Raw genomic sequence first — 57,671 nt, 5'->3', positions numbered from 1 at the left:
TGGCCGAACGGTCCGAGCGGAAATTGCTGGTTCTCGCGCATACCGATCCACTCACAGGGGTGAAGAACCGGCGCTTCTTTTTCCAGACCATGCCGGCGGTTCCCGATCCCGCCGATGCGGCCATGCTGCTCGATATCGATCACTTCAAGTCGATCAACGACCGCTTCGGACATGCCGTCGGCGACAGCGTTCTTCAGGAAGTGGCGAAGCGCATCGGCGGCAGCATCCGTGGCGGCGATGTCCTGGCGCGATATGGCGGCGAGGAATTCATCATCTTCCTGCCGGGCGCCGGCGTCCACAAGGCCTGCACGATCGGCGAACGCATTCGCGATGCGGTTTCCGTGACGGAGGTCGATTGCGGCGGTTTGCGTGTCGGCGTGACAATCAGTATCGGCGTTGCGACCACCGGCGAAATGGGCTGCGATCTCCAGACTTTGGCGGAAATGGCGGACCGCGCGCTCTATCGGGCCAAGACAGAAGGACGCAATTGCGTTCGCGAGGCGCTGGCCGCGTGAGGCCTGCCAGTCTTCTATGATCAAAGCAAAACGCCGCGGGCATGGTGACCCGCGACGTTTTGTTATGTCCGCACCGGAAAACCCTTCGGGGCTTCCGCGCCTGTCCTTACTGGAAATAGTTCTGTAGCGGCTTCACTTCCAGATTGCCGGCCTTCAGCGCCTGGATGGCGAGGGCTGCGGCTTCCGCACCGGCCATCGTTGTGTAGTAGGGCACCTTCTGCATCAGCGTTGCGCGACGCAGCGACTTGCTGTCCGAAATCGCCTTGTTGCTGTCTGTGGTGTTGATGACGAGCTGGACCTGACGGTTGCGGATGGCGTCCTCAATATGCGGGCGGCCTTCCTGCACCTTGTTGATCTTTTCGGCATTCACGCCCTGCTCGGCAAGGAAACGCTGGGTGCCGCCGGTTGCCAGCACCTTGAAACCGCTCTCCACCAGAATGCGGATGGCCGGCAGAACGCCTTCCTTGTCGTCGTCACGTACCGAGACGAAGACCGTGCCGGAGCGCGGCAGGTCGACGCCCGCGCCGAGCTGGCTCTTGGCGAAGGCCAGCGCGAAATCCGTGTCGAGGCCGATGACTTCACCGGTCGAGCGCATTTCCGGTCCGAGCAGAATGTCGACGCCGGGGAAGCGGGCGAAGGGGAAGACCGCTTCCTTGACGGCAATGTGCTTAAGGTTGCGCGGATCTGGCTTCTGGCCATAGGCAGCAATCGCCGGCTCAAGCTTCTCGCCGGCCATGACGCGCGCGGCGATCTTGGCAATCGGTGCGCCGATGGTTTTCGCAACGAAAGGCACGGTGCGCGAGGCGCGCGGGTTGACTTCGAGAACGTAGATCGTGCCATCTTTGATGGCATATTGAACGTTCATCAGGCCGCCGACATTAAGCGCCTTTGCAAGCGCCGTCGTCTGGCGTTCCAGTTCGTCGAGGGTTTCCTTGCTGAGCGACCGCGATGGCAGCGAGCAGGCCGAGTCGCCCGAATGGATGCCGGCTTCCTCGATATGTTCCATGATGCCGGAGACGAAGACGTTTTCGCCATCGCACAGCGCATCGACGTCGACTTCGACGGCGTTGGTCAGGTAGCTGTCGAACAGCAGCGGGTTCTTGCCGAGCAGGGTGTTGATCTGGCCGGTCTTGTCGTTCGGGTAACGCTGCTTGATGTCCTCGGGCACCAGGCCCGGAACCGTGTCGAGCAGATAAGTCTGGAGCTGGCCTTCCGAATGGATGATCTGCATGGCGCGGCCACCCAGAACGTAGGAGGGGCGAACGACCAGCGGGAAGCCGATTTCGGAGGCGACGAGGCGGGCCTGCTCGACCGAATAGGCAATGCCGTTGTTCGGCTGGGCGAGGTCCAGCTTCATCAGCAGCTTCTGGAAGCGGTCGCGGTCTTCGGCAAGGTCGATCATGTCAGGCGCAGTGCCGAGGATCGGGATACCGTTCTTTTCCAGTGCTTCGGCAAGCTTCAGCGGGGTCTGGCCGCCAAACTGCACGATGACGCCAACAAGCTCGCCCTTTTCCTGCTCGGCGCGCATGATCTCGATTACGTCTTCGGCGGTGAGCGGCTCGAAGTAGAGGCGGTCGGAGGTGTCGTAGTCGGTGGAGACGGTTTCCGGGTTGCAGTTGATCATAATCGCTTCGAAGCCGGCATCCTTCAGCGCGAAGGCGGCGTGGCAGCAGCAATAATCGAACTCGATGCCCTGGCCGATACGGTTCGGGCCACCGCCGAGGATGACGACCTTCTTGCGATCCGAAACCTGTGCTTCCGAGCGGGCAGCGCCGACGAAGGGGATTTCGTAGGTCGAATACATGTAAGCGGTCGGCGAAGCGAATTCGGCCGCGCAGGTGTCGATGCGCTTGAAGACCGGGCGAACGTTCAGGCTGTTGCGCAGTTCGGCCACTTCCTTCGGACGCTTGGACGTCAGGCTTGCGAGGCGGGCGTCGGAGAAGCCCATGGCTTTCAGCATGCGCAGGTTTTCGGCATCCTGCGGCAGGCCGTGCTCGCGGATGCGGGCTTCCGTATCAACGATGGCCTTGAACTGGGCGATGAACCAGGGATCGATCTTCGAGTTCTCGTGAACTTCTTCTTCGGTCATGCCCATGCGCAGCGCCTGGGCGACCATACGCAGGCGATCTGGCGTCGGCGTGCCGATTGCGGCGCGGATGGCGTTCTTGGAGCCTTCGCCTTCTTCAAAGCCGGGGATTTCGATTTCATCGAGACCCGTGAGGCCGGTTTCCATGCCGCGCAGCGCCTTCTGCAGCGATTCGGCGAAGGTGCGGCCGATGGCCATGACTTCACCGACCGACTTCATGGCGGTGGTGAGGATCGGCGAAGCGCCCGGGAACTTCTCAAAGGCAAAACGCGGGATCTTGGTGACGACGTAGTCGATCGAAGGCTCGAACGAAGCAGGTGTCGCACCGCCGGTGATATCGTTTTCCAGCTCATCCAGCGTATAGCCGATGGCGAGCTTGGCGGCGATCTTGGCGATCGGGAAGCCGGTCGCCTTGGAAGCGAGAGCAGACGAGCGCGAGACGCGCGGGTTCATTTCGATGACGACGAGGCGGCCGTCCTTCGGGTTGACGGCGAACTGAACGTTCGAGCCGCCGGTCTCAACGCCGATCTCGCGCAGCACCGCGATGGAGGCGTTGCGCATGATCTGGTATTCCTTGTCGGTCAAGGTCAGCGCCGGTGCAACCGTGATCGAGTCGCCCGTGTGGACACCCATCGGGTCGATGTTTTCGATGGAGCAGATGATGATGCAATTGTCCGCCTTGTCGCGGACGACTTCCATCTCATATTCCTTCCAGCCGAGAACCGATTCTTCGACCAGCACTTCCGTGGTCGGCGAGGCGTCGAGGCCGCCCGACACGATGTCGAAGAATTCAGAGCGGTTATAGGCAATGCCGCCGCCGGTGCCGCCAAGCGTAAACGACGGGCGGATGATCGCCGGCAGCCCCACGTGATCGATGGCCTGGGCGGCGATTGCCATGGCATGGGCCATATAACGCTGCTTGCGGTCGGTTTCGCCGAGGTTCCACTGGTTTTCGAGATCGTCCAGCGCCTTGTCGAGATCGGGGCCGGAAAGCTTGCCCTTCAGCTCGGTGCGGGCGGCTTCGTGTTTCTTGCGGTCAGCGTCCTTGATCTCGGTGGCGTTGGCCAGCATGGATTTCGGCGTTTCGAGGCCGATGCGCGCCATGGCTTCGCGGAAGAGGGCGCGGTCTTCGGCCATGTCGATGGCTTCCGGCTTTGCGCCGATCATTTCGACGTTGTAGCGGTCGAGAACGCCCATGCGCTTGAGAGACAGCGCGGTGTTGAGCGCGGTCTGGCCGCCCATGGTCGGCAGCAGTGCGTCCGGACGTTCCTTGGCGATGATCTTGGCGACGACTTCAGGCGTGATCGGCTCGACATAGGTTGCGTCGGCAAGGCCCGGATCGGTCATGATGGTCGCCGGGTTGGAGTTGACCAGGATGACCCGGTACCCTTCTTCCTTCAGCGCCTTGCAGGCCTGTGTGCCGGAATAGTCGAATTCACATGCCTGACCGATGACGATCGGTCCCGCGCCGATGATGAGGATGGACTTGATATCTTGGCGCTTCGGCATGGCTCTCTCGTTCCGCTTTTTGGTTGCGCAAAACACCGGCCAGGGTGGAAGATCACCGGCCGGGGAGCGCAATTCAAATGTTTTCAGGCTAGAAGCGGCTTATAGGCAAATGTTTTTGAGAACGGAACCCCATAAATTCCGGAATCGACAGAAACTCTTAACGGGCAGGGACAAGGGCGGCAAAACGGGCCTGTACCGCTGCACTGTAAGAGCGGCTGACGGGAATTTCCGTACCGTCATGCATCACCACATAAAGACGTCCCGTCTTTCTCAGCAGCGAGACCACACCCGCATCCGCCACCCAATGGGAACGGTGCACCTGCAAGCCCTGCGTATCGCCGATTTCCCGCAGTGCATCGGCAAAGCGTAACAGAACGAGCTGGCGTCCGCGCGTGGTGACGATTTCGGTATAATGATCCTGCACGGAAAGGCGTAACAATTCACCACCCTTTTGCGGCGACAGCCGCTCCAGCAGCGGTGCGGTGTTTTTTATGCCGCGGTCTTCATCCTCCTCCATGTCCTTTGCCGCTTCGACAGCCTGACGCGCAGTGAGGTAGCTCAGCAGGCAAAAGATCGCGCAGAGCGGCAAGGCGGTGAGGCTGCCTCTCATTATGGGGAGGAAGCCGATGTTCCTGTCGTAAAAGGCATGGTTCGTAAGGGCGAGCAACAATCCGATCGGCAGGGATGAGAGCAGCGAGCCGATCATCATTCGCGTCAGCATACTCTCGATACTCGCCGCGAGGACGGCATTGGCGATGATCGAAAAGGCTATGGCGATTGCCCAGGCGCCGGTTTGAACGATCGTCCAGTAAAGCAGCCGGTCGGCGAAGCTCATGGTTTCGCTGGTCCCGAAAGGTCCGGTCAGAATGAAGATCGCCAATATGGCAAGAAATGTCAGCCACAGCCTGCGGGATTGCAGGACGGCGTGCATTTCACGAAGCGTGGATTGCAGATACGGGTGATCCACGAAGTTTTCCTGCGATTGACGCCAATCGATTTTTCTTTCGCGCATGTTTTGCCGAAATTGCCGGTGATTTCAACCAGGCCAGAACAGTAAACCCATGTCACTCCAGCCTTTGTTAGATGCACCGCTTGCCGTGCAATTCCATGTCCTGACCGTTGTGCCCGCAGCGTTTCTCGGGGCCTTTGTTTTTCTTCGCCCCAAGGGCACCGCCGTTCACCGGCTGCTGGGCAAGGTCTGGGTGGCGCTGATGATCGTAACGTCCGTTTCGACCTTCTTCATTCATGAATTGCGGATTTTTTACGGTTTTAGCCCGATCCACCTGCTTTCCATTTTCACCATATATGGCTGCCTGCAATCGGTCTATTTCGCGCGCCGTGGCGATATCGCACGCCATATGCGCATCATGCAGAGCGTTTATCTCGGTGGTATCGTGATTGCCGGCGGCTTCACCTTCGTTCCCGGACGCATCATGCATGAGGTTGCGTTCGGCGACGGGAAAGCCGGTCTTGCAACTCTTTCCGCCGTCGCACTCGTCTTCGCCTTCCTGTTTCTGACTGTGTTGAGGCAAAGACGCAGAACCGTATGAAAGACTCCATTTGCCGCCTCTGCTTTCTTCCGGAACAAGATGTATTATAGTGCCGTTATAAGGCAGCTTGTTGAGGCGATATCGCCGGGAGAAGAGCATGGAGTGGAGAGGGCGTCGCCAGTCGGACAATATCGAGGACCGGCGCGGCATGTCAGCGGGATCGGGGCCTTCGGGTAACGATCCTTTTTCCCGTGGTGGAATGCGCGTGCCGATCGGGCGTCGCGGTGGCGGTATTGGCATCGGCGGTATTCTGGTCATTCTCCTGATCAGCTGGGTGCTCGGCATCAACCCGCTGACGCTGCTTTCCGGCGGCGATATTTCATTGGATGGCGGCACCTCGCAGCAATCTGGCACCCAGCAGTCCGGCACCCGTCCGCAGGGTCAGTCGTCCGATGAAACGACGGCTTTCGTGCGCACTGTTCTGGCCGAGACCGAAGATACCTGGAGCGGCATTTTCCAGTCCGCTGGCGAAACCTATCAGAAACCGACGCTGGTGCTGTTTTCGGGCCAGGTATCGTCGGCCTGCGGTTATGCTTCGGCCGCCAGCGGCCCGTTCTATTGCCCGGGTGACCGCAAGGTCTATCTCGACACCAGCTTCTTCAAGGAATTGGACCAGCGTTTTGGCGCAGCCGGCGATTTCGCGCAGGCCTATGTGATTGCGCATGAGGTTGGCCACCACATCCAGAACCTGACTGGCGTCCTGCCGGAGTTCAACCGCCGCCGCCAGTCGATGAGCCAGGTGGATGCCAACAAGATGTCGGTGCGTGTGGAGCTTCAGGCGGATTGTTATGCCGGCATCTGGGGCAAGTTCACCGAACAGAAGGGCATTCTCGAAACCGGCGACCTCGAGGAAGCGCTCAATGCCGCCCACCAGATCGGCGACGACACCCTGCAAAAGCAGACTCAAGGCTATGTGGTGCCGGATAGTTTCAACCACGGCACGTCGGCGCAGCGCATGGAATGGTTCAAGCGCGGTTTCCAGAGTGGCCGTGTCGAAGATTGCGACACCTTCTCGGCGAATATCTGAGCAGACGGAAAAGGGGGCTTTTCAGCCCCCTTTTTTATTCAGCGCAGCAAAAGCGCCACGGCATACATGCCGAGCGCAAAGACCGTGTGGGCAACGAGGTTGAGGACACGAACCTTGGTGGGATTGGGCGTCTTCGATGCTGCCCAGCCAATGCCAAGGCCCGGCTGCAGCAGGAACCAGCCTGCGCCGACCGTGACGATGCCGACGATCCATGGCTGGACGAAGGACGGCTCGGAAAACCACGAGGCCGGCACGATCAGGGCGAGAACCACGCCGTAGAGAATGCCGACGGCATAATGTGAAATCCAGCCAAGTGCCAGTTCGTGTTCGTAGGATGCGGCCGTGGCGATGCTGTCGTGAAATATCGTGCCCTTCGGCACATGCCAGAACCAGCGGCCGACCGGCGCCCAGTTCGGGGCGGACTGACCGAAAAACCGGTGCAGCACGATCGCCCATATATCCATAAACACGGTGCCGCCAATGCCCATGGCAATGCCGCGCCAAATCAGTTCCAGCATGGATCCCTCCGCAAATCATGATCGATCAAGCTCTATCGGATCGTGCGGGTGGCGGGAACAGGCTATTGGCGGGATGGGCAAGAAAAATGGCCGGATCGCTCCGGCCATCATATTGCGGAAAAGTGCGGAAACCTCTCTTTCGTCATGCCGGACTTGATCCGGCATCCAGCCACGGCGCGTCTGCGCAGTGAGGAGAGTCTTTTGCGATCAAGGACTTGATCGTGGACCCCGGATCAAGTCCGGGGTGACGGAGTCTGTAGGTCTCGCCTGTGAGCTATTCTCACCTCACGCAGCGCGCCCATATTCAGCCTGCCGCCGCGTTGCCGTGGCGAGCTGGAATTGGGCGAGCAGATCGTTCAGCGCCGCCGCTTCCGAGGCGAGGCCATGGCTTGCCGCCGTCTGTTCCTCGACCATGGCGGCATTCTGCTGCGTGCCCTGATCGATGGTGTTGATGGCGGTGTTGATTTCCTGAAGGCCGGTGGACTGTTCGCGCGATGAGGTCACGATGGCGTCGATGTGGCGGTTGATCTCCTGCACTTCGCGGACGATGGTTTCCAGCGCCTTGCCGGCATTGCCGACGAGATCGACACCGGACTGCACCTGCGACGTCGAGGCGTTGATCAGCGTCTTGATCTCCTTGGCCGCATTGGCGGAGCGCTGGGCAAGCTCGCGCACTTCCTGGGCGACGACGGCAAAACCCTTACCGGCCTCGCCGGCGCGTGCCGCTTCCACACCGGCATTCAGCGCCAGAAGGTTGGTCTGGAAGGCGATCTCGTCGATCACGCCGATGATGTTGCTGATCTCGGAGGATGATTTTTCGATGCCTTCCATGGCGCGAACGGCGTCTTCGACGATGATGCCGGATTGTTCGGCATTGTTGCGCGCACGATCAACCAGACGACCGACTTCTTCGGCACGGCGGGCGGAATCCTTGACCGTTGTGGTGATTTCCTCAAGGGCCGCTGCCGTCTCCTCCACGGAGGCTGCCTGCTGTTCGGTGCGCCGCGCCAGATCGTCGGCGGACTGGCGGATTTCTCCTGCACCGGCATCGATTGCCCGCGCATTCTGGCCAACGGTGCTCAAGGCAACATTGAGCTTGGCGACGGAATTGTTGAAATCATCGCGCAGCCGGTCGATGCGGGTCACGAAAGGCGTGTCGATGCGGTAGTTGAGATCGCCGTTCGAAAGATGCGCCAGCCCCTTGGCGAGCGAATCGACCGCGAACTGGATGTCTGCCGCGTCTTTCGCCGCCAGCCTTTCGCGGTCGTTGCGTTCCTGTTCGGAAAGCGTGCGGTTCTGTTCGGCGTCACCTTCGAGGCGCAGACGCTCCGTGGCGTTCGATCTGAATACGGCGACTGCCGCGGCCATTGAGCCGATCTGGTCGGTGCGTTCCTGGCCCGGAATGGTGACGTTGAGATTGCCGGCCGCAAGGCCTTCCATTGCGGCGGTCATCTGCGTGACCGGGCGAACGATGAAACGGCTGAGCACGGTGGCTAGCAGGCCGATCATGATGGCGGCAGCGAGAATGGTGGCTATGGTTGCCGCCAGACGGAACTGGCCGATTGCGCTGTAGGCGACATCGGAATCGACCACGAAACCGAGATACCAGTCCACCGAAGGCAGGCCGGCGACCGGGATGAAGCTGGTGATCTTGCCCTTGCCGTCGATCTCCGTCTGCGAAATCGCCGAGGAAATCGCCGGTGTGTCGACCTTGAAGAGATCGGTAATCGGCTTGTCGACAAATTTCGGATCGGGATGAATAAGGATTTTGCCGTCCTTACTGACGAGGAATGCATATCCATCCGTGCCGGCATCGACCGATTTGATCATGTTGACCAGCGATTCCAGCGAGAAGTCGCTGCCGGTAACGCCGGCCAGCTTGCCGTCGATGGAAACGGGAATGGCGGCGGTGATGATGAGGCCGCCGGTCGAGGCATCGCTATAGGGTTCGGTCAGCACAGGCTTGCCGGCCTTGACGGCATCGAGATACCAGGGGCGCTTGCGCGGGTCGTAACCTTCCGGCAGCGGCAGTTTCGGGAAGGTCGTGAAGCTGCCGGTTTCGGCATTGCCGAAATAGGTGGACATGAATTGTGCCGTCAGAACATCGTTCTGCAGGAACTGCACCTTGGCGTCGTCATCGGAAAGCTTGGCAAGCGTTTTCGCCACCGTGTCGGTCAGCATGATGCGGCCGTTCAGCCAGTTGGCGATGCTCTGGGCGGCCTGTTTGCCGGAAGAATCAATGTTTTCCGCCACGGCTTCCGTCGTCACCCGATGCTGGAGGCTATCGATGTAGAAAGAAAAGCCTGCAAAGGCGGCGACGACAAGCGACGACGCCGCAAACAGAATGCGCGTCATGAGATTGGTTTTTTTTGGCAAGCTACACGTCCTTGGAACCAGATGCCCGTTCGGTTCATCTTGGAAAATGATGGGAAAGACATGCCTCAATGGCGGGAATATTCTGCATCATGCAGCTTATGATTTTAAAGAACTTCGCGATGTTCTAATGGGTAAAGTGAAATGGTAAAATTCGGCTAAATTTGTTTTATGTCATGCTGTTTCGGTCGATCTTGAACGGATGTCGCACCCAGGACGGTCATTTGCGTAAATTTTGATCATTGATCCGCAAAGGTTGCGTGCAGGAGGGGAATATTTTATTCATCGACCTGCTGCCGTTGCGCAATTCGCGGGCAACGGCCAAAATTCAGGTGAATTACAATGTCTTCGTCGGTTGTTGCAGAAACCGTTCCCACCGGATCGGGGTCGTGGCTTTCGCATTTCAGGGCTACGCTTGCGCTGGGAATTCCGCTTATCGGTGCGCAGCTCGCGCAGCTTGGCATCCATACCACTGACATGGTCATCGTCGGCCAGCTGGGTGCCGAAAAGCTCGCGGCCATGGTGCTGGCCGGGCAGTTCTTCTTCGTCGTTTTCATTTTCGGCTCGGGATTTTCCGTGGCCGTGGTGCCGATGGTGGCGCAGGCCTACGGGCAGGGGGACGCGACGGCGGCCCGCCGCTCATTGCGCATGGGCATGTGGGTGGCGATCGCCTATTGGGTGCTCGCTTTGCCGATATTCTTCAATGCCGAGCGCATCCTGATCTATCTCGGGCAGAACCCTGATGTCGCGGCGCTGACCGGCCACTATCTCGCCATCGCCAAATTCGGCCTTCTGCCGGCGCTGCTTTTCTATGTGCTGCGCGGACTTGTCAGTGCCATCGGCCGTGCGGGCATCATTCTTTATGTCACCATCATCATGCTGTTGATGAATGGCGTGCTCGCCTACGCGCTGGTATTCGGCCATTTCGGATTGCCGGCGATGGGCATGAATGGTGCTGCCGTCGTTGCCGTCATCGTCAATGCCTTCAGCTTCATCTTCATTGTCGCTTACGTGCAGACGCGTGAGGAAACGAAGAAGTACGAGCTGTTCGTGCGCTTCTGGCGGCCGGACTGGCATGCGCTGTTCGAAGTGCTGCGCCTCGGGCTGCCGATCGGCATCACCATCCTTGCCGAAGTGACGCTGTTTGCCGCCGCTTCCATTTTGATGGGACAGATCGGCACCGTGCAGCTGGCGGCGCACGGCATTGCCCTGCAGCTTGCGTCCATCGCCTTCATGATCCCGCTTGGTCTGGCGCAGGCCGCAACCGTTCGGGTGGGGATAGCGCGCGGTCAGGGCGATTTCAAAAACCTCGTCCGTGCTTCCATCATGGTCTATGCGATTGCGTGCGGCATTGCGGTTTGCGGCGGCATCCTGTTTGCGGCGGTTCCGGAATTCCTGGCGAAATGGTTCCTTGATGCGAAACTGCCGGAAGCGGCGGAAGTGCTTGCTTATGCCAGCAGCCTGGTGGTGATTGCCGGCATCTTCCAGCTGGTCGATGGCATTCAGGCCGTCACCGCAGGCTTGCTGCGCGGATTAAAGGATGCGCGCATTCCGGCGATGCTGGCGCTGATTTCCTATTGGCCGATCGGGCTGGCGCTTGCCTGGACCATGGCCTTTCCGCTCGGCTTTGGCGGGCGCGGCGTCTGGTTCGGTTTCGTGATCGGCCTTTCGACGGCGGCCGTTCTCCTGACCGTGCGCTTCGTCATTCTGGTGAAGCGTGAAATGCGAACGGCCCGCTGATAGCGGGCCGTGATGGTTCTTACATGTAATTCTGGTCATCCCGGTCTCGATGAATCCTCGGGTCAAGCCCGAGGATGACGTGGAGTATGGGAACGGCCTATCAGCGCTCGGCGAGCGCTGCCTCGCCTTGTCTCTCGCGCAGCAGGTTGACGAAGCGGCGGAAGAGGTAGTGGCTGTCCTGCGGGCCGGGCGATGCTTCCGGGTGGTGCTGGACGGAGAAGACCGGCTTGCCGACGATGCGCAGGCCGCAATTGGTGCCATCGAACAGCGAGATATGGGTCTCTTCGACGCCTTCGGGCAGCGACTTGGTATCAACAGCGAAACCGTGGTTCATCGAGACGATTTCCACCTTGCCGGTGGTGAAGTCCTTGACCGGATGGTTGGCGCCGTGATGGCCCTGATGCATCTTTTCGGTCTTTGCGCCGACGGCGAGGCCGAGCATCTGGTGACCAAGGCAGATGCCGAAGATTGGCAGTTCGCTCTTGATGAGGTTCTGGATGACCGGCACGGCATATTCGCCTGTCGCGGCCGGGTCTCCCGGACCGTTGGAGAGGAACACGCCATCCGGCTTCAGCGCCAGAATGTCTTCGGCCGAAGTCTGGGCCGGAACGACCGTGACCTTGCAATCGAGACCGGCGAAGAGGCGCAGGATGTTGCGCTTGACGCCGAAATCGACGCAGACGACGTGATACTTCGCATCGGCTTCGCCGAGCGTGCCGTAGCCCTTGTTCCAGACCCACGGCGTTTCCGTCCAGGTGGAGGACTGACCGGAGGTGGCTTCGATGGCGAGGTCGAGGCCGACAAGGCCGCTCCATGCCTTTGCTTCCACCTTCAGCGCCTCGATGTCGAAGACGCCGTTCGGGTCATGGGCGATCACCGCGTTCGGCGCGCCGTTTTCGCGGATCCATGCCGTCAGCGCGCGCGTGTCGATGCCGCAGAGGCCGATGACGCCGCGGGCCTTCAGCCAGGCGTCCAGATGCTTGACGGCGCGGAAGTTCGACGGGTCGGTGATGTCTGCCTTGAAGATGACGCCGACGGCGCCGCGGCGGGCGGCGGGGGTCAGGTCTTCAATGTCTTCCTCGTTTGTGCCGACATTGCCGATATGCGGGAAGGTGAAGGTGACGATCTGGCCGAGATAGGAGGGATCGGTGAGGATTTCCTCGTAACCCGTCAGCGCGGTGTTGAAACAGACTTCGGCCTGTACCTTGCCGGTTGCGCCAATGCCTGTGCCCTCGATCACTGTGCCATCGGCAAGAACAAGCATTGCGGTCGGTTTGCGGGTAGTCCAGGGCGCTGTCTCGGTCATCTCGTTCCGTTTCTGCCGCTTCGCAGCCCGCCTCTTGAAAGGCAGGGGGTAAGGGGCCATTTTTGTCGCAGGCTTCGTGACATAAAGGGGCGCGCGATAAACTCGCGTTCCGACCCTTCGTTAAAATCTCGTGCAGGTGCCGGAAAATAACGAAAGCTGCCCAAGCGGTCAACCGCAGGCTCAAGATTTACGCGGAATTAAACCTTCGTACATTCAAGGGCTTATGCATTTGATTTGCTTGAGCGGGTTTGCTCGTTTATGTCGTTGCGAAAAATAAGGTGGAAAGTTTCCGTATGAAGAAGCTGCGGAATGCGCTTTCCCAAGGAGAAAAAGAAATGCTGCGCGATGTATTCGCAAATACTTTGAAAGAGGCGCTGAAGGCTCGTGACGCCCGGCGTACATCGACCGTGCGCCTCATCCAGACGGCCATCAAGGATCGTGATATCGCCAATCGCGGCGTGGGCAAGGACCCTGTCAGCGATGAAGATATCATGCAGATTCTGACGAAGATGGTAAAGCAGCGGGAAGAATCCGCCGCCATCTATGACGGTGCCAGCCGCCCTGAGCTTGCCGCGCAGGAGCGTGAGGAAATCGTCATCATCAAGGAATTCATGCCGGAGGAAATCCCGGCCGAGAAGGTGCGCGAATTGTGCCAGGCCGTCATCGCCGAGACCGGCGCCTCCGGCCTGCGCGATATGGGCAAGTGCATGAATGCGCTGAAGGAGCGCTATCCCGGCCAGATCGACTTTGCGAAGGCTTCAGGCGTCGTCAAGGATTTGCTGAAGTAGGTTTCTTCCGGGTTGGAAAAAGTAAAGGCAGGGTAGCCATGGCTACCCTGCCTTTTTTCTGCCGACGAATGCGCATTCCGGCGGATCAAAATGCGGTCCTTCACAGGCTTTTTTCGGGGGACGTGCCTGTGGGCGTCGGCAGATTTATGCGGAGATCAAGTGCTGCCTTCAGGTATGTTTTTACATTGCCGCAGCGGGCGGCTCAAATTACAAAAACATAATTTTTGGTGATGGTGCACTGCCACAAATTTGCCGGAAGCAGGCGCAATGGCGATTTGCTGCCTTCAGCCCTGCCGCTTTTTCTGTTCATGCACATAATGGCGCAGGACCGCATTCATGCGTGTCTGATAGCCTTTGCCGGTGGACTTGAAGAAGTCCACCACATCCTGATCAACGCGGATGGAAATGGATTGTTTGGCTGTGGGAAAAACGACTTCAGCCTTCGACCAGTCGATATCGTCGAAGCCTGCCCAGTCCGGATCGTCGCGTGTGGCGCGTTCGATATCCTCGTCGGTCATGGCATCGACACGCGCCCAGTCGGTTCGATCTTCGCCCTTGGCGATCTTTTCCCGGATCTCATCCAGAGAATATCTGACGATACGTTCTTCGCTCATTTTTCCTCGTCGCCCGCGCTGATATGATCCGGCAGATATCTCCCCGCATCGTATAGATGATTGCGATCAGATCGTCTGTTTCCGGGCATATCGCCAGAATGCGACTCTCTCCGTTTTGATCGGAGCGACTTTCCAGATGCGGTTGCGAAAGCGCTCTTGCCGCCCTCGGAAAGTCGATACCGTGCTTCTGAATGTTACTCAGCCGCTTGTTTTCATCCCATTCAAAGGAAATGAAATCTCTCGTCACAATGTCCATGAGCCGCCTGAAACCGATTCCAGTTCAAAGGCACTCATGTACGGCTCGCGTATATTCGTCTGTATATACATTAATGTCAACGCCGCCTGTGAATAGTGGGTATTCTTTACCTATCCATTTTGTATTGCGGCCGTTCTGCGCTTATATGAAAGACTGGCCTCAAACGGGTAACCCATGCGCTTTTCCAATTCTTTTCTCGATGAGATACGCGACCGCGTGCACATCTCCGATGTGATTGGCCGACGTGTGTCCTGGGACAAGAAGAAGACGAATACGTCACGCGGTGATTATTGGGCCTGCTGCCCGTTCCACGGCGAGAAAAGTCCCAGTTTCCATTGTGAGGACCGCAAGGGGCGCTATCATTGCTTTGGCTGCGGTGTTTCCGGCGATCATTTCCGGTTTCTGACCGAACTCGAAGGACTGAGTTTTCCAGAGGCTGTGCAGCAGGTCGCCGACATGGCCGGCATCGCGATGCCGCAGCCCGATCCGCAGGCGGAAAAGCGTGAGCGTGAGCGCACCTCGCTTCAGGACGTCATGGAAATGGCGACGCTGTTCTTTCAGGACCAGCTGCAGACGGCGCTTGGCGCGCGGGCGCGGGCCTATCTGCGTGATCGTGGGTTGACCGGGCGCACCATCGAGACCTTCCGGCTCGGTTTTGCGCCTGATAGCCGCAATGCGCTCAAGGAGCACCTGGCAGGCAAGGGCGTGTCGCGGGAACAGATGGAAGCCTGCGGGCTGGTGGTGCATGAAAATGTGCCCGTCTCCTACGACCGCTTTCGCGACCGCATCATGTTCCCGATCCTGTCGTCACGCGAAAAGGTGATCGCCTTTGGCGGCCGCGCCATGGCGGCGGATGCGGTGGCGAAATATCTGAATTCCAACGAGACCGAGCTTTTTCACAAGGGCAATGTTCTCTACAATTTCGCCCGTGCCCGGCGTGCCTCGCAGGCGGCCGGCGGCGCTGTCATTGCCGTTGAAGGCTATATGGATGTCATCGCGCTCTATCAGGCGGGCGTTGAAAATGCCGTTGCGCCGCTCGGCACGGCGCTGACGGAAAGCCAGCTCGACCTCCTCTGGAAGATGTCGCCACAGCCGATCCTCTGCTTTGATGGCGATGGCGCCGGCATTCGCGCCGCCAACCGCGCGGCGGATCTGGCTCTGCCGCATATCAAGCCGGACCGTTCGGTGAGCTTCGCGCTTCTGCCTGACGGCAAGGACCCGGACGATCTCGTGCGGCTGGAGGGGCGCGCGCCGTTTGACCGGGTGCTTTCGGAAGCAAAGCCGCTCGCCGCGATGATCTGGAGCCGGGAGACCGCCGGCGTCACCTTTGATACGCCGGAAAAGCGCGCCCAGCTTGAAAGCCGCCTGCGACAGATCGTTGCCGTCATCGGTGACGAGGCGGTGCGGCGTTTTTACCAGCAGGATATGCGCGACAGGTTGAACGGCTTCTTCCAGCCGCGTTTTCAGCAGGGCGGTAACTTCCGTCGCGATGGCGGACAGGGAGCCGGGCGGGGCTTCCAGCGCAATGCGTCGGAGCGGGGTGGGGCGATGTCGGCGCCTCCAGGCAACAATTATGAGCGACTGGCGCGTTCCGGTCTTGTTAAAGGCTATTTGACCACCCCTTCGCTCAGGGAGAGTGTGCTTGCTATTACCATCGTCAATCATCCCGAATTGTTGCTCGAAGAATATGATGAGATCGCTGCCATTGACTACCAAAACCGCGATTTACAGCGGCTTTGGTCCTCAGTGCTGACTTATGCTGCAGAATGTGCGGCAGATATATCGCGGAAAGGCCTTTTAGAGCGTCTGTCTCAGCACGGTTTCGAGGCTCTCTTGAAGGCAATGGATCAGCAGGTGCGCAATGCTCGGCTCTGGACTGCCACGGAGCAGGCTGCCATGGAGGACGCTCGCGAAGGATATGTACAGGCCCTTTCGCTTCATAAAAGAACAAAATCATTGCTCCAGCAGAAGCGTGAACTCGAGCGTGAACTTGAAAGAGAGATTATAGAAGGAAAAGGGGACGGCACACTTCTGGTGCGGGCGCTGGCCGAAGTTCAGCTTGAAATCGGCCGCATGGAAAATCAGGAGGCGATTATCGACGGTTTCGGGGTCATGTCCGGGCGGGTGAAGGGGCCTGCCTTCGGCCATGGGTAGGGGCGGCCGGGAATAATTGAAAGGCGTGTGGGGTTGCCTTTTGCGGCAGGCGTCCTAAATAGGGGGTAGTCTGGTGATAACCCGCAAAATGCGGCCTTTTTTACGAATTTCCGTGGCTGTCTCGCCCCTAAAGGCTTGACGCGACGGGAAATAGCGGGAATCACCATTTCAGGAAAAGTAAGGTGGAATGAGCCTTGGCGGATAGAAATTGCATGAGCAAGCATTTCCGGGTGCACTGTCTTTGCATTCTGCCTGAGGCTGCCGTGGTTAATCGGCAATTAAAGATCACTCCGTTAGGTGTCTGACAGTGATTCGCGGCAATGCGCCGGATGCTCAAGGAGCGGACGGCGATGCGGCGGAACAGGTGTTAGCGTCAGGGAAAGCGACGAGATAGATGGCAACCAAAGTCAAAGAAAACGAAGAAGCAGAAAACGAACGCGACGGTGCGACGGACGGTCCGCTTCTCGATCTTTCGGATGACGCGGTCAAGAAAATGATCAAGGCCGCCAAGAAGCGCGGCTATGTGACGATGGACGAGCTGAATTCCGTCCTGCCGTCCGAAGAGGTGACTTCCGAGCAGATCGAAGACACGATGGCGATGCTGTCCGATATGGGCATCAACGTGATCGAGGACGAGGATGCCGAAGAGGCGACCGCGAGCGACGACGACAGCGATTCCGACAGCGACGATTCCGAAGGCGGTGAACTGGCCCCTTCCGGCGGCACCGCGCTTGCGACCGCAAAGAAGAAAGAACCGACCGACCGTACCGACGACCCGGTGCGCATGTATCTGCGCGAAATGGGTTCCGTCGAGCTTCTGTCGCGCGAGGGCGAAATCGCCATCGCCAAGCGCATCGAGGCCGGCCGCGAAACGATGATTTCGGGCCTGTGCGAAAGCCCGCTGACATTCCAGGCGCTGATCATCTGGCGCGACGAACTCAACGAAGGCACGACGCTGCTGCGCGAGATTATCGATCTCGAAACCACCTATTCCGGCCCGGAAGCCAAGGCGGCGCCGCAGTTCCAGAGCCCGGAAAAGATCGAGGCGGACCGCAAGGCCGCCGAAGAGAAGGAAAAGACCCGCAAGCTGCGTGCACCGACCGGCGACGAGGATGTGACGGATGTGGGCGGCGATGGCCTGCCGCCGGAAGAGGAAGAAGAGGACGACGACGAGTCCAATCTTTCGCTTGCCGCGATGGAAGCCGAATTGCGCCCGCAGGTCATGGAAACGCTCGACACCATCGCTGACACCTACAAGAAGCTTCGCAAGCTTCAGGACCAGCAGGTTGAGGCGCGCCTTGCCTGCACCGGTACCCTGTCTTCCGGTCAGGAGCGTCGTTACAAGGAACTGAAGGATCAGCTGATCACGGCCGTAAAGTCGCTGTCGCTGAACCAGAACCGTATCGACAGCCTTGTCGAGCAGCTCTACGACATTTCCAAGCGTCTGATGCAGAACGAAGGCCGTTTGCTGCGCCTTGCCGAATCCTATGGCGTCAAGCGCGACAGCTTCCTCGAGCAGTATCACGGTGCGGAACTCGATCCGAACTGGATGAAGTCGATTGCCAATCTGGCCGCGCGCGGCTGGAAGGAATTCGCCCGTGAGGAAAGCAACACGATCCGCGAAATCCGTCAGGAAATCCAGAACCTCTCGACAGAAACCGGCATTTCCATCGCCGAATTCCGCCGCATCGTTTCGATGGTGCAGAAGGGTGAGCGTGAAGCGCGTATCGCCAAGAAGGAGATGGTTGAGGCCAACCTGCGTCTCGTGATCTCGATTGCGAAGAAATACACCAACCGTGGTCTGCAGTTCCTCGATCTCATTCAGGAAGGCAATATCGGCCTGATGAAGGCGGTCGACAAGTTCGAGTACCGTCGCGGTTACAAGTTCTCGACCTATGCGACCTGGTGGATCAGGCAGGCGATCACCCGCTCGATCGCCGATCAGGCCCGCACGATCCGTATTCCGGTGCATATGATCGAAACGATCAACAAGATCGTTCGCACCTCGCGCCAGATGCTGCACGAGATCGGCCGTGAGCCGACCCCGGAAGAGCTGGCCGAAAAGCTGGCCATGCCGCTGGAAAAGGTGCGCAAGGTTCTGAAGATCGCCAAGGAGCCGATCTCGCTCGAAACCCCCGTGGGTGACGAAGAGGATTCGCATCTCGGTGACTTTATCGAAGACAAGAACGCGCTGCTGCCGATCGACGCCGCCATTCAGGCGAACCTGCGTGAGACGACCACCCGCGTTCTGGCGTCGCTGACGCCGCGTGAAGAGCGTGTTCTGCGCATGCGCTTCGGCATTGGCATGAATACCGACCATACGCTGGAAGAGGTCGGCCAGCAGTTCTCGGTCACGCGCGAACGTATCCGTCAGATCGAAGCGAAGGCGCTGCGCAAGCTGAAGCATCCGAGCCGCTCCAGAAAGCTCCGCAGCTTCCTCGACAGCTAAGCTGTTTGTTTCCTTTAAAATTGAACCCGGTCAGTTTGCGCTGGCCGGGTTTTTTGTTTCCCGCACTGGCGAACTCTGCGACAAGCCTTATGTGTGAAAACAGGTATTCCGCTTTTATTGGAAATCCTCCGGTTCGATTTGGTTCGATGAGATGCAACAGGTTTCGGCAGGCAGATGGCGTGGGAAAGGATGGGCTGTGCCCGTCTCCGTGCTGCTGCATCTTGCCGTTGTCGCGATCTTCCTTTTCGAACTACCCGAACGGATAGCCGAACCGCAGGAGCCGGAAAGCATCAGCGTCGATCTGGTGCCGCCGCCCGAGGAGAAGAAGACGGAGGAGGGCAAGCCCCCTGCAGCGGAAGAGGCGAAAGAGGAAAAGCCGCAACCTCCACCGCCGCCGCCCGCGCCTCCGGCAGAGGAAACAAAGCCTTCACCACCTTTGCAGGCGACGCTACCCGCTATCGCCATGCGACCTGAGGAGACACAGGCGGACCCTGAAGACAAGCCGGGCAAGGTGGAGGAGGCGGAGAAAACAGAGCCTTCTGAGCAACCCGAAAGCCAACCTGAAAAGACCGAGGAAGACAAACCCGCGCCTTCTGCCGCAAATAGCGACCTTCAGGCTTCCGCTGAGCAGGGGGAGATTGCGGTCTCGCCCGTCAAGGAAGAGAAAGAGCCGGATCAGGCGCCTGTGCCGCAGGTGAAGCCAGCTGAAGACAAACCTGCCGAAGTGGTGGACGAGAAACCCGCGAAGCTTCCAGCCGCTAAAAACCTGTTGTCTTCAACGGTTCTTTCGCCTGCCCAGCGACGCCAGATGTTTGGTGATCTGCCACCGCGTCGTCGCATTGTTCAGCTTTGCAGTACTGAAGCTCTGGCCCAAATTCAGGGGGCGGGTTTTGCCGCCAGAGGCATGATTCCCTATTCGGATACGGGAGGCAGGATTTCGGGAAATTCGATCGATGCTTCCGGCGGCGCGTTCAACACGGGCAATGGCTGGCATGATGTCTCGTTCCAGTGTGAGGTCGATCTGGAAAACTATGCGGTGACGGCGTTCCGGTTTAAAATCGGCAACGCGATATCGCCCGAAGACGCGAGAAAGCGGGGTTTCACGAGATTTCAGTGAGGGATTAAGTGCTGCGTCCGCATGGCTTCCAATCTCTCCGACGTCATCCTCGGGCTTGGCCCGAGGATCCATAGTCTTGCTGGGTTGTGGATCCTCGGGTCAAGCCCGAGGATGACGTCCAGTATGGAGAGGCGTTTAGCGAACGTTTTGTCACCGACGCCCGCGCGTTTAAGCCCGCTCGGTATCGCCCACCAGCAACCCAATCCCCGCCATCAGTGCATCCTCATCATAGGGCTTCCTGATCACAGGCACGTTGCCGAATTCATCCGGCACCATGCTGCCATCGGCATAACCGGTGGCGAAGAGGAAGGGGACGCCGCGACGGTGAAGCTCCCGGGCGACGGGGATGGAGGTGTCGGAACCGAGATTGATGTCGAGGATGGCCACATCCGGCAGGTAGCTTTTCAGCTTTTCAATGGCCATGGCCGATGAGGTTGCCGTTTCGATCATTTTGATGCCGTTGTCCTCCAGCATGTTCTCGACATCCATGGCGATCAGCATCTGGTCTTCGACAAGCAATATTTTCAAGGGTTCCTCCCGGTCGTAACGTCTGGTCTGCGGCGCGGTTTCGTCTTCGGTTTTTGCGTCGGAGGCCGTCATCATTGCTGAAACGTGGCGCGCGGGCAGGAGAATTTCCGTCTCCAGCCCGTCCGGCAGGTATCGCATCGTGCTGCGTCCACCCAAATCATAAGGGATGCTGCGGCTGATGAGCGCGGTGCCGAACCCCGCGCGCGACGGTGTCAGGAGTTTGGCGGGGAGAATTTCGCGCCACTGCATTTCGCAGTCGCCGTTCTCGTTGATTTCCCAGCGGACATGCAATTCCCCTCCGGTCTGCGCCAGCGCCCCGTATTTGGCCGCATTCGTCGCCAGCTCATGCAGGACCAGAGCCATGACGGAGAATGCGCGCGAATCGAGTGTTACCTGCGGTCCGGCGAGCTTCACCACGGTTTCGGGCGAGCGATGCGGTGAGAGTTCGGCATCCAGAAGATCGCGCAGCGCGCCGCCGCCTTCGCCACGAATGATCTGGTCATGGGCAAAGGACAATGCCTGAATGCGGCCCTTCAGCGCGGTCACATATTCCTGCAGGGTCTTGCCCTCCTGCGATGGATTGCCGACCAGCGACTTGATGATGGCCAGAACATTCTTGACGCGGTGGTTGAGCTCCTCGTTCAGCATGCGCTGGCGCACTTCCGCGCGCTCCCTTTCGCCGGCCATCAGCTCGCTGTGGTGGAACGCGACTTCGACGAGCGCGATTCGCGCGGCTTCGGCTATTTCCCGGTCGGCCTCCGACCATGGCTGCGCCTGCAGGCGAACGGTTTCTTTCCAGATCGCAAAACTTTTTCGCGGGGTGAGACGATCGCCCATAGGGCCGGTCTCATAGGATTTTTCCGGATTGCCGGCCCAGTTCAGGCTTTGCACGATCTCCTTGCGGAAAAACAGGAGATAATCGTTCGTGACCTGCGAAAGCGGAATGGCGAGCATGCCGGCTGCCGTGTCGGCATAGATTTCCGCTTCCGGTATGGCTTGCGACAGGGCATGGGTCGCCCAGACCTTGCCTTCGGACGCCGTGGCGACAAAGCGCGCCAGTCGGGGAATGGCGTCGTGCGGCGGGGTCGCGCCGTGGCCATGCCAATTATTGCCAACCCAAAGCCCGACGCCATCACAGGGCATGAGATCGGAAAAATCCTGGAAACTGTCTATCAGCAGTTCTTCTATGTTGGCGTGATGGGCGGCAAGTCGGAGGAAACGGTCGAGGGCGGCATGGGCCTGGTTGACCGTATCGAGCCGGCGTTTCTGTTTCAGCACCTGCAGATGCATGGAGAAAAACTCTCCGAACATTTCGGCGGCGATCCTGACCGGCATCGTCAGAACGCGCGGCGAATAGTGGTGGCAGGCGATGAGGCCCCAGAGCGCGCCATCGACAATCACCGAAATCGACATGGAGGCGCCAACGCCCATATTGCGCAGATATTCGCAATGGATGGGCGAGACGCTGCGCAGATGCGCGAAGGACAAATCGAGCGGTTCACCGGAAGCATCGAGTGCAGGCAGCACCGGCACCCGTGCCCCGCTGGCGTCCGAGATGATGCGCAGCGTATTCTTGAGGTAGAGTGCGCGGGCCTGCTGCGGAATGTCGCTGGCGGGAAAATATTGTCCGAGAAAGCTTTCCAGTTCCGGCTGTTTTGCCTCTGAGACGACCTTGCCGGAACCGTCCTCCTCGAAGCGGTAAATCATCACCCGGTCGTAACCCAAAGTCGCCTTTATCAGCCGGGTCGTTCGTGAAATCAGGCTCTCGACACTGTCCGCCTCGCGAATGCGGTCCACCATCTTGCGTGCCGTGCCGAGCGGCTGCGTTTCGCTGCGGGATGGTTCGAATTCGATGATCGTGGTGGATTTGTAGCGGTGGAGAGAAATATCGAAGCTGCGGCCGTCACGCATTTCCATGTTGGGCAACATGGCGGGACGCGTGGTTCTGCCGGTTACGGTGAGCGCGTTGCGAAGATCGTGAACGAGGTCCTTGCCGAGAACCTCTTCGGCGGTCCTGCCGTTTATATTGCCTTCGAAGCCCAAAAGATCGAGACAGTTTTCCGAATGCCGCACGATCATGCGCAAGGCGTTATCACAAGCGATCAGACAGCCATGCGGCTGGATATAGCCTGGAATATGGATGGGTTCGCGGTCGCAATTCGTCAGGTCGACATGATAGTCACTGGGCGCCATGAAACAGTCTTTCGCACCCTGTGCCTGTCTTGCGATGCAAGTCTTTTCTCTGTGGGGGGATGGGCGAGCCTGAATAGTTCATTATGATAGTGTCAACCCTTCCCCGTTTCTTGCAACCGTGACGCCGGTATTCCGTTCTGCTCTATAGGTCGCAATCATCTGTTTGTCGTATTCCTAATCGTCATCGCACGCAATTTGACATGTTGTAACGGTCGCAGGGACGATTTTGTTCCAGCTTATCTGAAGGAAAAAATGTGCCGCAGAAGAAAATGACCATCGCCACGCAAGGGCAGGGCCTCTACGAATTCACAGCCGAAGCCAGTCGTTTCGTGAGAGACGCCGGTGTGGATGAAGGCCTGCTTACCGTCTTCGTGCGCCACACGTCGTGCTCCCTGCTTATTCAGGAAAATGCCGATCCGGATGTGAGGCGCGATCTCACGATGTTCTTTTCCCGCCTCGTGCCGCCATCGGACGATCCCTCCATGCGCTGGGTGATCCATACGCTCGAAGGTCCCGACGATATGCCCGCCCATATTAAATCGGCGCTGACGACGGTTTCCATCGGTGTGCCGATCAGCGAGGGCAGGCTCACACTCGGCACCTGGCAGGGTCTTTATCTTTTCGAACACCGTGACCAGCCGCATCGTCGTGAAATCGTGCTGCATATCTCCGCCTGATTTCCCGTTAACATCCATGAACCTATGCTGAATATGCGGTTCGGTCCGCGTTCAGGCGGGCGGGTCTAGGGTCTCGTCAATCGCCGGGGGACGTTCCCTGCCGGCGCAGAAACAAACGGAGTGAGTTCATGTTCAGCACCTTTGCAAAAGCCGGCCTGGCTGCCCTCATCGCGCTTGGTGGCGTTTCCGTCACGGCTCCTGCCGCTTCCGCCGGCTCGGATGTTCAGTTCAGAGTGCAGGTTCAGGATGGATATGGCCATGACAGAGGTCGCGGTCCCGGCTGGGGTCGCCCGGATCGCCCGCGTTTCGGTTGCTCGCCGCGGTTTGCGGAAGAAAAAGCCAGCCGCATGGGCCTGCGCCGCGCGCGTGTCGTCGATGTATCGCCGCGCCGTGTCGTGGTTGCAGGTTTCGACCGTCACGGTCGCGACCGAATCGTTTTCGCCAATGAGCGCGGCTGCCCGGTAATCCGTCGCTAAAAACGGCCGATATTGATCCGCCGAAATCCCCCGCCCTTCTGGCGGATCAAAAAAATGCCCCTCGCTCGTCCGGAAAGACAGGCGAGGGGCGTTTCTTTTTGTGCATTGCCCCGGCAGATTTACACCACCTTGGCGGCAGATGGAGGGCGACGGGCAATGCCGCCGCCCGCTTCGATTTATTCGCCGAGCGCGAAGGTGACGTTGACGACCACGCTGTAGCTGTTTTCGCCCGAGGCGATCGGCACGCTGTCGGCTTCCTTCGCCATTGCGGCGCGCATCATGCCCTGCGGCACGGGCATCGGGCGCTGCATGTTCTCGCTGATCTGGATGACGCGACCAAGCTTCACGCCTGCTGCTTCCGTCAGCGTTTTCGCCTTGGCCAGCGCGTCGGCCACGGCCTGCTTGCGGGCCTCGGTGACGGTTGCTTCCGGCTTGTCATTGGTGAAGCTGATATCGCCGCCCTGGTTGATGCCGAGCTTGACGGATGTATCGAGGATCGCGCCGAGCTTCTTCAGGTCGCGCACGCGCACGGTCAGGCCGTTGGAAACCTGGTAGCCGGTGATCTCGGGCGCGACATAGACGCCGTCCTTGGGCTCATAATGCTTGTAAAGCGGCTGCACGGAGAAATTGCTGGTCTGCAGGTCCCGGTCTTCTATGGCCGCTTCTTTCAGCGCCTTCAGAACATCGGCAAGTGCCTTGGAATTTTCAGTCAGAGCCGCAGCCGCCGTTTCCGCCTGCTTGACGACGCTGAAGGACAGGATCGCCATATCCGGAGCGATGGCCGCCTGGCCTTCACCGGTAACGCTGATGGTGGCTTCGCGCGGGGTGGCGTCCTGCGCAAGCACCTGACCGGAGAGCGGTATCATTGCCGCTGCGGCCAAAGCTGTGAGTGCGAAAAGGCGGGCCTGTTTTGTCTTCATGGTGTTTCCTCGTTGATTGTGTCCCTTTAGAGGGTATTGCCTTAGATTGTGTAGCTAATACGGCAGCACCCACCCGCGATAGCATCAATGGCTTGTCGGGCTCAAAAAATTACGTTAGAGCGTGACCCACCGGATTCGAACCATTGCGAAGCCGGTGTTTCGGACCACCTTGTTCCGATAAGGGCCTGTAGCTCAATGGTTAGAGCCGGCGGCTCATAACCGCTTGGTTGGGAGTTCGAGTCTCTCCGGGCCCACCATTTCCTTCATGTTTCGAGTGAATTAAGGCGATTCGGCACGGCAAGCCGGCGTTCCGATCATTGCCGTCTTCGGGATTTCTCTTTCGCGCATCCCATAAAAAATCCGACCAGCCTTCGACTGATCGGATCATCCATTTCGAATTTTCAGCGATGCGGTCAGTTGCAGACCCGCATGCTCTCTGTATGCCAGCCGCCATCATAGGAATTGGGAACGCGGCGGTCTTCGAACCAGCAGCGCGGGCGGGGCGGCGGTGGTGGTTCGTAGTAGCGGGGGCCGTTATTGCTGTTGGCGATGGCGCCGCCGATCAGGCCGCCGATGACGCCTGCGGCGAGGCCGCCGGCAATCGCTGCGCCATCATTGTGACGGCGGTGTTCGCGGTAAGGCGGCGGGGGCGGGCCGCCACGGTCGTAACCACGGTCATAGCGCGGACGATAGGGATAGTCCTGCGCGGCGGCGGTGCCGTAGGAAGCGAAGACGCTGCCGGTGGCGACCAGCGCGGCAATGGTGGAAAGAATTATCTTTTTCATCGAGGGCTACTCCATAAGCCTGCCTTGGGAATAGAGGCTCATTATGCCCGCATGATGGCATGGGCCTGCTGAACGGTCCGTGAATGTTTCATTTCTGCGGGGTTCATATTTTTCGTCGCGCTAAAATCAATTTGTCTGAAACGGTACGAGCTTCCAGGCGTGAAAAAGCCCGGCGAATGGCCGGGCTTTTGGGGATTATATAGCTTGGTCGGGATCAGAATTTCACGCCGAGACCCACCTTGACGGTGTGTTGGTCGAAATCGGTGTTGACGCCGAAGATGTCCTTGTCGCCATAGTCATTGTAGCGATATTCCAGCCTGCCGAACACATTGTCGGTGAAAGCATAGTCCAGACCCGCGCCAACCGTATAGCCGTTGAACGTGGTGCTGTCCTTGCCGGCGCCGGGCGTTTCGATGAAACCGCGCGTGGCTGTCCAGCCGGCGGTACCATAGAGCAGCGCACGGTCGAAGGCGTAACCGACGCGGCCGCGGACGGAGCCCTGCCAGTCGGTGCCGATCTGCACGCCGGCATAGTCATTGTCGTTCCAGTTATAATCGACGTCGCCCTCGATACCGAGGACCAGATTATTGTCGAACTGGTAATTGTAACCGGCAAAGGCGCCCAGAACGCCGCCGTCGAAACTATCCGACGCGACGGGGCCGCCAGCCGAAAAATCGCCATTCGCCCAGCCTGCGCCGCCCTGGATACCAAGATAGGGACCAGACCAGGTGAAGACCGGCAGGGTTTCCTGCGCAACCGGAGGCGCCGGCGTTTCGTAGACGGCATCCGCAGCCATTGCGGTGCTGGCCGAAAGGGCCAAGAGTGACGTTACGATCAGCGTTTTCATTGTGTTTCTCCCTGAGCTGATTGACCTTCATAGCATATATTAGGTGCATTTAATATGGGTTGGGGTTCAGCGGTTCCAAGAGGTGTCCTGTCCTCGTTGAATGCCGGCCAATCCCGCCTTGATCGCGGCGTTTTTTATCGCCCCGTCATGGTGTTCTGATGCGGCGAACGTGTTGGGCGGTGTTTGGTTCCCTTTGCGGTTTCGCCGAATATCCGTCGGCGTGGTTAGTTGGTGTCACGCTTGGTTGTCTTGACAGAGGGGGGCACGACCATAGAGTTGTGCATGTCTGCCGCGATGCGGTTGCTTCGGCGCGGCAATTGCGCCGCGCCCGAAACGGTATTTTGCCGGGCAGACGCGCAAGGGAGGACAGGATCGCATGAGGGTTAGTTTTTACCGGGGAGGGACGACGTGATCGTCGGAGCCGTTCTCAGTGCCATTCTTCTTCTTACTCTCATCGCATTTCCGCGGCATCTCAAACCCGTCGTCATCTGCCTGCTGCTGATCTGGGCGACCACCGCCGCCCTTGTCATCTATGACTGGTGGCGCGGCAGCCAGAGGCTCGACCATATTGTTGCGACAGCGAGCTTCGACGCGACCTGCCCGGATACGGCGTTGCCCATTCGCGTCAGCTTCCGTAATGACAATAATGTCGCCGTGCAGCGCCTGACCTATACGCTTGAGGGCTTCGAGCCTGCCTTCCGCGCCTCCGTCGCTTTCGATCCCTATCAGGTGAGCGAAAGGCGGATCGAGGCTGGCGAAACATTCGCCGCATGCCGTGCATTCCGGCTGCGCAACAATGAGAGGGTAGAGCCGCCACGGCTGGAATGGCGTGTCACCGTCATTTCCGCCGAGTTCGACTGAGCAGGTCCACGCCGCTTGCGGCTATCACGGTATTTTGAGAATTTCCGCGCCGTTGCGCGACCGTCTGAAAAGCCCTGCTACGCAGGGGGGCGCCGCCATTGAGGTGTTTCCTGTGGGGCGCGCCCATATGGCAGTGGTGGATGCCCGACTTGTTTTCGCCCGTTTGCGATGCCATCTGCCAACCCGTCCGAAGACTATCGCGGGTTGACGTTTTGCGTATTGTTCTGAAGTTTTTGAAAATCACGGCCATCGGCCTTGTCGCGCTGCCGGTTCTGGCGGGCGCCCATATGGGCATCGGTCAGCTGACCGGAAATTTTCATGAGGTCATACCCGGTGAACTTTATCGTTCGGCCCAGCCTAGCGGTAAGGACATTACGGCCTATGCCAAGGCTTACGGCATCAAGACGATCATCAACCTGCGCGATGAAAAGCGCGAAGGCTGGTATGACGCCGAAAGCCACGCGGCAAAAAACAACGGCATCCGGCTTGTCGATTATCCGCTGAGTTCAAGCGAAAAGGTCTCGGTGGAAGATTCGGAAACGCTGGCGGCCGTGCTGCGCAATGCGGAAAAACCGATCCTCATCCATTGCGAGCATGGCGCCAACCGCACCGGGCTCGCCTCCGCGATCTATGTGGCTGCCGTGGCCGGCAAGAGCGAGGCGGCGGCCGAGTTTCAGCTTTCACCCTATTACGGGCATGTGCCGATCCCCGGTATCGGGCGGTATGAAATGTACCAGTCCTGGGATGATTATGAGGAAACCATCGGCTTTTGAGGATTGCTTTATACGCGGCGTCATCCTCGGCCCTGTGCCGAGGATCTAACCACGTTGTGTCCAGCGGACAGGTTGCAGATGCTCGGGACAAGCCCGAGCATGACGGCAGAGGGGCTATTGGCGCGCAACGCGCCTCAATAATCCCCGCCGCTTTCCTTGATCACCTTCGTCAGGCTTCCCGTCGCCGGGAAAAGCGGGATGAGGCAGGCCTGAAGCGCGTGGTAGATATCGCCCTTGCCGGGGAACAGCGTGTGGGCGGGAACCAGATCTTCCGTCAGCTCCTCGTGCCAGCCGCCATTCTCATGGTCGATGAAGTTGTTGGCGATGGTGCTCCAGATGCGGCGATAGCTGTCTTCATAGAAGTTGTCCGCCAGCAGGTTCTCGTTGAGGAAGTGGGCGGCGCCCGCCGCCTCGGACATGGGCCACCACAGCTTTGACCGCTTATCGGGATTGTCGTTCCAGTCGAGCGTATAAAAGAAGCCGCCCTTTTCCCGGTCCCAGCCGAGCGCCATGGATTGCACGAAAAGCGATTTTGCGGCCACCGGCATCCAGTCATGGCGGCGCTCGCCCAGCACCCATAATTGCAGGATGAGGCGGGCCCATTCCAGCCAGTGGCCGGGGGTGGAGCCGGAGGGGCGGAACATTTCGTTGCCGCGATACTCCTTGTCGAGCGTCCAGTTCTCGTCGAAATGCTCCGGCACGCGGAAGTCCAGCTCGCCGGCGCGGCGGCGAATGACGAGGTCGGCGATGCGCTCCGCCTTGCTAAGGTAACTATTGTCGCCTGTAACCTCATAGGCGGCCATCAGCGCTTCGGTCAGGTGCATATTGGAGTTCTGGCCGCGATAATTCTCGATGGGCGACCAGTCGCGATGGAATTCCTCGGCGATGGCGCCGTGTTTTTCTTCCCAGAAGCGGGTTTCCAGAACCTCGGTAATGTCGGCCAGCATCTTGTCGGCCAGCGGGTGGCCGACGGTCTTGGCGGAAGAGGCGGCGAGAAGCACGAAGGCATGGCCATAACCCTGCTTGGTGGCGTCCACTGGGCCGGCATCGTTCACCTGCCAGAAATAACCGCCATGCTCGCCATCGCGGTGCCTGTTCCAGAGATAGGTCATGCCGTGGTCGACGATATCGCCGCAGCCCGGGCGGCCAAGCAGGTGGCCGATGGAGAAGCAATGGACCATGCGGGCGGAAGCGTGAATGCCGCGCACGGGGTCGTTTGGCTGCAACGGCGCGCCTTTGGCATCGAGATCGAAGAAGCCGCCGGCAGGGTTGAGGGCACGATACTGGAAGAAATCGAAAAGTCCCTCGGCCTGTTTTACCAGCCATTGGCGATGCCAGGGCAGGGTGTTCCAGTTGCGGCTGTTGTGATCGTCCTCGGGCATTCTCGTCCTCCATGCGGTTTGCTGCTTCGGCTTATATCCTTGCCGTATAAACCTGTCATCTGTCAGTGAAATTTCGTAGTCTGCCGCAACGACGCAAAGCCATGTCTGTCCCTTGAAGATATATTGACATAAACATATCTTTATGTGACTTGACGGCCTGCGATCTTGCAAATCGAAATGAGGAGTATGCCCGTGTTTGACGACCTGTTTGGCCCTGAAGGGGCAAAGCGCGACGGCGCGGAAATTTTCAAGGCGCTGCGCGAGGCCGCCAGCGAACGCATCCTCATTCTCGATGGCGCCATGGGCACGCAGATCCAGGGGCTGGGTTTTGACGAATACCATTTCCGTGGCGATCGTTTTATCGGCTGTGCCTGTCACCAGAAGGGCAATAACGACCTTCTGATCCTGACCCAGCCGGATGCCATCGAAGACATCCATTATCGCTACGCCATGGCGGGTGCGGATATTCTCGAAACCAACACGTTTTCGTCCACCCGCATCGCGCAGGCCGATTACGAGATGGAAAATGCCGTCTACGACCTCAACCGCGAGGGTGCCGCGATTGTCCGCCGCGCCGCCCAGCGCGCCGAGCGCGAAGATGGCCGCCGCCGTTTCGTGGCGGGCGCCATCGGCCCGACCAACCGCACGGCCTCGATTTCGCCTGACGTCAACAATCCCGGTTATCGCGCCGTCAGCTTCGACGATCTGCGTATCGCCTATGGCGAGCAGATCGACGGTTTGATCGACGGTGGTGCCGATATCATTCTGATCGAGACGATCTTCGATACGCTGAACGCCAAGGCGGCGATCTTCGCCTGCGAGGAGCGTTTCGAAGCCAAGGGCATCCGCCTGCCGGTGATGATCTCGGGCACGATTACCGACCTTTCCGGCCGCACGCTTTCCGGCCAGACGCCTTCGGCCTTCTGGAACTCGGTGCGCCACGCCAACCCCTTCACCATCGGCCTGAACTGCGCGCTGGGCGCCGACGCCATGCGTCCGCATCTTCAGGAACTGTCTGACGTGGCTGACACCTTCGTCTGCGCCTATCCGAATGCCGGCCTGCCGAATGAATTCGGCCAGTATGACGAAACGCCGGAGATGATGGCGCGTCAGGTTCAGGGTTTTGTTCGCGACGGTCTCGTTAATATCGTCGGCGGCTGCTGCGGTTCGACGCCGGAGCATATCCGGGCGATTGCGGAGGCTGTCAAAGGCTACAAGCCGCGCGAAATTCCCGAGCACAAGCCGTTCATGTCGCTTTCGGGACTCGAGCCTTTCGTGCTGACCAAGGACATTCCTTTCGTCAATGTCGGCGAACGCACCAACGTCACCGGCTCGGCCCGTTTCCGCAAGCTCATCACCGCCGGTGATTATACGGCCGCGCTGGCTGTCGCCCGCGACCAGGTGGAAAACGGTGCGCAGATCATCGACATCAACATGGATGAGGGCTTGATCGATTCCGAAAAGGCGATGGTGGAGTTTTTGAACCTCATCGCCGCCGAGCCGGATATCGCCCGCGTGCCTGTGATGATCGACTCATCCAAGTTCGAGATCATCGAGGCCGGCCTGAAATGCGTTCAGGGCAAGTCGATCGTCAATTCGATTTCACTGAAGGAAGGCGAGGAGAAGTTTCTCCAGCAGGCGCGGCTCGTCCATAATTACGGTGCGGCGGTCGTGGTCATGGCCTTCGACGAGGTCGGGCAGGCCGATACCTATGAGCGCAAGGTCGAGATCTGCTCGCGCGCCTACAAGCTCTTGACCGAAAAGGCGGGCCTGTCGCCGGAAGACATCATCTTCGATCCCAACGTCTTTGCCGTTGCGACCGGCATCGAGGAGCACAATAATTACGGCGTGGATTTCATTCAGGCCACCAGAACCATCCGCGAAACCATGCCGCTGACGCATATTTCCGGCGGCGTTTCCAACCTGTCCTTCTCCTTCCGCGGCAATGAGCCGGTGCGTGAGGCGATGCATGCCGTGTTCCTCTACCACGCCATTCAGGTCGGCATGGATATGGGCATCGTCAATGCCGGTCAGCTTGCGGTTTACGACAATATCGATCCGGAACTGCGTGAGGCCTGCGAGGACGTGGTGCTGAACCGCCGCGACGATGCGACCGAGCGTCTGCTTGAAGTGGCGGAGCGTTTCCGTGGCACGGGCGCCAAGGACACCAAGGTACAGGATCTTTCCTGGCGCGAACTGCCCGTCGAGAAGCGGCTGGAACATGCGCTGGTCAATGGCATCACCGACTATATCGAGGCCGATACGGAAGAGGCGCGCCAGAAGGCTGCCCGTCCGCTGCACGTCATCGAAGGGCCGCTGATGGCCGGCATGAATGTGGTCGGCGACCTCTTCGGTTCGGGCAAGATGTTCCTGCCGCAGGTGGTGAAATCCGCCCGTGTGATGAAACAGGCGGTTGCCGTGCTGCTTCCTTACATGGAAGAGGAAAAGCGCCTGAATGGCGGCTCCGAGCGCAGTGCCGCCGGCAAGGTGCTGATGGCCACCGTGAAGGGCGATGTGCACGATATCGGCAAGAACATCGTCGGCGTCGTTCTCGCCTGCAACAATTATGAGATCATCGATCTCGGCGTCATGGTGCCGACGACGAAAATCCTTGAAACGGCGATTGCCGAAAAGGTGGATGTGATCGGCCTTTCCGGCCTCATCACCCCGTCACTGGACGAGATGGTGCATGTGGCGGCCGAAATGGAGCGGCAGGGTTTCGACATTCCGCTCCTGATCGGCGGCGCGACGACGAGCCGCGTGCATACGGCGGTGAAAATCCATCCGCGTTACGAGGCGGGGCAGGCAATCTATGTCACCGACGCCTCGCGTGCGGTTGGCGTCGTATCGGCCCTTCTCTCCGCCGAGCAGAAGCCCGCTTATATCGACGGTATTCGCAGCGAATATGCCAAGGTGGCGGAGGCGCACGCCCGTAACGAACGCGAAAAGCAGCGTCTGCCGCTTTCCCGCGCCCGTGAGAATGCGCACAAGATCGACTGGTCGAGCTACAGCGCCGTCAAGCCGCAATTCTTTGGCACGAGGGTGTTCGAGACTTACGATCTTGAAGAGCTTTCCCGTTACATCGACTGGACGCCGTTCTTCCAGACCTGGGAATTGAAGGGTCGTTTCCCGGCCATTCTCCATGACGAAAAGCAGGGCGAGGCGGCGCGGCAGCTTTACAGCGATGCGCAGGCGATGCTGAAGAAGATCATCGAGGAAAACTGGTTCCGTCCGCGGGCGGTAATCGGCTTCTGGCCGGCCAATGCCGTGGGCGACGATATCCGGCTGTTTACCGATGAAAACCGTAAGGAAGAGCTTGCGACTTTCTTCACGCTGCGCCAGCAGCTTTCCAAGCGCGACGGGCGTCCCAATGTGGCGCTTTCCGATTTCGTGGCACCTGTCGATAGCGGCGTTGCCGATTATGTCGGCGGTTTCGTGGTGACGGCGGGTATCGAGGAAGTGGCGATTGCCGAGCGCTTCGAGCGGGCGAATGACGACTATTCGTCAATCCTCGTCAAGGCGCTGGCCGACCGTTTCGCGGAAGCCTTTGCCGAGCGCATGCATGAGCGGGTGCGCAAGGAGTTCTGGGGTTATGCACCGGACGAGGCTTTTGCCGGCGAGGAGCTGATTGGCGAGGCCTATGCCGGTATTCGCCCTGCGCCCGGCTATCCGGCCCAGCCCGATCATACCGAAAAAAAGACGCTGTTCGCCCTGCTCGACGCCACCAATGCGGCGGGCGTGGAATTGACGGAAAGCTATGCCATGTGGCCGGGCTCCTCCGTCTCCGGCATCTATATCGGCCATCCCGAGAGCTATTATTTCGGTGTCGCCAAGGTGGAGCGCGATCAGGTTCTCGATTATGCGCGCCGCAAGGACATGCCGGTGGAAGAGGTGGAGCGCTGGCTCGGCCCTGTCCTCAACTACGTGCCGACGAACGGCGTGGAGGAAATCGACAGCGCGGCCTGATGTTCCGGTGTGCTGCCATTCAATAAAAAAGCGCGGGTCTTGCCCGCGCTTTTTGCATTTAGTCGGTGTTTAAGACCGTAACGCCGCCAGTTCCTCGATGCCGACATGGCTCTCCACCTCGCTGCCACGCAGATAGAGATAGAGGCCGATCGCGAAGGCGAGGACGGCGATGAAGACCAGATACCAGGCATGGGCCATGGGATTGACGGCAAGTGCGGTCGTCACGCCAATCGGCGTCAGCCCGCCGAAGACGGCATAGGAGACGTTATAGGCGAAGGAGAGGCCGGAGAAGCGCACCGAGGCCGGGAAGGCGCGGACCATGACATAGGGCACCGCACCCGCCATGCCGACCGACAGGCCCATGACGCCGTAGAGCACGAACATGGTTTGAAGCGATGTGCCGGCATAGCTGTAGAAGATGAAGGTGGCGATGCCGAAGAAGATGCTGGCCCCCATGAAGAAGATGCCGGAGCCGATGCGGTCGATCAGCGCGCCGGCGATGATGACGCCGAAGATCAGGAACAGCGTGCCGAAGCTGGTGCCGGCCAGCGCCTGTGTCGGGGTATAACCGTAAAGCTTCTGCAGGAAGGTGGCCGTCATCAGCGTCGTGACGACGATGGCCGCCGATAGAACCCAGGTGAGCAGGGCGGAAATGACCACGCCGCGCATATGGTGTTTCAGCACCAGCCCGAGCGGCAGCTTGTCCGTCAGCGATTTCGACTTCTTCATCTCGGTGAAGATCGGCGTTTCTTCCAGCCAGCGGCGCAGATAAACGGCGATGAGGCCGAAAATGCCGCCGAGCAGGAAGGGAATGCGCCAGGCGTAACCGGCCACGTCCTCCGGTGTGAAGAGCGAGTTGATGGCGAAGGCGATCAGCGAACCCAGCATGATGCCGAAGGAAAGGCCGGATGTGAGGAAGCCGCAGGCGAGGCCAACGCGGCGGAAGGGCACATGTTCGGCAACGAAGGTCCATGCGCCCGGCACTTCACCACCAATGGCCGCTCCCTGCAGCATGCGCAGGATAATGAGCAGGATGGGGGCGGCCACGCCGATGGTGGCATAGGTTGGCATCAGTGCCATGCCGAGGGTCGAGAGCGCCATCAGCAGGATGGAGAAGGCGAAAACCCGCTTGCGGCCGTAACGGTCGCCATAATGCGCCAGCACGATGCCGCCCAGCGGCCGCACCAGATAACCGGCGGCGAAGATGCCGAAAGTCTGGATCATCACCAGCCAGTCCGGCATTTCCGGCGGGAAGAACAGATGGCCGATGACGGTGGCGAAAAATACGAAGATGATGAAATCGTAAAATTCCAGCGCGCCGCCGAGAGCCGAAAGGCCAAGAGTTCTGTAATCCTGACCGTTGAGGGGCCGGGCTGCCGCCGGTGTGGTGGTGGGAGACATGAGGCTGCTTCTTTTCTAAATTACGTATTACTTATGGGCATGCGGCAAGAGCGGCGCGATTTCAAGCCTTATCGACGCTCAATCGCTCAGGTATTTCGAGGGACGATCAAGAAAGCGGCGCAGGAAACTGATGTTTTCCAGCTCGTCATAAAGGCGCTCGGTGATGCCGTCTGCGTCGAAATGATAGATGGTCGCCTCGGGAATGGCCAAAAGCACCGGCGAATGGGTGGCGATGATCAATTGCCCGCCGCTATCGGCGGCGTCACGGATAAGGGCTGCCAGTTCGAGCTGCTTTTGCGGCGAAAGCGGGCTTTCCGGTTCGTCGAGAAAATAGAGGCCGGCGCCATGCAGCCGCTGTTGCATGATATCGAGAAATCCTTCGCCATGCGAACGCCGGTCGATGACATTGTTCCTGACGATCCTGCGAAACGTATCCGGGGTTTCTTCCGGAAAGTCTTCGCCCTTCTTGAGCGCCTTTTCCCGCTCCTAGCGAAAATCGTCCAGCGCGTCCTCGTTCTGCCGGCGGATATAACCAAGCACGTCTTCCGCGCGCATAAACATGCGGATTTTCGGATATTTCTTGCGGGCGAAATAGAAGGACTTCGCTACGGTCTCGGCATGCTGAAGGTAGAGGTCGCCGGCAACCTGGCCGTGATTGCCGATGGCATAGGCCGTCATTCCCGCCGCCAGCCCCTCCAGCAGCGTCGATTTGCCAGAGCCGTTATTGCCGGCAAAAAAGGTGATCGGCGTCTTGAATTCGAGGCGTTCCAGATGGCGCAGCGCCGGAACGGAGAAGGGATATCCTTTCTCTCCATCCGGGGTTTCCTTCATGGTTACGCTATCGAGAAACAGCATGTCGCGTTCCTTGCATCTAATCCGTCATGTTCGCCGACGTTGCGCTCTGTCGCATCATCGCGGCGCTATGCTCAAAGCAATTGCGTGTGATTGCGGCTTAACGTGGGGCGCTGTTCGCGCCAATGGTTTGCAGCGTCGGCGGAGATACGTCATGCCGCATCGTTCGAAGTTCATTTTATTATAAATTAGCACTGTTAATTATTGTAATAAATCGATCAATATTAGGTATATGCAATATATATCTTAAATTTAAGATGTTATATCAAGTATAAACTTCAAATTAATTCAGTAATGCCAGTTGTTGTCATTCTCGTTGTTGTTGGAGAGAGTGAATGAAGCATATTGCGCTTTTTTCGGTCGGGTTTCTATTTTCCGCGATATTCGTGAGCGAAGCTGAGGCGCGGAAGTCTCGGTTTTTTGCCATCCCCGGATTCGGCGGCGGCGAGACAATCGATCTCGTTTATGATCTGCCGGATAACACGCCTTTTCTTCGCGACGGGGAAGCATTCGACATTGGCTATCTCAACAGCGGGGATAGGAGCGGTTACGTGCTGTATCGTGGCGAGCGGTACAGCAGGCTCAGCGATGCGGATATCGCCAGGCTGAAGGCGACGCTTGGTTTTGATCCGACGACAAAAGACCGCATGGAGCGGGCGGCGAGGGACAGCGACGCGCCCTGGAACCTCGTGATTATCATAGCGGTCGCAATTGCTGGTATCTTTGTGCTTGTTCACAAGGGCATGCAGCTAGTGCGATGGATTTCGCGATTGGCGACGACCTCCGCAGTTGCGGGAAGTAAGCGGCAGGAGGAGGAGGACACCCCCGACCCGCTGGAGGTCCGCAAGAAACAGCTGGTAAACCGTCAATGGAGCGATAGCCAGACGGATCACGCGGCGCGTATCCCGGCAGCATCGCCGGCCCATGCGTCTGCCCGAGGAACCACTCCGGTCCGGACATTCGGACGCAGGAGCGCCTGAGCGGTGCGCAATCCCTAAACCTCAAACGGTCTCAGGAGTCTGCACTATTCGAACCGGTCGATGATGCTGATGCCGCTTTCCCTGAAGCTGTCCATGGCGGGCAGGGCGGTGGCTGCATCGGAGAGGCTGATGTGGCGGCCGATCAGTTTTTCAGGCGCGAGTCTGCCGCTTTCGATCATCGCCAGCATGTCCTCGTAACGCCAGGCCTGCATGCCGTGGCTGCCGTAAATCTCGAGTTCATGTGCGATCACACGGGCCATGGGAATGGCGGGCATGGCGTGATCGGCCAGCATCAGCCCAACCTGCACATGGCGGCCGCGCCGGCGCAGGTTGCTGATGGAGTTGCAGCAGGTCTGCGGGTGACCGAGCGCATCGATCGAGACATGCGCGCCGCCACCCGTCACTTCGCGTACCGCCTCGGCAACATCGGCAACCGAGCGGCTGTTGATGGTGGCGGTTGCTCCGAGTTGCCGCGCAAGTTCGAGCTTGTCTTCGGCGATGTCGATGGCGACGACCTGCGCGCCGAGGCCAGCGCCGATCATGATGGCGGAGAGGCCGACGCCGCCGCAGCCATGGACCGCCAGCCATTCGCCGCCTTTGAGGCGTCCCTGATCGGTCACGGCCCGGAAGGAGGTGGCGAAACGGCAGCCGAGGCCGGCGGCGGTGGCGTAACTCATCGTCTCAGGCAGATGCACGAGGTTCTGATCGGCATAATCGATGGCGACATATTCGGCGAAGGAACCCCAATGGGTGAAACCGGGCTGGAACTGCGTTTCGCAGACCTGCTGGTTGCCGGAGCGGCATTCATGGCAATGGCCGCAGCCGGAAACGAAGGGCACGGTAACGCGGTCGCCGGTCTTGAAGCGGGTGACGTTTTTGCCGACAGCGGCGATCACGCCTGCGAATTCGTGGCCGGGAACATGCGGCAGGCGGATATCCGGGTCATGCCCCATCCAGCCGTGCCAGTCGCTGCGGCAGAGGCCGGTCGCCTTTACCTCGATGACCACGCCGCCATCGGTCGGTTCCGGATCTGGCAGGGACGCAACAACCGGGGTTTCGCCGAACAGTTCGTAAAAAAGCGCGCGCATCATGGCCTCACATGGTTGGTATGCAGGTTCGAAGTCATACCTGCTCTCTACCATGTCCCGCAAATGGGCGAAGCGGTTTTGCGTCTGGAAAAGCGCTTCAGTCCTTGATGACCATCAGGTCGCCGGCTGCGAATTTCAGCGTCACCTGCTCACCGACGGCGGGCGGTGCTGTGCCGGGATCGTTGAACATGTCGAAAGACAGGGTCGAGCCGCCGAGATCGAGACGGGTGCGGATGACGGAGCCGAGGAACTGGCTGGAGGTGACGAGGCCGGAAATGGCGACATCGCCTTTCGCATCGGCCCCGAGCGCGCCCGCTTCCGGGCGCAGGGCAAGGGTGATTTTTTCGCCGTTCGCCGCATTGACCGGCTTGTGCAGGGTGATCTGCTGCTCTCCGACACGGATGGTGTTGGATGAGGAATCGACCACGGTGGCGTCGATGAGGTTCAGGGTGCCGACGAAGGAGGCGACGAAGCGGGTCGCGGGCTTGTTGTAGATATCGAAGGGGGAGCCGATCTGGTCGGCACGGCCGCCATTCATGACGACGATGCGGTCGGAAATCGACAGGGCCTCTTCCTGATCGTGGGTGACGAAAATGGTGGTGATGCCGAGTTTCTGCTGAATCTGGCGGATTTCCTCGCGCAGCGACACGCGGATCTTGGCGTCGAGCGCGGAGAGCGGCTCGTCCAGCAGAAGCACTTCCGGCTTCGGTGCGAGCGCGCGGGCAAGCGCCACGCGCTGCTGCTGGCCGCCCGACATCTGGTAGGGGTAACGGTCCGCCAGATGCTCCAGATGGATGAGCTGGAGCATTTCCTTCACGCGGGCGTCGATCTCGGCTTTGGGCTTGCCGGCGACTTTGAGGCCGAAGGCGACGTTTTCATAGACATTCATGTTGGGGAACAGCGCATAGGCCTGGAACACCATGCCGATATTGCGCTGGTTCGGTCTGAGCGCCGTCTGGTCCTTGCCATTGATGACGATCGATCCGCCGCTCGGGGTCTCGAAGCCGGCGATCATGCGCAGCACGGTGGTCTTGCCGCAGCCCGACGGCCCAAGGAAGGAGACGAACTCGCCCTTTTCGATGGCCATGTTGAAATCATGCACGACCTGCACGGAGCCGAAGGATTTCTTGATGTTGCTAAGTGTCAAAAAGCTCATGAAAATATTGTCCTCAGGCCTTGGGAGGCGCGCCCTTCTGGTAGCGTGAAACGAGTTGGATCAGACCCAGGCAACCCCAGGTGATGCCGAAGGAAATCACGGCAAGTGCGGCCGGTTCATAGGCGCGGTTTGCACCGAGCAGCTGCATGTAGGGGCCGAAGGCCGGGCGGTTCAAAAGGGCTGCCATGGTGAATTCACCGATGACGATGGCGAAGGTCAAAAACGCGCCAGACAGCACGGCGACCAGAACATTGGGCAGGATGATGCGCGACAGGATGGTGGTCCAGCCCGCGCCGAGGCTCTGCGCCGCTTCCGTCAGTGTTGCGACGTCGATGGTTCGGAGGCCGGTATCGACCGCGCGGTACATATACGGCAAGGCGAGCGTGGCGTAACCGAACATCAGAAGCAGGTTGGTGCCGAAGGTCGTGCCGGTCAGCGGCAGCCAGCTGGAGGTGTTGTAAAGCCTGATGTAACCGAAAACGATGACGATGGCCGGGATGACCAGCGGCAAAAGCGTGATGAACTCGATATAGGGGCGAAGATGCGGCAGTTTCAGGCGCACCCAATAGGCGGTGGGCACCACCAGCAAAACCCCGAAGACGATGGTGAATAGCGCCATCACCACCGAATAGCTGAATGTTTCCTGAAAACGCGGGTCGGTGAGCACCTTGCCATAGGCGTCGAAGGAATATTCTCCGCGCCGCATTTTCAGCGAGAAGTTGGTCATGCCGATCAGCGGCAGGGCGAAATAAAGAAGGCCGAAGACCAGCGCGCCCCAGGCGAAGAAACGCTTCATTTCAGCCACCTTTCGCTGCGGGCGCGCAGCCAGATATAGAGCGCATTGGCAATGCCGGTGACGACGATCATGCCGAAGGCAAGCGCGTAACCGAGATGCGGATTGCCGAGAACGTCACCACGGATCTGCGCGAAGAGCAGGATCGGCACGATGTTGAGCGAGGAGCCGGTAAGCGCGATTGCGGTGGCCACCGCGCCGAAGGCATTGGCAAACAGCAGCGACATGGTGCCGAGCAGCGACGGCAGCAGGATGGGGAAGGCCACCATGCGCCAATATTGCAGGCCGGTTGCGCCGAGAATTTCCGCCGCCTCGCGCCATTCGCGCTTCAGCCCGTCCAGCGCAGGCGTGATGATGAGGATCATCAGCGGTATCTGGAAGAACAGATAGGTGACGGTCAGGCCCCAGAAGGACAGGATGTTGAAGCCGAGCAGTCGGAGATCGATGCCGATCTGCGTCTTCAGAAATACGGTGAGCAGGCCGACCGGGCCGAGCGTCGCGATAAAGGCGAAGGCGAGCGGCACGCCGGCGAATTGCGAGGCGACGCCCGAAAAGGTCAAAAGCGGTCCGCGAATGCGCTGCGGCAATCCGCCCAGCACCACGGCGGCGGCGACGGCAAAGCCGATCAGGCAGCCGAGGGCCGCCGAGGCGAGGCTGATCTTGATCGAAATCCAGTAGGCCGCGAGAATGGAAGAGGTGAAAAGTCCGGCAATGTTTTCCAGCGTGAAGCTGCCATCGGTACGCTGAAATGCGCCGATGACGATCTTCATCGTCGGCATAATCAGAAACAGCAGAACAAAAACGGCAAAAGGTACGACGCCAATCCAGTGCAGCGGCAGTTTCCTGCCCGCGTCGGATGGTCCGCCGGTGTTGGTTGATGGCATCCTTGTCCCCAAACGCCGTTTTCAAACGGTCTGTATATAAAGGTCTACATCATAAAAGAAGCACCCCGGCTTTTGACCGGCCGGGGTGCGTTTTCAACAGTTTACTTGACGTTTGCGCCGACGACGCTGTCCCAGCCACCGGTAACGGCAGCCTTGTTGGCATCGACTTCCTCGAGCGTCGGGAAGATTGCCTTTTCATAGGCTGCTGCCGGCGGCAGGCTGTCGATCAGTTCCTGCGGAACCTTGCCGGCCTTGACCATGGCGTTGAAGCGGATCGGGTGGCAATAGCCCTTCAGCCAGCCAAGCTGACCGTCGTCGGAGTAGAGGTGTTCCATCCAGAGCTTGGCAGCGTTCGGATGCGGGGCGTAAGCGGAGATGCCCTGAACATAAACGCCGGCCAGAACGCCCTTCTCAGGAACGACAACTTCTGTCGGCGGGTTGTCGTTCAGCGTCTTCTTCCAGGACAGCGCGTTATAGTCCCAGGCAACGATGATCGGGGTCGCGCCCTGCGCCAGCGTGCCAGCCTTGCCGATGACCGGCAGGAAGTTGCCAGCCTTGTTGAGATCGGCAAAATATTTCAGGCCAGCTTCACCGGCTTCCTTGCCGGACTTCGCGCCAGTGGCAAGACCGGCGGCGAGAACGCCGAGGATAGCCTGGTTGGAAGCGCGCGGGTCACCGGCGAGCGCTACCTGACCGGAATATTCCGGCTTCAGCAGGTCGGCCCAGTCCTTCGGCGTGTTCTTGACGAGGTCCTTGTTCACGAACATCGACATGACGCCGTAATAGTCGCCGTACCAGTAACCGTCGGCATCCTTGACGTTGTCAGGAATTTCCGACCAGGTGGAGACCTTGTAAGGCTGCAGCAGGCCTTCGGCCTTCATCTGCGGACCGAAGGCGAGACCGACGTCGACGACGTCAGGAGCCTGCGGACCCTTGTTGTCCTTGTTTGCCTTCACTGCTTCCACTTCGTCGGCGGAGCCGGCGTCGGGGTTCAGTTCGTTGACGGTGATTTCCGGATACTTCGCCTTGAAGGAGGCGATCACGTCACCGTAACCGCACCAGTCGTGCGGCAGCGCGATGGTCGTCAGCATGCCTTCCTTCTTGGCGGCAGCGATCAGTTCGGCGCTCGGCTCAGCAGCAGCGATCGCGGTGGAGGCGATGACCAGTGCGGTGGTGGTAGCAAGCAGTCGGCGGCAGTGAGAGATCACTTTTTTCTCCTCTTCGTGTTCTCATATTGCGGACGCTGATACGGATTGTAGATGAAGCTAATGTGACGGTTGGATTGCAATTTATTTATCCGGATTCCGTCACTTTACGCCCATTTTCCGCCATCGTCAGGCTTTATGCCTGCAATTGCGGGAGAATCCCCTCATCATCCTATTGGTCAGATATGTTCCCCAGCTTGGTTTATTATCCTGTTTTATCGTGCTGGTAGCGATTACAGGTATCCAATCAGCGAGTGGCATCCGCGTCAAGCAAGATGCCGGCTATATAGTTTTCAACTTCGGTCCGGCCTGCGGAAGAGGCGTGTCTGCTCAAACAGACCCTCCAGCGCATTCATGCGCTCCTTCGTTTCATCCCATGTGCCGCTCTGCACCGCTTCGATCAGCGCTTCGACGACAAACAAGGTGACAACAGAGGAATCCCATGCCGACGGCGCCTCGATCTTCACACGGAAGGTGTGAAGCGCGTGACGCGCCACCGGCGATGTCCATTGATCGGTGAAGAGGATGATCTGCACGCCGTTTGCTTTCGCCACTTCGGCAAGCGTCGTCATGTCGTGTTCGTAACGGCGGATGTCGAAGATGACCAGCACGTCGCCGGCGCTCATATTCAGCATATATTGCGGCCAGGCGCTGGAATTCGACGACATGAGCGTCGTTTTCGGGCGGATCACCTGCATATGGGTGAAGAAATATTCGGCGAGCGCGCCGGTGATGCGCCCGCCGACGAAATAAATGCTGCGCTTGCGGTCAGAAAGCAGTGCCGCGGCATTGTCGAAGACGGCGGTGTCGAGATCACCAAGCGTATCGCGCAGATTGCCGGTGATGGCGTCGGCGAAGCGGTTGAGAATATGCAAGCCGGGTGCATTGGTGGCCCAGCGGTCGTGTTTGGCAATCGGGCCCGATATCGTCGCTTCCAGTTCCTGGTGCAGATGCGCCTGAAATTCCGGATAGCCCTTGTAACCGAGCTTCTGCACCATGCGCGCCACCGTCGGCGTCGAGACGCCGGCATTTTCCGCGATGGTGGTAATGCTACCGAGACCCGAGACGGGGTAGTTGCCAAGCAGGCTCTCCGCCAGCCGTTTTTCCGAACGGGTCAGCGCGTCGTAATGGGCATGGATGACATCCGACACGGTCGCCGTCGCGTTGCGCAAGTCTTTCCCCTTCCGGTCTTTCTGCCGGTGTATCGGCTAAAATAAACATCTGCGCCAGCTATAGAGTCAATGGCAAAATGAAGAGAAAATTTCAAAATTCCATTTGACACTCGCAATAATGTGAAGAATTCTTTTCGTCATTGGCGGGACGACGGGGTTCCGGGTGGGGTTCGTGCATGACGGTGCGTTCACGGTTTTTCACAGAAGCGGAAGGGCAGGCGGTTGGCGTCGAGAACGCCGCAGCGAAGGGCGACGTCCTTCTTGTCTGCGAGCACGCATCCGCCACCATTCCGGAAAAATTCGGCACGCTCGGTCTTTCGCAGGAGGTTCTTTCCAGCCATGCGGCTTGGGATCCGGGGGCTCTGGCCGTTGCGACGCTGCTGTCGCAAAGCCTTGATGCAACACTCGTGCATCAAAGGTTTTCGCGGCTCGTCTATGATTGCAACCGTCCGCCCGAATCACCTTCCGCCATGCCGGTGAAAAGCGAAATCTATGATATTCCCGGTAATTTCGATCTGAGCGAAGCGGAGCGTTTCGCCCGTACCTCCGCGCTTTACGTGCCGTTTCACGACCGTGTCAGCGAGATCATCGCCGAACGGCAGGCGGCCGGTCGCCGAGTGGTGGTGGTGACCATTCATAGTTTTACGCCGGTCTATCACGGTAAATTCCGCGAGGTTCAAATCGGTGTCCTGCACGATACCGACAGCCGGCTGGCCGATGCGATGCTTTCGGATGCTGAAGGCTCCGCGCTCACGGTCAGACGCAACGATCCCTATGGTCCGGAAGACGGGGTGACGCATACGCTGCGGTTGCACGCGCTGCCGGACGGACTTTTGAATGTCATGATCGAAATCCGCAACGATCTGGTCGCCAACGAACAGGACCAGTCGGCAATTGCCGGCTTTCTACACGAACTTATGGGGAAGGCGCTCTCATCAATCGATGAGTGAGGGAGCAAGGGTCGGCCGACGGTGAAAACACCGCGGCCGGCCGTCAAAACGAGACTGCTGCCATCGAATAAAAGCCGGCCATGAAGCCGAAAAGACATGCAGCGGCAAGGGAACAGCAAGTGCGTGCGGCACAGTGCGGGAAACCTCGCGAAGGTGCTGAAAACTGGGGCACAATCGGCCAATAATGGCTGACTGGCTTGTTTTTTCTTATCAGGAGAGAAGGGCATGGACAGTTCATCATCAGGCGTCAGCTACAAGAAGGCTGACGCATCCTATTTCGAAAAACGCGGACTTTCCCGTTATGCGGGCGTGTGGTCGCTCTGGTCGCTCGGCGTCGGCGCGGTTATTTCCGGGCATTTTTCCGGATGGAATTTCGGCTTTTCCACTGGCGGCTGGGGCGGCATGCTGGTGGCGGGCATCATCATCGCCATCATGTATCTCGGGCTGACATTTTCGATCGCGGAAATGAGCCCGGCATTGCCGCATACCGGTGCGGCCTATTCCTTCGCCCGCACCGCCATGGGCCCCTGGGGCGGCTTCATTACCGGGCTTTGCGAGAATGTCGAATATGTGCTGACGCCGGCGGTCGTCGTCACCTTCATCACGGCCTATGTGAACTCCATTCTCGGGCTCGATCCGGCCTATTCACCTTTCGTGTGGATAGTCTTTTATGCAATTTTCCTTGCGCTCAACGTCTTCGGGCTTGAGCTTTCCTTCAAGGTCACGCTGGTCATCACGCTGATCTCGCTCACCGTTCTGGTGTTCTTCTGGATCAGCGCCATTCCAAACATCGATTTTTCGCGTTTTGCGCTCAATATCGGTGTCGGCCCTGACGGCAAGGCGGTGGAGCTGCCGGAAGGCGGCGGTTCCTTCTTCCCCTTCGGGTTCTCGGGCGTTCTCGCCACGCTGCCCTTTGCGGTCTGGCTGTTCCTTGCCATCGAGCAGCTGCCGCTCGCGGCGGAAGAATCGGTCGATCCGAAACGTGACATGCCGAAGGGCATCATCCTCGGCATGGTGACGCTGATGGTTTCGGCCTTCATGATCGTATTGCTCAACCCGTCCCTGCCGGGCGTCGGCGCCTTCCATCTCAGCTCCTCGCTCGAGCCGCTGCTTGATGGCTTCAAGGCGATCTATGGCGATGGCGGCGTGGTGGTGCTCGGTCTCGTTGCCTTGACCGGCCTGATCGCCAGCTTCCACACGATCCTTTATGCACAGGGCCGGCAGATCTATTCGCTGTCGCGTGCGGGTTATTTCCCGACCGTGCTGTCGATCACCCATTCCAAATACCGCACGCCATACGTTGCCAATATCACCGGCGCGATTGTCGGTCTCGCGGTCATGCTGGTCATCTGGTTCTCGCTGGGTGCGGAAGAGGGCGGCAGCATCATCGGCAGCGTGCTTTTGAACATGGCCGTGTTCGGCGCCATGTTCTCGTACATCATGCAGGCGATTTCCTTCATTCTGCTGCGGAAGAACCTGCCGCACATCGAGCGGCCGTTCCGCTCGCCCTTCGGCATTCCGGGCGCGGTGCTGACGGTCATCATCGCCATCGTCACGCTGCTTTACCAGATCCAGGATCCGAACTTCACCAAGGGCGTGCTCTGGGTTGCCGTCTGGTTTGCCGTGGCGATCGCCTATTTCGCCTTTGTCGGACGCCATCGCCTCATCCTGTCGCCGGAAGAGGAATTCGCGCTGGAGCACAAGCAGGCTGCGATTGCCGCAGCGGCTGCAAAGGCCTGATGCTCAAACGAAACGGGCGGCCGCATCCCGGCCGCCCGGTCGCCACAATAAGAGGGAACGGACAAAATGACGAGCTACACATTCGACGCGCTTAAAATGGATGTCGCCGAGGGGCGCATCGACACGGTTCTGGCCTGCCTTGTCGACATGCAGGGGCGTCTGATGGGCAAACGGTTCCAGGCGGAATTCTTCGTTGAAAGCGCCTTTGAGGAAACCCATAGCTGCAATTACGTGCTTGCCACCGACATGGAGATGGAGACCGTTCCCGGCTATAAATCCTCCAGTTGGGAAAAGGGCTATGGTGACTATGTGCTGAAGCCCGATCTTTCGACGCTGCGGCGCGTGCCGTGGCTGGAAGGCACCGCGCTGGTGTTGTGCGATGTGCTCGATCATCACACCCATGAAGAAGTGCCGCATTCGCCGCGCGCACTGTTGAAAAAACAGGTGGCGCGGCTGGAGGCCATGAGGCTGAAGGCCTATATGGCGACCGAGCTGGAATTTTTCCTGTTCGACCAGACCTTCGATGCGGCGCGCGCCAGCGGCTACAGGGGGCTGAACCTCGCCAGCGGTTACAACGAGGATTACCATATCTTCCAGACCACCAAGGAAGAGGATGTGATGCGGGCGCTGCGCAAGGGCCTGCAGGGCGCCGGCATTCCGGTCGAAAACTCCAAGGGCGAGGCTTCTCCCGGCCAGGCGGAAATCAATGTGCGTTATGCCGAGGCGCTGACCATGGCCGACCGGCACGCCATCATCAAGAACGCCACCAAGGAGATCGCCTGGTCCAAGGGCAAGGCCGTGACCTTTCTCGCCAAGTGGAATTACAACGCCGCCGGCAGTTCCTCGCATATTCACCAGTCGCTGTGGAGCGCCGATGGCAAGACGCCTGCTTTTCTCGACAAGGACGCCAAGCACGGCATGTCGGAGCTGATGCGGCATTATGTTGCCGGGCTTCTCGCCCATGCCAGCGAGATCACCTATTTCCTGGCGCCCTATATCAATTCCTACAAGCGGTTCATGGCCGGCACCTTTGCGCCCACCAAGGCGATCTGGAGCCTCGACAACCGCACGGCCGGATACCGTCTCTGCGGCGAAGGCACCAAGGGTATCCGCATCGAATGCCGCGTCGGCGGCTCCGATCTCAATCCCTATCTCGCCATGGCGGCTTTGCTTGCGGCAGGCATTGACGGCATCGAAAATAAACTCGAACTTGAGCCCGCTTTTGTCGGCGATGCCTATGGCGGCAAGGACGTGCGCGAGATACCCAAGACACTGCGTGACGCCACGGCCTTTCTGGACGGATCGAAAATGCTGCGCAACGCCTTTGGCGACGATGTGATCGATCATTACGTCCATGCCGGACGGTGGGAGCAGGAAGAATACGACCGCCGCGTGACCGACTGGGAAGTGGCGCGCGGTTTCGAACGGGCCTAATCATTACGGGAAAACATCATGACCATGATCCAGAATATCTCGCCCATCGATGGCTCGGTTTATGCCGAGCGGGAGGCGATGTCGCTGGAGGCGGCGCGGGCCGCCGTTTCGAAGGCACGCAAGGCGCAAAAGGACTGGGCGCGACGTCCGCTTGAGGACCGCGTTCAGCTGGTTCTGAAGGGTGTCGCCCGCCTCAATGAAATGGTCGCGGAGGTGGTGCCGGAACTGGCGCATATGATGGGCCGTCCGGTGCGCTACGGCGGCGAATTCAAAGGCTTCAACGAGCGCTCCAATTATGTCGCTTCCATCGCTGCCGATGCGCTGGCACCCCTCGTCATCGAGGAAAGCGGCAATTTCGAACGCCGCATCGAGCGCGAGGCGCATGGTGTGGTCTTCGTCATTGCGCCGTGGAACTATCCTTACATGACGGCGATCAACACTGTCGCGCCTGCTCTGATGGCGGGCAATACAGTCGTCATCAAACATGCGGCGCAGACGCTGCTGGTGGGCGAGCGGATGGTGCGGGCTTTCGTTGAGGCCGGTGTGCCTGAAGACGTTTTCATCAATGTCTTCCTCGACCATGGCACGACGTCGGCACTGATTTCCGAAGGCCTCTTCAACTTCGTCAACTTCACTGGCTCTGTCGAAGGCGGCCGTGCCATAGAGCGCGCCGCGGCCGGCACCTTCACCGGCCTCGGGCTTGAACTCGGCGGCAAGGACCCAGGTTACGTGATGGAGGATGCCGATCTCGACGCCGCCGTCGATACGCTGATGGATGGCGGCACCTATAATTCCGGGCAATGCTGCTGTGGTATCGAGCGCATCTATGTCAATGAAAACCTCTATGACGAATTCGTCGAGAAGTCCGTGGCGTGGGTTTCGAACTACAAGCTCGGCAATCCGCTCGAGCAGGAAACCACGCTCGGGCCGATGGCCAACAAGCGGTTTGCCAAGGTGGTGCGGGCGCAGATTGCCGACGCCGTTGCCAAGGGCGCCAAGGCGCTGGTCGATCAGAAGCTTTTCCCGGCCGATGATGGCGAGAGTGCTTATGTCGCACCGCAGATCCTCGTCAATGTCGATCATTCCATGGAATTCATGACCGAAGAGACTTTCGGTCCCGCCATCGGCATCATGAAGGTCAAGAACGACGATGAAGCCATTGCGCTGATGAATGACAGCAAATACGGCCTCACCGCCTCGCTGTGGACGCAGGATGCCGCCCGGGCCGGGCGCATCGGCCGCGAAATCGAAACCGGAACCGTGTTCATGAACCGTGCGGATTATCTCGATCCGGCGCTTTGCTGGACCGGTGTGAAGGAAACCGGCCGTGGCGGTTCGCTTTCCGTCCTCGGTTTCCAGAACCTGACCCGCCCGAAATCCTACCATCTGAAGAAAGTCACGAAATGAATATCGTCGCCAACTGGAGCTATCCCACCGCCGTCAAGCTTGGCCGTGGCCGGATCAAGGAACTGGCGGAAGCCTGCAAGACGCTCGGCATCAGGAAGCCGCTGCTCGTGACGGATCGCGGCCTTGCCAATATGGCGATCACCGCGCATGCGCTCGATGTGCTGGAAGAGGCAGGCCTCGGCCGGGCGATCTTCGCCGATGTCGATCCGAACCCCAACGAGATCAACATGGAAGCCGGCGTGAAAGCCTATCGCGATGGCGGCCATGACGGCGTTGTCGCCTTCGGCGGCGGTTCGGGCCTCGATCTCGGCAAGACCATCGCCTTCATGGCCGGGCAGACCCGTCCGGTCTGGGATTTCGAGGATATCGGCGACTGGTGGACACGGGCGGATGCGTCGAAGATCGCGCCGATCGTCGCCGTGCCGACGACGGCGGGCACCGGTTCGGAAGTCGGCCGCGCCAGCGTCATCACCAATTCGCAGACCCATGTGAAGAAAATCATCTTCCATCCGAAGCTCTTGCCGGGCGTCGTCATCTGCGATCCCGAGCTGACGGTCGGTATGCCGAAGGTTATCACGGCGGGCACGGGCATGGATGCCTTTGCCCATTGCCTCGAGGCCTATTCGTCGCCGTTCTTCCATCCGATGAGCGCCGGCGTGGCGCTGGAGGGTCTGCGCCTCGTCAAGGAATTCCTGCCGCGTGCCTATAGAGACGGCACGGATATCGAAGCGCGCACCAATATGATGGCAGCGGCAGCGATGGGAGCGGTTGCTTTCCAGAAGGGTCTCGGCGCCATTCATTCACTCTCGCACCCGATTGGGGCGGTCTACAACACCCATCACGGCATGACCAATGCCGTCGTCATGCCAGCGGTGCTGCGCTTCAACCGTCCGGCCATCGAAGACAAGATTGCCCGTGCGGCCGCCTATCTCGGTATCTCCGGCGGTTTCGATGGCTTCTATGACTATGTGCTGGAGCTTCGCAGGGAACTCGGCGTGCCGGAAAACCTGACCGCCATGGGCATCAAGCCGGATCGTATCGACGAACTCGCGGCGGAAGCGATCAAGGACCCGAGCTGCGGTGGTAATCCGGTGCCGATGACGCTCGAGAATACCAAGAAGCTGTTCGAGGACTGCTTTTAAAGGGTCGTTGTGGTAACCATGAGATTTTCAGCATTTTCGCCATTGCTGGCAGTGGCGTTCTTAAGTTTGCCTTTTGTGGCGCAGGCCGCTTCTTTTAAGGAGCTTTCCGGTCAGGGTTACAAAGTCGGAGCCCTATCGAGCAACAAGGCGGGAATCCGGGGATGGAATTTGTCCAAGGGCTCCGGCCGCTATTTCTGTGAAATGCGCGCGACTATGGCGTATTCCGGAAAGAATGGCATGGTATCCTTCACCAGCGCCAGACGCATGATCACGCTTGATCGCGCGACCGTTGAGAAAAGGCTGGGCAGTTCCCTGAATTTACCGAAGTACGAAGATCTTAAAGCCGGCCGCCTGCGTGCGGACGATGTGGGTTCCTGCCGAAAGCTGGTGTGATCAATCAAATGGCAGAAGCCCGCGATTTATGCGGGCTTTTTGTTGTCCCCAAAAACGATCTTAGTCTTTTCTTAACCATGTTCGTTAAGGTTATGGAAAGCACCATGATTGGCTCGGTGCGTGAATGAGCATGAAATGGCTCTGATCAATCGGGGATATCATGCCTGTCATTACTTTTGCCAACACCAAGGGCGGCGCCGGAAAAACGACCGCCGTGCTGCTTCTGGCAACCGAACTCGCCCGCAGCGGCCACCGCGTGACGGTTCTGGATGCCGATCCGCAATTGTGGATTTCCCGCTGGCACGACTTGTCCGGCGAGATCGAAAATCTCTCGGTGATTTCGCATGTGACGATGGCTTCGCTTGAAGGCCATATTCGCGAGAATAAAACCAATACCGACTGTTTCATCATCGACCTGCCTGGGTCGAAAAGCCCTCTGCTGACCATGGCGCTCGGTATTTCCGATCATGTGCTGATCCCGGTGCAGGGTTCAGCCATGGATGCGCGCGGCGCTGCCGAGGTTCTGGATCACATCGAATTCCTGAACCGCAAGATGGGCAAGGCCATCGCCCATTCGATCGTGCTGACGCGGGTGAATGCCATGGTGGCGACGCGCTCGCTGCTGCTGGTCAAAATGCTGTTGGCGGAAAAGAACGTCTCGGTGCTCAATACGCCGATTGTCGAGAGAGCGGCCTATCGCGATATTTTCGACTATGGCGGCACGCTTCTCTGTCTCGATAAGGATAAGGTCAGCAATATCGACAAGGCGGTGGAGAACGCGAAAGCCTTCGCCACCGAAGTCGTCGGCCTGCTGCCGAAACGCCTTTTGCGGCTCGGCACGCAACCTGCGCGCCTTTTCACCCGCAAGGCTGCCTGAAACATTGATTTCGGCGTTCTATCCGTCTGCGGTCTTCATCACCGCAGACGGATGATAATGTCTTGGACCATTGACTTCCGTTGAGCTTGTCCGGGCATCGGTCGACGCTTTTCCGCCCCGGTTTCAATATTCGCTTGATTTGGAAATGATCGTTTCCTATATTCCCGCCATGAGCAATATCAACCACACCAATTCACCGGAACAGCGTCATCGCGGCAGGCCGCGCGAGTTTGACGTCGACCGTGCGCTCGATGGGGCGATCCGCGTTTTTTCGCGACGCGGTTATCACGCCACTTCCGTCGGTGATCTCACCGATGCGATGGAACTGGCGCAGGGCAGTCTTTACAAGGCTTTCAAGGACAAGAAGGCCATCTTCATCGCCACGATGGAACGCTACAGGATCGTGCAGACCGAGCGTTTCGAGGCGGCGGTGGCTGGTTTCGATACCGGTTATGAGCGCGTTAGGGCAGGTCTGATGTTCTATGCGGAACGGTCGCATGGCGGTGTCGGTTCCGATGGATGTCTGGTGGTTGGTGCTGCTGCCGATCTGGCGGCGCTGGATGACGATATTGCAATCGTGGTCGAGCGGGCCGTGAAGGCGAGGGAGCGAATTGTCGCCCGCCTCGTTGCCGAAGGGCAGAAGGATGGTTCCGTGCGTTCGAAGGCCGATCCCGACGATCTCGCCCGGGCGATGCTGTGCATGATGTACGGCATGCGCGTGGTGGGAAAGACGGGGCGCAGCCTCAAAGACATGGTGGCCGTGGTGGATATCGCCATGAAGCTTGCCGATTGATTTTGTGACTATTTAGGAAATGATTGTTTCCATATTGGAGAAAATGATGACGACGCGTGTAATTGAAGGGGATGATGTCGAGGCAACATCCATTTCCCCGGCCTTGACGTTCCTCTTGGCGACAGCCTGCGGACTGATTGCCGCCAATCTTTATTATGGCCAGCCGCTTGCCGGCATCATCGGGGCGGAACTTGGTCTTTCTGCCGGTGCGACCGGACTGATCGTGACCCTGACCCAGATCGGTTACGGTATCGGTCTGCTGTTTGTCGTGCCGCTCGGCGATCTCGTTGAAAACCGCAAGCTGGTGGTCAGCGCTGTCGCTATGGCGGTGCTTTCTCTTGTGGCAGCGGCATTCGCGCCGCATGCGGCCCCGTTTCTGGTTGCGGCCTTTCTGGTCGGCGTCAGTTCCGTGGCGGTGCAGGTCATCGTTCCCTATGCCGCTCACATGGCGCCGCATGCCATTCGCGGGCGGGTGGTCGGCAATGTCATGAGCGGGCTGATGGCCGGCATCATGTTGGCGCGGCCGGTTTCCAGCCTTTTGTCGGAAGTGGTCTCCTGGCGGGGTGTGTTTCTGACCTCGGCGGCCGTCATGGCGCTTCTTGCCGTGGTGCTTTTCCGGCTTCTGCCCGCCCGCATGCCCGATGCGCGGCTGAGCTATGGGGCCTTGATGGCTTCGATGGGCCGGCTGGCGCTGCACACGCCGATCCTGCGGCGGCGGGCGATCTATCACGCCTTCCTGTTTGCGGCCTTCAGCCTGTTCTGGACCACGACGCCGCTTTATCTGAGCGGACCGCATTTCAATCTGAGCCAGGGTGAGATCGCGCTCTTCGCACTCGCCGGTGCGGCCGGCACCGTGGCCGCGCCGATTGCCGGGCGGATGGCGGATCGTGGCTGGACGCGTGCGGCCACCTTCTTTGCCCTGGTGGCTGTGGCGCTCTCCTTCGCCGTCACGCATCTTGCGCCCGAAGGCTCGCATCTCGCGCTTGCCATTCTGGTCGTCGCTGCTATCGTTCTGGATTTCGGCGTCACCACCAATCTGGTGCTTGGCCAGCGTGCCATCTTCACGCTCGGAGCGGAATTCCGCAGCCGCCTGAACGGCATCTATATGGCGACATTCTTCATGGGCGGCGCAATCGGTTCCGCCGTCGGCGGCTGGGCCTATGCCGTCGGCGAATGGCAAGCCGCCTCGTGGATCGGCTTCGCCTTGCCGGTGGCAGCCCTGCTTTATTTCCTCACGGAAAAACGCGACGGAAACACCACCAAATGAAAAAAAGCCCTGCGGACCAAACCGCCGGGCTTTTTCTTTTTTCTTTCTGTCGATCCTATTCCGCGAATTCGACCACCACGCCGGGGCGGACCATTTTCGCCAGTTCGGTCGCATCCCAGTTGGTCAGGCGGATACAGCCGTGGCTGTTGGTCTTGCCGATCTTCGAGGGTTCCGGCGTGCCGTGAATGCCATAGGTCGGCTTCGACAGCGCAATCCAGACCGTGCCGACCGGGCCGTTCGGACCCGGCGGAATCTGCAGGATCTTGTCGTTCTGGCCCTGCTTGAAGTTGATCTTCGGATTATAGGTGTAGCCGGGATTGAGCGCGATGCGCTCCACCGTGTGCGTGCCGCTCGGCGAGGGCGTGTCCGTGGAACCGATGGTGGCGGGATAGGCGGCGATCAGATTGCCGTCCTGACCATAGGCGAAGACCTGTTTGATGCCCTTATGCGCGACGATACGGGCAACCTGTCCCTTTTTCGTCTCGCCCGGATTGACGACCTTGATGATGGTGCCGGGAACGGAAAAATCGATGCCGGGGTTCAGTTCCTTCAGATAGTTCTCATCCATGTGGAAGCGTTCGGCGAGCGCTTCCGAAGTCGAGGTGAAGGAGAGGGCAGGCAGCTGCGATTTCTCGGCGTAGTCGTCCGGGATGGAGGCGACATAGGGGCCGGCGGCGTCGGCGGCGGTGATGGTGTAGTCGACGATCGGCATGCCGCCGGAAGCGCGCAGACGCTCCAGAATGTCATCGGAATTGTTGGGGTCGAGCTTTTCGCCGGTCATGTCCTGCCAGGCGGCAATCGCCTTGTTGACGTTGTCGCCCATCTTGCCGTCGATCACGCCGGGCGAGATGCCTTCACGGTCGAGGAATGTCTGGAGCGCAACGATTTCCTGGCGCGAGCGATTGACCGGCGTTGTTACCGGTGTATGGCGCTCGATCAGGTGGTCCGGCTGCGGAACGGCGGCCGTGGTGCTTTCGCCCGGCATCGGCTGGCCGAGAGGGCCGCTTTCAACCGCACCGGGTGCGGGAACGGAGCCGGTGTAGAAATTCTCGTCGGAACCGTCGCCGCGATATTCGCGGTAATCGCGCACGCTGCCATTGTCCTGATAGCCGTAGTCGCGCTGCGGTTCACGATACTGGCCGCCGGGGGCGGGTGGATAATAGGTGGTGTCGCGCTGGCGCGCCTGCTGCCGCTGCTGATAGCCGGAGGGCATTTCGGTGGCGAGGAGATTGCCGTACTGGTCGTAAAACACCGTGCGTCCCATGGAATCGCGGCTGATGACGATATCGCCGCGCTCCGGCATGAAGTCGAGCACGCGACCGTCCGGGGTCACCAGCATCGTCTGCTGATCGCCATAACGCTGCTGCGCGCCAGCCTGTAGCGGGGCGATAGCTGCCGCCAGCGCGACTGTCAGACCCAGAGCTGCGTTAAGAAACTGTTTCACGATTCTGCTATCCCTTGCTTGTTCACCGATAAACACACCGCAATCTTGACCCTATTGTGAAAAAGGTGAATTCGCGGTTAATGCAATCTTAATTTCCGTCACGGTTAGTAGCGTTTCCGTGAAGCATGCGTTTTTAGGGTCACAGGGAGGTTGTCTTGCGTTCGTTTCAGGCTGGCAGATCGCCACGCATTTTCCTCGATGAAACCTCCGTTTTCGATATCGGCGCCTGCGTCGTCGATGGTATCGACATCGCGCCCGGCCGCGCCATTCCCGACGATGGCGATGCGCGCATCGACCATTCGCTGGAAGGCTTTCTGTTCACCTGCGGGCCCGACCATATCCGCCATCCCGCGCCGATCGATGGTGACGGTGAGGGGCGTCGATATCCGCTGCATGGATCCTTTTCCTCCCATCCCGCGACGATCATCGCGTTCGACGTTCACGAGTCCAATGCACTGGCGCGCGTCGAGGTTCCCGTGAAGCTTGCCGATGGCGGTACGGCCCTTCTGGAACGGACATGGCGTATCGACGGGGAAAGCGGCGAAGTCAGCCTCGATGACCGGATCGTCAACACGTCCGAGCGGCCCATCCCGGTGTTCCTGATGTATCACATGAATATCGGCGCGCGTCTCTTCGACGATGCCGTGCGGCTTGAAGGCGCGATGTTCGACGGTGGCGGCCACGGCTGGCGTTTCGGCGAAGAGCCGGGCACCGTTTTCTGCGTTCCCGCCGGTGATGACGAGTGGGCATCACTATCGCTCGGACCGATTGCGGCCATCGGCGGGAAGACGCTGACCGTGCGTTTTCGCACGGAAACGCTGCCCTATCTGCAGATGTGGCGCAACCAGCAGGCGCCGGCCAATGTGCTCGGTATCGAGCCGGTATCGCATCGCTGGGTGGGGCGGAGTGATCTCGAGGCTTCCGGTGAGTTCAATATTCTCCAGCCGGGCGAAAGCCGTTCCTTCGGCCTGCGCTTTTCCATCCTCTGAACTGTAGCGAATGACGGTGCGCCATCATTGACGCACGGGGTTTGACCGCTTACATCGGATGCGGATTTCAAGGGTGACAGCCAGCGGCGCGGACGCCGGTTTCAGCGGAGGCATGACATGGATATCAGGCGCATAGACGACGAATATTCGGTAACGGGACAGATCAGCGTCGCCGATCTCGACGAGATCAAGGCGCTCGGCTTCAAGTCGATCGTCTGCCACCGCCCTGACGGCGAAGAAGACGGCCAGCCGCTTTTTGCCGATATTGCCGAGCGTGCCGAACAGCTTGGCCTCACCATCATGCATGTGCCGGTCGGCCGCTATGGCGTCGATGCCGATGCCGTTACCGGTATGGTGGATGCACTGGACGAATTGCAGCGCCCGATGCTCGGCTATTGCCGTTCCGGCGCGCGCTCGACGGCGATCTACGAAAAGACCCATCACCTGCGCGGCTGATTTTCCGCGCATCATTCTATTTTAAATGCCAATCAACAGGAGTTTTCCATGACCATCAAGCGTATCGAGCCGGGCAAGCGCATGAGCGGCGCCGTCGTTCACGGCAATACCGTTTATCTGGCCGGCCAGGTTGGCGAAGGCACGAGCGTTACGGAACAGAGCAAGTCTGCTCTCGCTGAAGTCGACCGCCTGCTGGCTGCTGCCGGTTCGGACAAGTCGAAGATCCTGCAGACCATCATCTACCTCTCCGACATGTCCACCTTCGGCGAAATGAATGCCGTCTGGGAAGGCTGGATCGACCCGGCAAACCCGCCGGCCCGCGCCACCAGCGGTGCACCATTGGCAACGCCGGATTACAAGGTTGAGTTCATCGTGACCGCTGCTCTCTGAGCATCCGTCTGAGTTTTTAAGAAAAGGCCGGGTCGCGGAAAGCGGCCCGGCCTTTTTTGATGGATGGGGTCAAAAAACTCTCCCCGTCATGCCGGGCTTGACCCGGCATCCAGCCACGGCGCGTCTGCGCCGTGAAGAGATCTTTTGCGATCAAGGACTTGATCACGCTGGACCCCGGATCTAGTCCGGGGTGACGGCGTGTAATGGCGACATGGCCACAAAATGCCAAGTAGAAGCAATTTTCATGGTTTTTGAATCGCTTGCGTCCGTCGCCTCACCGGCTAAGCAAGCGCCTTCTCAAGCTGCTTCAACGTCGTCACCCGCTCCGCAAACCATAGCCTGGCCAGATCGCTCGCCGAGGCGAGATCGATGCCCTCAGGGTCGATGGAGGTGATTGCCCAGCGACCAGTCTTTGCGCCGGCGAGAACGGCGAGCCGGGCCGCTTCGCCCTTGATGGCGTTGAGGCGGATCGCTTCGCTTTCCGCCGCCGCCATCAGTTCGTCTGCGCTTGATAGATCGGTGCGCAGATCGGCCGGGGTGATGTTGCTGGCATTGCGGGCCGGGCCGCCATTGATCTGCACGCCTTCCGTCCGCAGCCGGTAAAGCCGCGTGTCGGGAAGGGAGAGATAAAGTTTCGCTTTGGGGTAGCGGGCAATGTAGCGCGCGATGGCGAGCGGCACTTCATCCGGGCCGATTTGTTCCGCCTTGCCCACCAGTGTCAGACGCGGCAGCGTCAGCGCGTCGCCCTTGCCGAAGGGGGCGAGCGTCAGCGAGATGCGCGCGTCCGCCTCCATGTTGCGGGCGTGCAGCGTCAGCCCCGCCGCGAAGAAGAAAGGCGTGCCATCCGGCTCGATGCCGATATTGGTGGCGGTCGTATAGGGATAGCCGCTGACGGGATCGAGGGTCGCAAGCGCTGCCGTGCGGGAAGTGTGCAGCACTTCGCGGGCCACGCGCACGGCCTCGAAAGGCGCACCGGCCGAGGGCTCGATCTTTGCGCCGCGCGGGGTGATGACGGGAGAGGCTGCATCCGGCATGTCGTTTCCTAAGCTGTGTGTTTCAGTCAGGATTTACACCATGCCGGAGCCGTGTCCATGCGTAATATCAGCTTCCGGTCCTGATCTGCGTCAGGGTACGTGTCGGCGTGATGGCTTCGGCATCCAGCTTCACCTCGATGATGGCCGGCTTGCCGCTGGCCCGTGCCCGTTCGAAGGCGGCGGCGAAGTCTTGCGTTCTTTCCACCGTTTCGCCGTGGCCGCCATAGGCTTTGGCAAAGGCGTTGAAATCCGGATTGACGAGATCGGTGCCGCTGACACGGCCGGGATATTCCCGCTCCTGATGCATGCGGATCGTGCCGTAGGTGCCGTTATTGACCAGCACGGTGATGATCGGCAGACCGTAACGCACGGCGGTGATGAATTCCTGCCCATGCATCATGAAACAGCCGTCGC

General features: G+C 59.4%; 48 protein-coding genes, 1 tRNA gene and 1 pseudogene (2 of these 50 running past the window's edge). 27 read left to right on the top strand and 23 right to left on the bottom strand.

Annotated features, from left to right (window positions below; translation table 11 throughout):
* Positions 1-515, top strand: the end of a protein-coding gene (locus AGR13A_RS10685) for a GGDEF domain-containing protein (RefSeq protein ID WP_080835332.1). It extends 625 nt beyond the left edge of the window; 515 of the gene's 1,140 nt are visible here — the last part of the coding sequence; the start codon falls outside the window, past its left edge; its stop codon occupies positions 513-515.
* A 106-nt stretch (positions 516-621) separates the two neighbouring features.
* Here the strand turns inward: AGR13A_RS10685 and carB are convergent, their stop codons facing one another.
* Complete coding sequence (gene carB / locus AGR13A_RS10680; RefSeq protein ID WP_080836763.1) at positions 622-4,110, bottom strand: carbamoyl-phosphate synthase large subunit; 3,489 nt, start codon at positions 4,108-4,110, stop codon at positions 622-624.
* 157 nt (positions 4,111-4,267) lie between these two features.
* Positions 4,268-5,122 carry a LytTR family DNA-binding domain-containing protein gene (locus AGR13A_RS10675; protein ID WP_167377469.1) on the bottom strand — a complete coding sequence of 285 codons (855 nt, stop codon included), beginning with the start codon at positions 5,120-5,122 and terminating at the stop codon, positions 4,268-4,270.
* 49 nt (positions 5,123-5,171) lie between these two features.
* Here AGR13A_RS10675 and AGR13A_RS10670 point away from each other — a divergent pair, with 49 nt between their 5' ends.
* Positions 5,172-5,660 carry a DUF2306 domain-containing protein gene (locus AGR13A_RS10670; RefSeq protein ID WP_080835330.1) on the top strand — a complete coding sequence of 163 codons (489 nt, stop codon included), beginning with the start codon at positions 5,172-5,174 and terminating at the stop codon, positions 5,658-5,660.
* A 97-nt stretch (positions 5,661-5,757) separates the two neighbouring features.
* Positions 5,758-6,687, top strand: coding sequence for a KPN_02809 family neutral zinc metallopeptidase (gene ypfJ / locus AGR13A_RS10665; protein WP_080835324.1), 930 nt, complete (start codon positions 5,758-5,760; stop codon positions 6,685-6,687).
* Between the two features lie 38 nt (positions 6,688-6,725).
* On the opposite strand, the gene AGR13A_RS10660 is transcribed toward ypfJ, so the two are convergent.
* Both AGR13A_RS10660 and mcpU read right to left on the bottom strand, forming a co-directional pair.
* The gene (locus AGR13A_RS10660; protein WP_080835321.1) at positions 6,726-7,205 is read right to left on the bottom strand and encodes a DUF2938 domain-containing protein; all 480 of its coding nucleotides are present in this window, start codon (positions 7,203-7,205) and stop codon (positions 6,726-6,728) included.
* Positions 7,206-7,490: 285 nt separating this feature from the next.
* Positions 7,491-9,581, bottom strand: a complete 2,091-nt coding sequence (gene mcpU / locus AGR13A_RS10655) for a methyl-accepting chemotaxis protein McpU (RefSeq protein ID WP_080835318.1) — start codon at positions 9,579-9,581, stop codon at positions 7,491-7,493.
* Between the two features lie 339 nt (positions 9,582-9,920).
* Between mcpU and AGR13A_RS10650 the strand changes: the two genes are divergently transcribed.
* A complete protein-coding gene (locus AGR13A_RS10650) occupies positions 9,921-11,318 on the top strand; it encodes an MATE family efflux transporter (protein WP_080835315.1) in 1,398 nt (465 codons plus the stop codon).
* A 100-nt stretch (positions 11,319-11,418) separates the two neighbouring features.
* Here AGR13A_RS10650 and carA read toward each other — a convergent pair whose 3' ends face one another.
* Positions 11,419-12,624: a glutamine-hydrolyzing carbamoyl-phosphate synthase small subunit gene (gene carA, locus AGR13A_RS10645; protein WP_080835312.1), complete on the bottom strand. Its 1,206-nt coding sequence runs from the start codon at positions 12,622-12,624 to the stop codon at positions 11,419-11,421.
* 335 nt (positions 12,625-12,959) lie between these two features.
* Here carA and AGR13A_RS10640 point away from each other — a divergent pair, with 335 nt between their 5' ends.
* Entirely contained in the window at positions 12,960-13,412 is a 453-nt protein-coding gene (locus tag AGR13A_RS10640; protein ID WP_035220719.1) for a GatB/YqeY domain-containing protein, read from the top strand.
* A 284-nt stretch (positions 13,413-13,696) separates the two neighbouring features.
* Here AGR13A_RS10640 and AGR13A_RS10635 read toward each other — a convergent pair whose 3' ends face one another.
* Both AGR13A_RS10635 and AGR13A_RS10630 read right to left on the bottom strand, forming a co-directional pair.
* Positions 13,697-14,026 (bottom strand): BrnA antitoxin family protein, encoded by a 330-nt coding sequence (locus AGR13A_RS10635; protein WP_080835309.1) that lies wholly within the window; start codon positions 14,024-14,026, stop codon positions 13,697-13,699.
* Positions 13,989-14,282: a BrnT family toxin gene (locus AGR13A_RS10630; protein ID WP_080835306.1), complete on the bottom strand. Its 294-nt coding sequence runs from the start codon at positions 14,280-14,282 to the stop codon at positions 13,989-13,991. Before AGR13A_RS10630 ends, AGR13A_RS10635 begins: the two co-directional genes overlap by 38 nt.
* 174 nt (positions 14,283-14,456) lie before the next feature.
* Between AGR13A_RS10630 and dnaG the strand changes: the two genes are divergently transcribed.
* The 3 genes from dnaG (at position 14,457) to AGR13A_RS10615 (ending at position 20,002) form a co-directional block, all read left to right on the top strand.
* A complete protein-coding gene (gene dnaG, locus AGR13A_RS10625) occupies positions 14,457-16,436 on the top strand; it encodes a DNA primase (protein WP_080835303.1) in 1,980 nt (659 codons plus the stop codon).
* A 394-nt stretch (positions 16,437-16,830) separates the two neighbouring features.
* Positions 16,831-18,885 carry an RNA polymerase sigma factor RpoD gene (rpoD, locus tag AGR13A_RS10620; protein WP_035220298.1) on the top strand — a complete coding sequence of 685 codons (2,055 nt, stop codon included), beginning with the start codon at positions 16,831-16,833 and terminating at the stop codon, positions 18,883-18,885.
* A 196-nt stretch (positions 18,886-19,081) separates the two neighbouring features.
* Positions 19,082-20,002, top strand: coding sequence for a DUF930 domain-containing protein (locus AGR13A_RS10615; RefSeq protein WP_167377468.1), 921 nt, complete (start codon positions 19,082-19,084; stop codon positions 20,000-20,002).
* A gap of 168 nt (positions 20,003-20,170) precedes the next feature.
* Here the strand turns inward: AGR13A_RS10615 and AGR13A_RS10610 are convergent, their stop codons facing one another.
* Positions 20,171-22,723: an HWE histidine kinase domain-containing protein gene (locus AGR13A_RS10610; RefSeq protein ID WP_080835295.1), complete on the bottom strand. Its 2,553-nt coding sequence runs from the start codon at positions 22,721-22,723 to the stop codon at positions 20,171-20,173.
* Between the two features lie 254 nt (positions 22,724-22,977).
* Here AGR13A_RS10610 and AGR13A_RS10605 point away from each other — a divergent pair, with 254 nt between their 5' ends.
* Both AGR13A_RS10605 and AGR13A_RS10600 read left to right on the top strand, forming a co-directional pair.
* On the top strand, positions 22,978-23,400 hold the full coding sequence (locus AGR13A_RS10605) for a secondary thiamine-phosphate synthase enzyme YjbQ (protein ID WP_080835292.1): 423 nt from the start codon (positions 22,978-22,980) through the stop codon (positions 23,398-23,400).
* Between the two features lie 128 nt (positions 23,401-23,528).
* Positions 23,529-23,876 (top strand): hypothetical protein, encoded by a 348-nt coding sequence (locus AGR13A_RS10600; RefSeq protein ID WP_080835289.1) that lies wholly within the window; start codon positions 23,529-23,531, stop codon positions 23,874-23,876.
* Positions 23,877-24,052: 176 nt separating this feature from the next.
* Here AGR13A_RS10600 and AGR13A_RS10595 read toward each other — a convergent pair whose 3' ends face one another.
* Positions 24,053-24,796, bottom strand: a complete 744-nt coding sequence (locus AGR13A_RS10595) for an SIMPL domain-containing protein (protein ID WP_080835286.1) — start codon at positions 24,794-24,796, stop codon at positions 24,053-24,055.
* Positions 24,797-24,977: 181 nt separating this feature from the next.
* Between AGR13A_RS10595 and AGR13A_RS10590 the strand changes: the two genes are divergently transcribed.
* A tRNA-Ile gene (locus tag AGR13A_RS10590) sits at positions 24,978-25,053 on the top strand.
* Between the two features lie 156 nt (positions 25,054-25,209).
* Here the strand turns inward: AGR13A_RS10590 and AGR13A_RS10585 are convergent.
* Both AGR13A_RS10585 and AGR13A_RS10580 read right to left on the bottom strand, forming a co-directional pair.
* Complete coding sequence (locus AGR13A_RS10585) at positions 25,210-25,581, bottom strand: hypothetical protein (RefSeq protein ID WP_080835283.1); 372 nt, start codon at positions 25,579-25,581, stop codon at positions 25,210-25,212.
* A 214-nt stretch (positions 25,582-25,795) separates the two neighbouring features.
* The gene (locus tag AGR13A_RS10580) at positions 25,796-26,428 is read right to left on the bottom strand and encodes an outer membrane protein (protein WP_003494775.1); all 633 of its coding nucleotides are present in this window, start codon (positions 26,426-26,428) and stop codon (positions 25,796-25,798) included.
* A 408-nt stretch (positions 26,429-26,836) separates the two neighbouring features.
* Here AGR13A_RS10580 and AGR13A_RS10575 point away from each other — a divergent pair, with 408 nt between their 5' ends.
* On the top strand, positions 26,837-27,289 hold the full coding sequence (locus AGR13A_RS10575) for a hypothetical protein (protein WP_080835280.1): 453 nt from the start codon (positions 26,837-26,839) through the stop codon (positions 27,287-27,289).
* Positions 27,290-27,501: 212 nt separating this feature from the next.
* The gene (locus tag AGR13A_RS10570) at positions 27,502-28,062 is read left to right on the top strand and encodes a dual specificity protein phosphatase family protein (RefSeq protein WP_080835278.1); all 561 of its coding nucleotides are present in this window, start codon (positions 27,502-27,504) and stop codon (positions 28,060-28,062) included.
* A gap of 134 nt (positions 28,063-28,196) precedes the next feature.
* On the opposite strand, the gene AGR13A_RS10565 is transcribed toward AGR13A_RS10570, so the two are convergent.
* Positions 28,197-29,444: an AGE family epimerase/isomerase gene (locus AGR13A_RS10565; RefSeq protein ID WP_080835275.1), complete on the bottom strand. Its 1,248-nt coding sequence runs from the start codon at positions 29,442-29,444 to the stop codon at positions 28,197-28,199.
* A gap of 192 nt (positions 29,445-29,636) precedes the next feature.
* Here AGR13A_RS10565 and metH point away from each other — a divergent pair, with 192 nt between their 5' ends.
* A complete protein-coding gene (metH, locus tag AGR13A_RS10560) occupies positions 29,637-33,410 on the top strand; it encodes a methionine synthase (protein WP_080836760.1) in 3,774 nt (1,257 codons plus the stop codon).
* A gap of 69 nt (positions 33,411-33,479) precedes the next feature.
* On the opposite strand, the gene AGR13A_RS10555 is transcribed toward metH, so the two are convergent.
* The gene (locus tag AGR13A_RS10555; RefSeq protein ID WP_080835271.1) at positions 33,480-34,811 is read right to left on the bottom strand and encodes an MFS transporter; all 1,332 of its coding nucleotides are present in this window, start codon (positions 34,809-34,811) and stop codon (positions 33,480-33,482) included.
* Between the two features lie 78 nt (positions 34,812-34,889).
* Positions 34,890-35,666, bottom strand: a pseudogene (locus AGR13A_RS10550) (AAA family ATPase).
* Between the two features lie 332 nt (positions 35,667-35,998).
* Between AGR13A_RS10550 and AGR13A_RS10545 the strand changes: the two are divergent.
* The gene (locus tag AGR13A_RS10545) at positions 35,999-36,643 is read left to right on the top strand and encodes a hypothetical protein (RefSeq protein WP_080835268.1); all 645 of its coding nucleotides are present in this window, start codon (positions 35,999-36,001) and stop codon (positions 36,641-36,643) included.
* A 44-nt stretch (positions 36,644-36,687) separates the two neighbouring features.
* Here the strand turns inward: AGR13A_RS10545 and AGR13A_RS10540 are convergent, their stop codons facing one another.
* From AGR13A_RS10540 to AGR13A_RS10510, 6 genes are all read right to left on the bottom strand, one after another.
* On the bottom strand, positions 36,688-37,731 hold the full coding sequence (locus AGR13A_RS10540) for a zinc-dependent alcohol dehydrogenase family protein (RefSeq protein WP_080835265.1): 1,044 nt from the start codon (positions 37,729-37,731) through the stop codon (positions 36,688-36,690).
* 97 nt (positions 37,732-37,828) lie between these two features.
* A complete protein-coding gene (locus tag AGR13A_RS10535) occupies positions 37,829-38,887 on the bottom strand; it encodes an ABC transporter ATP-binding protein (RefSeq protein ID WP_003494792.1) in 1,059 nt (352 codons plus the stop codon).
* 13 nt (positions 38,888-38,900) lie between these two features.
* Positions 38,901-39,683 (bottom strand): ABC transporter permease, encoded by a 783-nt coding sequence (locus AGR13A_RS10530; protein WP_003494794.1) that lies wholly within the window; start codon positions 39,681-39,683, stop codon positions 38,901-38,903.
* Positions 39,680-40,564, bottom strand: a complete 885-nt coding sequence (locus tag AGR13A_RS10525; RefSeq protein WP_003494796.1) for an ABC transporter permease — start codon at positions 40,562-40,564, stop codon at positions 39,680-39,682. Before AGR13A_RS10525 ends, AGR13A_RS10530 begins: the two co-directional genes overlap by 4 nt.
* Positions 40,565-40,665: 101 nt before the next feature.
* Positions 40,666-41,772 (bottom strand): ABC transporter substrate-binding protein, encoded by a 1,107-nt coding sequence (locus AGR13A_RS10520; RefSeq protein WP_003494798.1) that lies wholly within the window; start codon positions 41,770-41,772, stop codon positions 40,666-40,668.
* A gap of 290 nt (positions 41,773-42,062) precedes the next feature.
* Entirely contained in the window at positions 42,063-42,941 is an 879-nt protein-coding gene (locus AGR13A_RS10510) for a MurR/RpiR family transcriptional regulator (RefSeq protein ID WP_003494800.1), read from the bottom strand.
* 176 nt (positions 42,942-43,117) lie between these two features.
* Between AGR13A_RS10510 and AGR13A_RS10505 the strand changes: the two genes are divergently transcribed.
* The 9 genes from AGR13A_RS10505 (at position 43,118) to AGR13A_RS10465 (ending at position 52,944) form a co-directional block, all read left to right on the top strand.
* On the top strand, positions 43,118-43,891 hold the full coding sequence (locus AGR13A_RS10505) for an N-formylglutamate amidohydrolase (RefSeq protein WP_080835259.1): 774 nt from the start codon (positions 43,118-43,120) through the stop codon (positions 43,889-43,891).
* Positions 43,892-44,116: 225 nt separating this feature from the next.
* A complete protein-coding gene (locus AGR13A_RS10500; protein ID WP_080835256.1) occupies positions 44,117-45,631 on the top strand; it encodes an amino acid permease in 1,515 nt (504 codons plus the stop codon).
* A gap of 66 nt (positions 45,632-45,697) precedes the next feature.
* A complete protein-coding gene (locus AGR13A_RS10495; RefSeq protein WP_080835253.1) occupies positions 45,698-47,065 on the top strand; it encodes a glutamine synthetase family protein in 1,368 nt (455 codons plus the stop codon).
* An 18-nt stretch (positions 47,066-47,083) separates the two neighbouring features.
* Positions 47,084-48,472 carry an aldehyde dehydrogenase family protein gene (locus AGR13A_RS10490; protein WP_080835250.1) on the top strand — a complete coding sequence of 463 codons (1,389 nt, stop codon included), beginning with the start codon at positions 47,084-47,086 and terminating at the stop codon, positions 48,470-48,472.
* The gene (locus AGR13A_RS10485) at positions 48,469-49,614 is read left to right on the top strand and encodes an iron-containing alcohol dehydrogenase (RefSeq protein ID WP_080835247.1); all 1,146 of its coding nucleotides are present in this window, start codon (positions 48,469-48,471) and stop codon (positions 49,612-49,614) included. The genes AGR13A_RS10490 and AGR13A_RS10485 overlap by 4 nt, the downstream gene beginning before the upstream one ends.
* An 18-nt stretch (positions 49,615-49,632) precedes the next feature.
* Positions 49,633-50,007: a hypothetical protein gene (locus tag AGR13A_RS10480; RefSeq protein ID WP_080835244.1), complete on the top strand. Its 375-nt coding sequence runs from the start codon at positions 49,633-49,635 to the stop codon at positions 50,005-50,007.
* Between the two features lie 160 nt (positions 50,008-50,167).
* Positions 50,168-50,884, top strand: coding sequence for a ParA family protein (locus AGR13A_RS10475; RefSeq protein ID WP_080835240.1), 717 nt, complete (start codon positions 50,168-50,170; stop codon positions 50,882-50,884).
* A gap of 145 nt (positions 50,885-51,029) precedes the next feature.
* Complete coding sequence (locus tag AGR13A_RS10470; RefSeq protein ID WP_080836759.1) at positions 51,030-51,677, top strand: TetR/AcrR family transcriptional regulator; 648 nt, start codon at positions 51,030-51,032, stop codon at positions 51,675-51,677.
* Positions 51,678-51,723: 46 nt separating this feature from the next.
* Positions 51,724-52,944, top strand: a complete 1,221-nt coding sequence (locus tag AGR13A_RS10465) for an MFS transporter (protein WP_208612394.1) — start codon at positions 51,724-51,726, stop codon at positions 52,942-52,944.
* Positions 52,945-52,999: 55 nt separating this feature from the next.
* Here AGR13A_RS10465 and AGR13A_RS10460 read toward each other — a convergent pair whose 3' ends face one another.
* A complete protein-coding gene (locus tag AGR13A_RS10460) occupies positions 53,000-54,388 on the bottom strand; it encodes a L,D-transpeptidase family protein (RefSeq protein ID WP_020813638.1) in 1,389 nt (462 codons plus the stop codon).
* A 155-nt stretch (positions 54,389-54,543) separates the two neighbouring features.
* Between AGR13A_RS10460 and AGR13A_RS10455 the strand changes: the two genes are divergently transcribed.
* From AGR13A_RS10455 to AGR13A_RS10445, 3 genes are all read left to right on the top strand, one after another.
* Entirely contained in the window at positions 54,544-55,377 is an 834-nt protein-coding gene (locus tag AGR13A_RS10455; protein ID WP_080835234.1) for an aldose 1-epimerase family protein, read from the top strand.
* Positions 55,378-55,494: 117 nt separating this feature from the next.
* Positions 55,495-55,833 (top strand): TIGR01244 family sulfur transferase, encoded by a 339-nt coding sequence (locus tag AGR13A_RS10450; RefSeq protein ID WP_003494827.1) that lies wholly within the window; start codon positions 55,495-55,497, stop codon positions 55,831-55,833.
* A gap of 48 nt (positions 55,834-55,881) precedes the next feature.
* Complete coding sequence (locus AGR13A_RS10445; protein WP_003494829.1) at positions 55,882-56,223, top strand: RidA family protein; 342 nt, start codon at positions 55,882-55,884, stop codon at positions 56,221-56,223.
* Between the two features lie 281 nt (positions 56,224-56,504).
* On the opposite strand, the gene AGR13A_RS10440 is transcribed toward AGR13A_RS10445, so the two are convergent.
* Complete coding sequence (locus AGR13A_RS10440; protein WP_080835231.1) at positions 56,505-57,257, bottom strand: HugZ family pyridoxamine 5'-phosphate oxidase; 753 nt, start codon at positions 57,255-57,257, stop codon at positions 56,505-56,507.
* 67 nt (positions 57,258-57,324) lie between these two features.
* A protein-coding gene (locus AGR13A_RS10435; RefSeq protein WP_167377466.1) for a thiamine pyrophosphate-binding protein crosses the window boundary here: on the bottom strand, positions 57,325-57,671 show its 3' portion. Its footprint extends 1,318 nt past the window's final position; the window shows 347 of its 1,665 coding nt (coding positions 1,319-1,665); the start codon falls outside the window, past its right edge — the gene reads right to left on this strand; its stop codon occupies positions 57,325-57,327.

Source organism: Agrobacterium genomosp. 13 str. CFBP 6927, assembly GCA_900012615.1.
GTDB lineage: Bacteria > Pseudomonadota > Alphaproteobacteria > Rhizobiales > Rhizobiaceae > Agrobacterium.
This window is presented reverse-complemented; position numbering and strand designations above follow the sequence as displayed.

Coding starts and splice junctions, on each gene's coding strand:
- AGR13A_RS10630 (WP_080835306.1), bottom strand. CDS start 14,282: ATGGACATTGTGACGAGAGATTTCATTTCCTTTGAATGGGATGAAAAC.
- AGR13A_RS10610 (WP_080835295.1), bottom strand. CDS start 22,723: ATGGCGCCCAGTGACTATCATGTCGACCTGACGAATTGCGACCGCGAA.
- AGR13A_RS10640 (WP_035220719.1), top strand. CDS start 12,960: ATGCTGCGCGATGTATTCGCAAATACTTTGAAAGAGGCGCTGAAGGCT.
- AGR13A_RS10535 (WP_003494792.1), bottom strand. CDS start 38,887: ATGAGCTTTTTGACACTTAGCAACATCAAGAAATCCTTCGGCTCCGTG.
- AGR13A_RS10490 (WP_080835250.1), top strand. CDS start 47,084: ATGACCATGATCCAGAATATCTCGCCCATCGATGGCTCGGTTTATGCC.
- AGR13A_RS10500 (WP_080835256.1), top strand. CDS start 44,117: ATGGACAGTTCATCATCAGGCGTCAGCTACAAGAAGGCTGACGCATCC.
- ypfJ (WP_080835324.1), top strand. CDS start 5,758: ATGGAGTGGAGAGGGCGTCGCCAGTCGGACAATATCGAGGACCGGCGC.
- AGR13A_RS10555 (WP_080835271.1), bottom strand. CDS start 34,811: ATGTCTCCCACCACCACACCGGCGGCAGCCCGGCCCCTCAACGGTCAG.
- AGR13A_RS10595 (WP_080835286.1), bottom strand. CDS start 24,796: ATGAAGACAAAACAGGCCCGCCTTTTCGCACTCACAGCTTTGGCCGCA.
- rpoD (WP_035220298.1), top strand. CDS start 16,831: ATGGCAACCAAAGTCAAAGAAAACGAAGAAGCAGAAAACGAACGCGAC.
- AGR13A_RS10675 (WP_167377469.1), bottom strand. CDS start 5,122: ATGCGCGAAAGAAAAATCGATTGGCGTCAATCGCAGGAAAACTTCGTG.
- AGR13A_RS10600 (WP_080835289.1), top strand. CDS start 23,529: ATGTTCAGCACCTTTGCAAAAGCCGGCCTGGCTGCCCTCATCGCGCTT.
- AGR13A_RS10505 (WP_080835259.1), top strand. CDS start 43,118: ATGACGGTGCGTTCACGGTTTTTCACAGAAGCGGAAGGGCAGGCGGTT.
- AGR13A_RS10530 (WP_003494794.1), bottom strand. CDS start 39,683: ATGAAGCGTTTCTTCGCCTGGGGCGCGCTGGTCTTCGGCCTTCTTTAT.
- AGR13A_RS10565 (WP_080835275.1), bottom strand. CDS start 29,444: ATGCCCGAGGACGATCACAACAGCCGCAACTGGAACACCCTGCCCTGG.
- carA (WP_080835312.1), bottom strand. CDS start 12,624: ATGACCGAGACAGCGCCCTGGACTACCCGCAAACCGACCGCAATGCTT.
- dnaG (WP_080835303.1), top strand. CDS start 14,457: ATGCGCTTTTCCAATTCTTTTCTCGATGAGATACGCGACCGCGTGCAC.
- AGR13A_RS10670 (WP_080835330.1), top strand. CDS start 5,172: ATGTCACTCCAGCCTTTGTTAGATGCACCGCTTGCCGTGCAATTCCAT.
- AGR13A_RS10635 (WP_080835309.1), bottom strand. CDS start 14,026: ATGAGCGAAGAACGTATCGTCAGATATTCTCTGGATGAGATCCGGGAA.
- AGR13A_RS10650 (WP_080835315.1), top strand. CDS start 9,921: ATGTCTTCGTCGGTTGTTGCAGAAACCGTTCCCACCGGATCGGGGTCG.
- AGR13A_RS10480 (WP_080835244.1), top strand. CDS start 49,633: ATGAGATTTTCAGCATTTTCGCCATTGCTGGCAGTGGCGTTCTTAAGT.
- AGR13A_RS10580 (WP_003494775.1), bottom strand. CDS start 26,428: ATGAAAACGCTGATCGTAACGTCACTCTTGGCCCTTTCGGCCAGCACC.
- AGR13A_RS10470 (WP_080836759.1), top strand. CDS start 51,030: ATGATCGTTTCCTATATTCCCGCCATGAGCAATATCAACCACACCAAT.
- carB (WP_080836763.1), bottom strand. CDS start 4,110: ATGCCGAAGCGCCAAGATATCAAGTCCATCCTCATCATCGGCGCGGGA.
- AGR13A_RS10660 (WP_080835321.1), bottom strand. CDS start 7,205: ATGCTGGAACTGATTTGGCGCGGCATTGCCATGGGCATTGGCGGCACC.
- AGR13A_RS10485 (WP_080835247.1), top strand. CDS start 48,469: ATGAATATCGTCGCCAACTGGAGCTATCCCACCGCCGTCAAGCTTGGC.
- AGR13A_RS10445 (WP_003494829.1), top strand. CDS start 55,882: ATGACCATCAAGCGTATCGAGCCGGGCAAGCGCATGAGCGGCGCCGTC.
- AGR13A_RS10495 (WP_080835253.1), top strand. CDS start 45,698: ATGACGAGCTACACATTCGACGCGCTTAAAATGGATGTCGCCGAGGGG.
- AGR13A_RS10540 (WP_080835265.1), bottom strand. CDS start 37,731: ATGCGCGCGCTTTTTTACGAACTGTTCGGCGAAACCCCGGTTGTTGCG.
- AGR13A_RS10525 (WP_003494796.1), bottom strand. CDS start 40,564: ATGCCATCAACCAACACCGGCGGACCATCCGACGCGGGCAGGAAACTG.
- AGR13A_RS10465 (WP_208612394.1), top strand. CDS start 51,724: ATGACGACGCGTGTAATTGAAGGGGATGATGTCGAGGCAACATCCATT.
- AGR13A_RS10585 (WP_080835283.1), bottom strand. CDS start 25,581: ATGAAAAAGATAATTCTTTCCACCATTGCCGCGCTGGTCGCCACCGGC.
- AGR13A_RS10440 (WP_080835231.1), bottom strand. CDS start 57,257: ATGCCGGATGCAGCCTCTCCCGTCATCACCCCGCGCGGCGCAAAGATC.
- AGR13A_RS10475 (WP_080835240.1), top strand. CDS start 50,168: ATGCCTGTCATTACTTTTGCCAACACCAAGGGCGGCGCCGGAAAAACG.
- AGR13A_RS10545 (WP_080835268.1), top strand. CDS start 35,999: ATGAAGCATATTGCGCTTTTTTCGGTCGGGTTTCTATTTTCCGCGATA.
- AGR13A_RS10450 (WP_003494827.1), top strand. CDS start 55,495: ATGGATATCAGGCGCATAGACGACGAATATTCGGTAACGGGACAGATC.